Source organism: Bacillus sp. SN1 (assembly GCF_002796895.1).
Classification (GTDB): Bacteria; Bacillota; Bacilli; order Bacillales; family Bacillaceae; genus Bacillus; species Bacillus inaquosorum.
This window is the reverse complement of the sequence record NZ_PHIE01000001.1, coordinates 1,318,514-1,374,553: the sequence shown is the minus strand read 5'-3', so window position 1 is coordinate 1,374,553 and position 56,040 is coordinate 1,318,514. Positions and strand designations below refer to the sequence as shown.

Annotated in this window: 72 protein-coding genes and 2 pseudogenes (2 of these 74 only partly in view); 62 read left to right on the top strand and 12 right to left on the bottom strand. The window is 47.6% G+C overall.

What is annotated here, in order from left to right:
- Positions 1-202: the end of a DnaB-like helicase C-terminal domain-containing protein gene (locus CVV77_RS06910; RefSeq protein WP_100274964.1), read on the top strand. 1,193 nt of this gene lie to the left of the window's left edge; 202 of the gene's 1,395 nt are visible here — the last part of the coding sequence; its start codon lies beyond the left edge, outside the window; it ends in the stop codon at positions 200-202.
- Positions 203-312: 110 nt separating this feature from the next.
- Entirely contained in the window at positions 313-1,326 is a 1,014-nt protein-coding gene (locus CVV77_RS06905; protein WP_100274963.1) for a toprim domain-containing protein, read from the top strand.
- Here CVV77_RS06905 and CVV77_RS06900 read toward each other — a convergent pair.
- Together CVV77_RS06900 and CVV77_RS06895 are read right to left on the bottom strand one after the other, a co-directional pair.
- Positions 1,323-1,562 carry a helix-turn-helix transcriptional regulator gene (locus CVV77_RS06900; protein WP_100274962.1) on the bottom strand — a complete coding sequence of 80 codons (240 nt, stop codon included), beginning with the start codon at positions 1,560-1,562 and terminating at the stop codon, positions 1,323-1,325. The genes CVV77_RS06905 and CVV77_RS06900 overlap by 4 nt on opposite strands.
- Positions 1,563-1,615: 53 nt before the next feature.
- The gene (locus tag CVV77_RS06895; RefSeq protein WP_100274961.1) at positions 1,616-1,825 is read right to left on the bottom strand and encodes a helix-turn-helix domain-containing protein; all 210 of its coding nucleotides are present in this window, start codon (positions 1,823-1,825) and stop codon (positions 1,616-1,618) included.
- Between the two features lie 95 nt (positions 1,826-1,920).
- Here CVV77_RS06895 and CVV77_RS06890 point away from each other — a divergent pair, with 95 nt between their 5' ends.
- The 16 genes from CVV77_RS06890 (at position 1,921) to nrdI (ending at position 12,737) form a co-directional block, all read left to right on the top strand.
- Positions 1,921-3,099, top strand: coding sequence for an AimR family lysis-lysogeny pheromone receptor (locus CVV77_RS06890; RefSeq protein WP_395940375.1), 1,179 nt, complete (start codon positions 1,921-1,923; stop codon positions 3,097-3,099).
- 295 nt (positions 3,100-3,394) lie between these two features.
- Positions 3,395-3,922, top strand: coding sequence for a hypothetical protein (locus CVV77_RS06885; protein WP_100274959.1), 528 nt, complete (start codon positions 3,395-3,397; stop codon positions 3,920-3,922).
- 140 nt (positions 3,923-4,062) lie between these two features.
- On the top strand, positions 4,063-4,218 hold the full coding sequence (locus CVV77_RS22140; protein ID WP_169793537.1) for a hypothetical protein: 156 nt from the start codon (positions 4,063-4,065) through the stop codon (positions 4,216-4,218).
- Positions 4,219-4,250: 32 nt separating this feature from the next.
- The gene (locus CVV77_RS06880; RefSeq protein ID WP_142397305.1) at positions 4,251-4,721 is read left to right on the top strand and encodes a hypothetical protein; all 471 of its coding nucleotides are present in this window, start codon (positions 4,251-4,253) and stop codon (positions 4,719-4,721) included.
- A gap of 235 nt (positions 4,722-4,956) precedes the next feature.
- Positions 4,957-5,739: a hypothetical protein gene (locus CVV77_RS06875; RefSeq protein ID WP_100274957.1), complete on the top strand. Its 783-nt coding sequence runs from the start codon at positions 4,957-4,959 to the stop codon at positions 5,737-5,739.
- Positions 5,740-5,777: 38 nt separating this feature from the next.
- On the top strand, positions 5,778-6,203 hold the full coding sequence (locus CVV77_RS06870) for a hypothetical protein (protein ID WP_100274956.1): 426 nt from the start codon (positions 5,778-5,780) through the stop codon (positions 6,201-6,203).
- A complete protein-coding gene (locus CVV77_RS06865) occupies positions 6,203-6,472 on the top strand; it encodes a hypothetical protein (RefSeq protein ID WP_100274955.1) in 270 nt (89 codons plus the stop codon). The genes CVV77_RS06870 and CVV77_RS06865 overlap by 1 nt, the downstream gene beginning before the upstream one ends.
- Before the next feature lie 13 nt (positions 6,473-6,485).
- A complete protein-coding gene (locus tag CVV77_RS06860; RefSeq protein WP_100274954.1) occupies positions 6,486-7,547 on the top strand; it encodes a hypothetical protein in 1,062 nt (353 codons plus the stop codon).
- A 190-nt stretch (positions 7,548-7,737) separates the two neighbouring features.
- Positions 7,738-9,909, top strand: coding sequence for a DNA polymerase (locus CVV77_RS06855; RefSeq protein WP_100274953.1), 2,172 nt, complete (start codon positions 7,738-7,740; stop codon positions 9,907-9,909).
- Complete coding sequence (locus CVV77_RS06850) at positions 9,906-10,967, top strand: hypothetical protein (RefSeq protein ID WP_100274952.1); 1,062 nt, start codon at positions 9,906-9,908, stop codon at positions 10,965-10,967. Before CVV77_RS06855 ends, CVV77_RS06850 begins: the two co-directional genes overlap by 4 nt.
- Positions 10,967-11,164: a hypothetical protein gene (locus CVV77_RS06845; protein ID WP_100274951.1), complete on the top strand. Its 198-nt coding sequence runs from the start codon at positions 10,967-10,969 to the stop codon at positions 11,162-11,164. Before CVV77_RS06850 ends, CVV77_RS06845 begins: the two co-directional genes overlap by 1 nt.
- Entirely contained in the window at positions 11,161-11,715 is a 555-nt protein-coding gene (locus tag CVV77_RS06840; RefSeq protein ID WP_100274950.1) for a RuvC family protein, read from the top strand. The genes CVV77_RS06845 and CVV77_RS06840 overlap by 4 nt, the downstream gene beginning before the upstream one ends.
- 20 nt (positions 11,716-11,735) lie before the next feature.
- Positions 11,736-11,981 (top strand): hypothetical protein, encoded by a 246-nt coding sequence (locus CVV77_RS06835; protein WP_142397306.1) that lies wholly within the window; start codon positions 11,736-11,738, stop codon positions 11,979-11,981.
- Positions 11,978-12,163: a hypothetical protein gene (locus tag CVV77_RS06830; RefSeq protein WP_100274948.1), complete on the top strand. Its 186-nt coding sequence runs from the start codon at positions 11,978-11,980 to the stop codon at positions 12,161-12,163. Before CVV77_RS06835 ends, CVV77_RS06830 begins: the two co-directional genes overlap by 4 nt.
- Positions 12,164-12,168: 5 nt before the next feature.
- Positions 12,169-12,363: a hypothetical protein gene (locus CVV77_RS06825; protein WP_100274947.1), complete on the top strand. Its 195-nt coding sequence runs from the start codon at positions 12,169-12,171 to the stop codon at positions 12,361-12,363.
- The gene (gene nrdI, locus CVV77_RS06820; RefSeq protein WP_100274946.1) at positions 12,357-12,737 is read left to right on the top strand and encodes a class Ib ribonucleoside-diphosphate reductase assembly flavoprotein NrdI; all 381 of its coding nucleotides are present in this window, start codon (positions 12,357-12,359) and stop codon (positions 12,735-12,737) included. The genes CVV77_RS06825 and nrdI overlap by 7 nt, the downstream gene beginning before the upstream one ends.
- Before the next feature lie 4 nt (positions 12,738-12,741).
- Here the strand turns inward: nrdI and CVV77_RS22245 are convergent, their stop codons facing one another.
- Both CVV77_RS22245 and CVV77_RS21990 read right to left on the bottom strand, forming a co-directional pair.
- Positions 12,742-12,906, bottom strand: coding sequence for a helix-turn-helix domain-containing protein (locus CVV77_RS22245; protein WP_220096629.1), 165 nt, complete (start codon positions 12,904-12,906; stop codon positions 12,742-12,744).
- On the bottom strand, positions 12,906-13,061 hold the full coding sequence (locus CVV77_RS21990; RefSeq protein ID WP_157796811.1) for a hypothetical protein: 156 nt from the start codon (positions 13,059-13,061) through the stop codon (positions 12,906-12,908). The genes CVV77_RS22245 and CVV77_RS21990 overlap by 1 nt, the downstream gene beginning before the upstream one ends.
- Before the next feature lie 118 nt (positions 13,062-13,179).
- Between CVV77_RS21990 and nrdE the strand changes: the two genes are divergently transcribed.
- The 11 genes from nrdE (at position 13,180) to CVV77_RS06765 (ending at position 22,487) form a co-directional block, all read left to right on the top strand.
- Positions 13,180-15,303 (top strand): class 1b ribonucleoside-diphosphate reductase subunit alpha, encoded by a 2,124-nt coding sequence (nrdE, locus tag CVV77_RS06815; protein WP_100274945.1) that lies wholly within the window; start codon positions 13,180-13,182, stop codon positions 15,301-15,303.
- A gap of 248 nt (positions 15,304-15,551) precedes the next feature.
- Positions 15,552-16,517 (top strand): class 1b ribonucleoside-diphosphate reductase subunit beta, encoded by a 966-nt coding sequence (gene nrdF / locus CVV77_RS06805; RefSeq protein WP_100275151.1) that lies wholly within the window; start codon positions 15,552-15,554, stop codon positions 16,515-16,517.
- A gap of 96 nt (positions 16,518-16,613) precedes the next feature.
- Complete coding sequence (locus CVV77_RS21985) at positions 16,614-16,763, top strand: hypothetical protein (RefSeq protein WP_157796810.1); 150 nt, start codon at positions 16,614-16,616, stop codon at positions 16,761-16,763.
- Positions 16,764-16,768: 5 nt separating this feature from the next.
- Positions 16,769-17,362, top strand: a complete 594-nt coding sequence (locus CVV77_RS06800) for a dUTP diphosphatase (protein WP_100274944.1) — start codon at positions 16,769-16,771, stop codon at positions 17,360-17,362.
- Entirely contained in the window at positions 17,362-18,159 is a 798-nt protein-coding gene (gene thyX / locus CVV77_RS06795; protein ID WP_100274943.1) for an FAD-dependent thymidylate synthase, read from the top strand. The genes CVV77_RS06800 and thyX overlap by 1 nt, the downstream gene beginning before the upstream one ends.
- Positions 18,160-18,364: 205 nt before the next feature.
- Positions 18,365-18,931: a 3D domain-containing protein gene (locus tag CVV77_RS06790; protein WP_100274942.1), complete on the top strand. Its 567-nt coding sequence runs from the start codon at positions 18,365-18,367 to the stop codon at positions 18,929-18,931.
- Positions 18,932-18,948: 17 nt separating this feature from the next.
- Positions 18,949-19,206 carry a hypothetical protein gene (locus tag CVV77_RS06785; RefSeq protein ID WP_100274941.1) on the top strand — a complete coding sequence of 86 codons (258 nt, stop codon included), beginning with the start codon at positions 18,949-18,951 and terminating at the stop codon, positions 19,204-19,206.
- Between the two features lie 24 nt (positions 19,207-19,230).
- Positions 19,231-19,686, top strand: coding sequence for a class I SAM-dependent methyltransferase (locus CVV77_RS06780; RefSeq protein ID WP_100274940.1), 456 nt, complete (start codon positions 19,231-19,233; stop codon positions 19,684-19,686).
- A gap of 16 nt (positions 19,687-19,702) precedes the next feature.
- On the top strand, positions 19,703-20,677 hold the full coding sequence (locus tag CVV77_RS22750; RefSeq protein ID WP_100274939.1) for a hypothetical protein: 975 nt from the start codon (positions 19,703-19,705) through the stop codon (positions 20,675-20,677).
- A complete protein-coding gene (locus tag CVV77_RS06770; RefSeq protein WP_100274938.1) occupies positions 20,674-21,243 on the top strand; it encodes a nucleoside/nucleotide kinase family protein in 570 nt (189 codons plus the stop codon). Before CVV77_RS22750 ends, CVV77_RS06770 begins: the two co-directional genes overlap by 4 nt.
- Positions 21,240-22,487, top strand: coding sequence for a DNA cytosine methyltransferase (locus CVV77_RS06765; RefSeq protein WP_100274937.1), 1,248 nt, complete (start codon positions 21,240-21,242; stop codon positions 22,485-22,487). The genes CVV77_RS06770 and CVV77_RS06765 overlap by 4 nt, the downstream gene beginning before the upstream one ends.
- Here CVV77_RS06765 and CVV77_RS06760 read toward each other — a convergent pair.
- The gene (locus CVV77_RS06760; RefSeq protein ID WP_100274936.1) at positions 22,463-22,858 is read right to left on the bottom strand and encodes a hypothetical protein; all 396 of its coding nucleotides are present in this window, start codon (positions 22,856-22,858) and stop codon (positions 22,463-22,465) included. The two genes, CVV77_RS06765 and CVV77_RS06760, sit on opposite strands and share 25 nt — an antisense overlap.
- A 76-nt stretch (positions 22,859-22,934) precedes the next feature.
- Here CVV77_RS06760 and CVV77_RS22575 point away from each other — a divergent pair.
- The 4 genes and pseudogenes from CVV77_RS22575 to CVV77_RS06740 form a co-directional block, all read left to right on the top strand.
- A pseudogene (locus CVV77_RS22575) lies at positions 22,935-23,192 on the top strand (RNA polymerase subunit sigma); the annotation flags it as partial.
- Positions 23,193-23,320: 128 nt separating this feature from the next.
- Complete coding sequence (locus tag CVV77_RS06750; protein WP_100274935.1) at positions 23,321-23,950, top strand: hypothetical protein; 630 nt, start codon at positions 23,321-23,323, stop codon at positions 23,948-23,950.
- 38 nt (positions 23,951-23,988) lie between these two features.
- Entirely contained in the window at positions 23,989-24,168 is a 180-nt protein-coding gene (locus tag CVV77_RS06745; protein ID WP_088110588.1) for a hypothetical protein, read from the top strand.
- 31 nt (positions 24,169-24,199) lie between these two features.
- Entirely contained in the window at positions 24,200-24,628 is a 429-nt protein-coding gene (locus CVV77_RS06740) for a helix-turn-helix domain-containing protein (protein ID WP_100274934.1), read from the top strand.
- 36 nt (positions 24,629-24,664) lie between these two features.
- Here the strand turns inward: CVV77_RS06740 and CVV77_RS06735 are convergent, their stop codons facing one another.
- The 7 genes from CVV77_RS06735 to CVV77_RS06705 form a co-directional block, all read right to left on the bottom strand.
- Complete coding sequence (locus CVV77_RS06735) at positions 24,665-25,474, bottom strand: ATP-dependent DNA ligase (RefSeq protein WP_100274933.1); 810 nt, start codon at positions 25,472-25,474, stop codon at positions 24,665-24,667.
- Between the two features lie 91 nt (positions 25,475-25,565).
- Positions 25,566-25,919: a hypothetical protein gene (locus CVV77_RS06730; protein WP_100274932.1), complete on the bottom strand. Its 354-nt coding sequence runs from the start codon at positions 25,917-25,919 to the stop codon at positions 25,566-25,568.
- A 21-nt stretch (positions 25,920-25,940) separates the two neighbouring features.
- Positions 25,941-26,123 carry a DUF8096 family protein gene (locus tag CVV77_RS06725; protein ID WP_100274931.1) on the bottom strand — a complete coding sequence of 61 codons (183 nt, stop codon included), beginning with the start codon at positions 26,121-26,123 and terminating at the stop codon, positions 25,941-25,943.
- Positions 26,124-26,302: 179 nt separating this feature from the next.
- Positions 26,303-26,740, bottom strand: coding sequence for a hypothetical protein (locus CVV77_RS06720; RefSeq protein WP_100274930.1), 438 nt, complete (start codon positions 26,738-26,740; stop codon positions 26,303-26,305).
- 105 nt (positions 26,741-26,845) lie between these two features.
- Complete coding sequence (locus CVV77_RS06715; RefSeq protein WP_100274929.1) at positions 26,846-27,049, bottom strand: hypothetical protein; 204 nt, start codon at positions 27,047-27,049, stop codon at positions 26,846-26,848.
- A gap of 364 nt (positions 27,050-27,413) precedes the next feature.
- Complete coding sequence (locus CVV77_RS06710) at positions 27,414-29,180, bottom strand: right-handed parallel beta-helix repeat-containing protein (protein WP_100274928.1); 1,767 nt, start codon at positions 29,178-29,180, stop codon at positions 27,414-27,416.
- The gene (locus CVV77_RS06705; RefSeq protein WP_100274927.1) at positions 29,180-29,977 is read right to left on the bottom strand and encodes a poly-gamma-glutamate hydrolase family protein; all 798 of its coding nucleotides are present in this window, start codon (positions 29,975-29,977) and stop codon (positions 29,180-29,182) included. Before CVV77_RS06705 ends, CVV77_RS06710 begins: the two co-directional genes overlap by 1 nt.
- A 130-nt stretch (positions 29,978-30,107) precedes the next feature.
- Here CVV77_RS06705 and CVV77_RS06700 point away from each other — a divergent pair, with 130 nt between their 5' ends.
- From CVV77_RS06700 to CVV77_RS06565, 29 genes and pseudogenes are all read left to right on the top strand, one after another.
- Positions 30,108-30,332: a helix-turn-helix domain-containing protein gene (locus CVV77_RS06700; RefSeq protein WP_100274926.1), complete on the top strand. Its 225-nt coding sequence runs from the start codon at positions 30,108-30,110 to the stop codon at positions 30,330-30,332.
- Between the two features lie 98 nt (positions 30,333-30,430).
- On the top strand, positions 30,431-31,453 hold the full coding sequence (locus tag CVV77_RS06695) for a glycosyltransferase family 2 protein (RefSeq protein WP_100274925.1): 1,023 nt from the start codon (positions 30,431-30,433) through the stop codon (positions 31,451-31,453).
- A gap of 367 nt (positions 31,454-31,820) precedes the next feature.
- Positions 31,821-32,399, top strand: a complete 579-nt coding sequence (locus tag CVV77_RS06690; protein WP_100274924.1) for a GIY-YIG nuclease family protein — start codon at positions 31,821-31,823, stop codon at positions 32,397-32,399.
- Between the two features lie 261 nt (positions 32,400-32,660).
- A complete protein-coding gene (locus tag CVV77_RS06685) occupies positions 32,661-32,888 on the top strand; it encodes a hypothetical protein (RefSeq protein WP_142397307.1) in 228 nt (75 codons plus the stop codon).
- Entirely contained in the window at positions 32,888-33,304 is a 417-nt protein-coding gene (locus CVV77_RS06680; RefSeq protein ID WP_100274922.1) for a hypothetical protein, read from the top strand. The genes CVV77_RS06685 and CVV77_RS06680 overlap by 1 nt, the downstream gene beginning before the upstream one ends.
- A 317-nt stretch (positions 33,305-33,621) precedes the next feature.
- Positions 33,622-33,840 carry a hypothetical protein gene (locus tag CVV77_RS22335; protein WP_250622061.1) on the top strand — a complete coding sequence of 73 codons (219 nt, stop codon included), beginning with the start codon at positions 33,622-33,624 and terminating at the stop codon, positions 33,838-33,840.
- A gap of 310 nt (positions 33,841-34,150) precedes the next feature.
- Positions 34,151-34,486, top strand: a complete 336-nt coding sequence (locus CVV77_RS06670) for an HNH endonuclease (protein WP_100274920.1) — start codon at positions 34,151-34,153, stop codon at positions 34,484-34,486.
- Positions 34,487-34,607: 121 nt separating this feature from the next.
- Positions 34,608-34,931: a P27 family phage terminase small subunit gene (locus CVV77_RS06665; RefSeq protein WP_065180427.1), complete on the top strand. Its 324-nt coding sequence runs from the start codon at positions 34,608-34,610 to the stop codon at positions 34,929-34,931.
- Positions 34,906-36,687, top strand: coding sequence for a terminase large subunit (locus tag CVV77_RS06660; protein ID WP_100274919.1), 1,782 nt, complete (start codon positions 34,906-34,908; stop codon positions 36,685-36,687). Before CVV77_RS06665 ends, CVV77_RS06660 begins: the two co-directional genes overlap by 26 nt.
- A gap of 11 nt (positions 36,688-36,698) precedes the next feature.
- Positions 36,699-37,997, top strand: a complete 1,299-nt coding sequence (locus tag CVV77_RS06655) for a phage portal protein (protein WP_100274918.1) — start codon at positions 36,699-36,701, stop codon at positions 37,995-37,997.
- A complete protein-coding gene (locus CVV77_RS06650; RefSeq protein WP_088110608.1) occupies positions 37,951-38,697 on the top strand; it encodes a head maturation protease, ClpP-related in 747 nt (248 codons plus the stop codon). Before CVV77_RS06655 ends, CVV77_RS06650 begins: the two co-directional genes overlap by 47 nt.
- The gene (locus tag CVV77_RS06645) at positions 38,697-39,851 is read left to right on the top strand and encodes a phage major capsid protein (protein ID WP_100274917.1); all 1,155 of its coding nucleotides are present in this window, start codon (positions 38,697-38,699) and stop codon (positions 39,849-39,851) included. The genes CVV77_RS06650 and CVV77_RS06645 overlap by 1 nt, the downstream gene beginning before the upstream one ends.
- Before the next feature lie 13 nt (positions 39,852-39,864).
- Positions 39,865-40,071 (top strand): annotated as a pseudogene (locus tag CVV77_RS22645) (fibronectin type III domain-containing protein); the annotation flags it as partial.
- Positions 40,045-40,380, top strand: coding sequence for an Ig-like domain-containing protein (locus CVV77_RS06640; RefSeq protein WP_395940377.1), 336 nt, complete (start codon positions 40,045-40,047; stop codon positions 40,378-40,380). The pseudogene CVV77_RS22645 and the gene CVV77_RS06640, both read left to right, overlap by 27 nt.
- Before the next feature lie 2 nt (positions 40,381-40,382).
- Positions 40,383-40,622, top strand: coding sequence for a head-tail connector protein (locus CVV77_RS06635; RefSeq protein ID WP_100274915.1), 240 nt, complete (start codon positions 40,383-40,385; stop codon positions 40,620-40,622).
- A gap of 5 nt (positions 40,623-40,627) precedes the next feature.
- Positions 40,628-40,969, top strand: coding sequence for a phage head closure protein (locus CVV77_RS06630; RefSeq protein WP_100274914.1), 342 nt, complete (start codon positions 40,628-40,630; stop codon positions 40,967-40,969).
- On the top strand, positions 40,966-41,394 hold the full coding sequence (locus CVV77_RS06625) for an HK97-gp10 family putative phage morphogenesis protein (RefSeq protein ID WP_250622062.1): 429 nt from the start codon (positions 40,966-40,968) through the stop codon (positions 41,392-41,394). The genes CVV77_RS06630 and CVV77_RS06625 overlap by 4 nt, the downstream gene beginning before the upstream one ends.
- The gene (locus tag CVV77_RS06620) at positions 41,391-41,735 is read left to right on the top strand and encodes a hypothetical protein (RefSeq protein ID WP_100274913.1); all 345 of its coding nucleotides are present in this window, start codon (positions 41,391-41,393) and stop codon (positions 41,733-41,735) included. Before CVV77_RS06625 ends, CVV77_RS06620 begins: the two co-directional genes overlap by 4 nt.
- A gap of 2 nt (positions 41,736-41,737) precedes the next feature.
- A complete protein-coding gene (locus tag CVV77_RS06615; RefSeq protein ID WP_088110614.1) occupies positions 41,738-42,346 on the top strand; it encodes a major tail protein in 609 nt (202 codons plus the stop codon).
- 81 nt (positions 42,347-42,427) lie between these two features.
- Positions 42,428-42,766, top strand: coding sequence for a phage tail assembly chaperone G (gene gpG, locus CVV77_RS06610; protein ID WP_250622063.1), 339 nt, complete (start codon positions 42,428-42,430; stop codon positions 42,764-42,766).
- A gap of 244 nt (positions 42,767-43,010) precedes the next feature.
- Positions 43,011-48,359, top strand: a complete 5,349-nt coding sequence (locus CVV77_RS06605) for a phage tail tape measure protein (protein WP_100274912.1) — start codon at positions 43,011-43,013, stop codon at positions 48,357-48,359.
- Positions 48,359-49,177 carry a phage tail family protein gene (locus CVV77_RS06600; RefSeq protein ID WP_100274911.1) on the top strand — a complete coding sequence of 273 codons (819 nt, stop codon included), beginning with the start codon at positions 48,359-48,361 and terminating at the stop codon, positions 49,175-49,177. Before CVV77_RS06605 ends, CVV77_RS06600 begins: the two co-directional genes overlap by 1 nt.
- 9 nt (positions 49,178-49,186) lie before the next feature.
- A complete protein-coding gene (locus CVV77_RS06595; RefSeq protein WP_100274910.1) occupies positions 49,187-50,716 on the top strand; it encodes a phage tail protein in 1,530 nt (509 codons plus the stop codon).
- Positions 50,717-50,826: 110 nt separating this feature from the next.
- Entirely contained in the window at positions 50,827-53,298 is a 2,472-nt protein-coding gene (locus CVV77_RS06590; protein WP_181280837.1) for a peptidase G2 autoproteolytic cleavage domain-containing protein, read from the top strand.
- 11 nt (positions 53,299-53,309) lie between these two features.
- Positions 53,310-54,677, top strand: a complete 1,368-nt coding sequence (locus tag CVV77_RS06585; RefSeq protein WP_100274908.1) for a phage baseplate upper protein — start codon at positions 53,310-53,312, stop codon at positions 54,675-54,677.
- A gap of 14 nt (positions 54,678-54,691) precedes the next feature.
- A complete protein-coding gene (locus CVV77_RS06580; protein WP_100274907.1) occupies positions 54,692-54,976 on the top strand; it encodes a hypothetical protein in 285 nt (94 codons plus the stop codon).
- Between the two features lies 1 nt (position 54,977).
- Positions 54,978-55,175, top strand: coding sequence for an XkdX family protein (locus tag CVV77_RS06575; protein ID WP_100274906.1), 198 nt, complete (start codon positions 54,978-54,980; stop codon positions 55,173-55,175).
- 22 nt (positions 55,176-55,197) lie between these two features.
- Positions 55,198-55,464: a hemolysin XhlA family protein gene (locus CVV77_RS06570; RefSeq protein ID WP_100274905.1), complete on the top strand. Its 267-nt coding sequence runs from the start codon at positions 55,198-55,200 to the stop codon at positions 55,462-55,464.
- Between the two features lie 67 nt (positions 55,465-55,531).
- Positions 55,532-56,040 carry the 5' portion of an N-acetylmuramoyl-L-alanine amidase gene (locus CVV77_RS06565; RefSeq protein ID WP_100274904.1) on the top strand. It continues 430 nt past the right edge of the window, so only the first 509 of its 939 coding nucleotides appear in the window; the start codon lies at positions 55,532-55,534; the stop codon falls past the right edge of the window.

Here is a 56,040-nt window from a genome sequence, read left to right as displayed (position 1 = left end):
GAAAACGAAAGCCTTGCTAGAAGATGCTGCGTTATTGATTGCGGTTGATACGAACGCAAAGGAAGGGCGCGGATTGATCGGCCTAAATAAAGGACGTGACGGTGGTGAAGGAGAATCCGCGGAGATTATCTACTTGCCGCAAATCGGCGTCGTGAAGCAGCCAGAAGCCGGAGAAGCAGCGGCAGCACAGTTCGATTTCTAGATTGGAAAGAATTTCATATAAAATTCTGAATAGTTTCGACAAAAACCGACTGTATAAAATGTAACATTCGTGTAATATGTTTTACAAATACATCTTTAGGAGGTGTTCGCATGCCGACTTTAATACTAAATGGACGGCACGTCGACGTAGATATCCGTTATGAACTCGAACAATTCGAATGGACGCGACCTACATGGACGGAAGATCGATTACTCGCAGCCAGTCCGTTCCGTTACGATCGAACGCCGAGCTTCTACGTATATCTCGAAGACACAGCGTCGGCAAAGGCCGGCTATTGGGGCGATTCAGGCGCGTACGATGCCGAGTTTGCGCGCGGTGGGTTCGTTAAATTGCTCGCCTTCCTGCGAGCTGAAACCGAAGACGAAACCGTTGATTACTTATTGGAAACGTATGCGCCTGCGGCTAAGGACGGGCGCCTAACGCTTCGCCTTCCGAAACTTAAGGCTGTCTCAAAACCGGAACCTTTACCGGAATCTTTGCTGGCGGGCGTTCAGATCGGACCTAACGCTTATCTAACCGGGCGCGGCATATCGGCTGAAGTACAGCGCGAGGCCGGCGTGGGTCTCGTAGGTAATGCGGTCGCGATTCCGTGGCGGCTGCCGAATGGTCGGTTAGCCAACGTGAAATATCGCTCAACGCGAGGAAAGGCTTTTTGGTACGTAAAAGGCGGCTGGCCTATTCGCGATTTAGTCTACGGAATGGATCTCGTTTATACCCAGCGGTTAAGGCATGCGGTTATCTGCGAGGCGGAAATCGATGCTATGGCGTGGCGTTCGATCAGGGTTCCGGCGATTGGAACCGGCGGCAGCGCATTTAATTCGAAAAAGGCGGACATAATTACGCAGTCACCTATCGAATATTTAACGGTAGTTACAGATAACGACAAAGCTGGCGATAAATTACGTGAGGCGATTGAGCGTTATTTAAACGGAAAGGTGCGGCTTGCGCACGGTTATATAACGGAGGTGAAAGACGCTAATGAACTATTGGTAAAGCGCGGTGCAGAGGCGTTGAGAAACGTTTATGATCGTGCGGAGGGTGTACGTACTGTATTACGAGTCGGTTCGGGAATTTCCGAACTTCAGGTCGGCCGGAGGATCTAACCCTCCGTTTCGTCGCCGGATACCTCTACCCATTCGTATAAGTCTTCGAGTCTACAGCCGAGTGCTCGAGCGATATTATAGGCGAGCTCGATATTCGGTATATTGCGAAGACTGGCGTAATCGGAAATACGCGATTTATCTAGTCCGACCTTGGCTGCGAGTTGTGCGTGTTCAATTCCGATTTCTTTGCATAATTCGGGTATCCGGCATTTGCCGACCTTAAACGTAATAAACACCTCCGTACTACATTAGATAAGGTGTCACGCAGGAAATTATAGACTATAAACAGTTATTTTTCCACTTCATCAGGTAAAATTCGAACTACTTTCTCAATTGGTATGTCAAGGTGTAAGCAAATGGTCTCAATAGTTGCTAAACTAACATGCTTATCCTCATTAATTTTAGTAACAAGATTTCGGTGGATTACTTTATCTCGTAGAATTCCAGTGGTTTCGCCACGTTCTTTTAAATAATTCCGTAAGGGTTCAAAACTAATCATAAAAAAAATTCTCCTTTTTCTAAAAAATTCCGCACACAAAAGTGTGCATATGTAGTATACTATGGTTAAACAACTAAGTAAATTGTATTTGAGGGGTGTTCTGTTTGCAAACAATAGTTGATGAAGTTGTAAATTTACGGAATGAACTCGACTTGAATGTTCGACAGTTGGCTGAAAATACAGGGATAAAATCAAGCTGCCTTTATGATTTTGAAAACGACGGCAAGATAGGCTTTAGAAAATTGTTGAAGTTGTCACAATTTCTTTTTCAGGAAAAGTATCACGAGAAAATGAAGGAGTGGTGTTTAAAGCTTCCTACTACTGAGGCGACCAAGCAGGCGTTTGAGTACGCAGCGGTTAAGCGGGATGTTGAATTGCTCGGAGAATTGCTTGAAATGTCTGAAGGTGATGAAGCACTTGTCCCCTACGTACGCACTTATAGAATACTCCACGACTATATGACTTATAAAACAGACTTCAAACAATTATCTTCACAAATGTCTAAGCTTAAGGTTTATGGAAATAAAGAGCTCAATACTCTAAAGAGGATTTATAAATGTGTATCTTACTATTACTATAAGGACTATTATGGCATCACTCGCGAAGCTGAAGAGGTAAATAAAGAGTTGAGTAAAATGAATACAGAAAGATCTTTATTTTACAAAGAATGCTATTCATATCGTTTATCAGAGGTGTTAGCCCCTGCATACTTAAGCTTAAATGAGGTGGCGCTCTGCACATATCATGCTAATGTCCTTATAAAAGGGGAAGTTAACTTAAAGCATCAGTCAGATGGTTATTATTACTTAGGAATGATTAATCTAGATTCAGATAAAGAAGCAAGTTTGCGTTATTTTAATAAAAGTTATGAAATTATGAAACAGGTTGGCGAATCAGTATTAATAAGAGAAACCAAACACAACTTGGATTTAGCTAACATTTATTTCGCTCACAAGGAGGGTAGCGCGATACCGGATTTAACAAAATTCGAAAATGAATTACTTTTAGGAGGTGATGCTGACTTTTTGGTATATTTTAAGTATGTTCAGTGCCGTTCTATAGAGAAAATTCACCAAGGGTACGTGCACTTTCATACAGGGATGAACTATTTATTTGCTTCTTTAATCGCGGATGATTTAGTTTCCTTGGGTGGAGATGCAGGACATGCTTCAGTTTTAAAAACACTAAAAATCAAATCGAGAGGGGAAATTTTTTATGAAAAAGACTTTATTAATTGTTTTAGTTTTAGGAGCAGTTTTAGCAGCGTTGCCTAACCATCCAGTGAAGGAGGAAGTTTCTGGAGGGGTCCAGACTGCTGAAGTTAGAGTCGGAGGATAAGCTTAGCGTTTGGACCACTCTTTGTGGTCTTTTTTTTATTTTGTAGAAAATTCCGTCAAATAAAATAAAACAAAGAAAACTGAAAATTGATCAGTGTATATAAACTCTATGCTAATATTTTCATATGGAGGACAAACAATCTAAAAAATGAAAAACTTTTTAAAAACAATGTCGCAAAACTATAGGTAGCCTACCCATTATATAAGTGTAGGGCGAAAGGGGAAAAGAAAATTGGAAGAAAAACAATTTAATAGGTTGCAACTTGCAGCAGACAGCGGTGCAATTCCTTACGTAGTAAGAGAAGCGGAAAAGTTAGCGCATCTTATTCCTGACTTCACCTCGTTTGAGCAAGAATGTTATCAAGCAATCGGTTATGCGTTAGAAAGATACGTTGATAACGGACGCGAAAAGAAGGCGCTGATTCAGCGGACAATCAAGCAGGTAAAGGCGAGGGTGTTGAAAAACAGGCGACCGCGTAACGAAGTTGCAATCGAAGCTATAAACGAAGAAGGTACCGTTTGGGAGCCGGTAGACACTTTGGCGAGTGTCGAAGGCGAAGTTTTACTAAAAGAAAAGGCCGCCCTGTTGGCGCAGGACGACCCAAGAAAAACTCTTATTCTCGATACTTGGATTCGCGGATGTACAAACGATACGGAGATTTCCACGTTGTTGGCGCAACGTTTTGGAGGAAATGCCCGATCACATTGTAAATTCATCCAACGATTCCGATCAAACTGTCAACGCGAATTAACAGCTTAATATTTTTCGTAACTAGGTCCGAGGACGTTCGTTACTCCTCTATAATACAATCTGTTGGCAACAGATTCAAGCGAACACTTTACGAACGCATCCCCGCGACCTAGTACGATAATCTCAATTAAAACGGAGGCTAACGTACTATGACTACTTCAAATTTACCCAATCCTAACGAAATCCAAACGTTAATCGCGCTAGATGAGCGCAAACTCACCGAATTTATTTACCAAGGCGCATGGCCGCACGACGAAGATCCGGCCGATTACTATCCAGCCATTAAGGCGGTGCGCGTCGGATGAACTTCCGCATTACCTCACACGCACACAAACGGTTGCAGTCGCGCTTTGGGATTAAAAACCATCGAGCAGCCTACGTATGGGTTGCGGATCATCTGAAAGACGCCGAGTATCTCGGAATTCATGTTGACGAAAATGGACACGAGGCTCGCATGTATGGCGGCAAAGGCATCGTTATCCATATCGGAGTTAACGACAATAACGTAATAACAGTGTATAAAGCGCGCAAGCACCTCGGCGCTAACCTTATTAAGGAGGCGTTCGCTACTTTGAAAGAAAACGTGCAGGCTGCGCTTAAATCTAACGAAAGTCTTCGCGAAGAATTAAACGAAGAAATTGAGCACTTTCGCGCCGAGTATAAACGGACTCGGTCGGCTGCAAAACGAATGGCATATCAAGCGCGAATCAATGCGCTCCAGATGCGACTAGACGAACTGCCGACGGAATCACTCGATCTCAAACGCGACCTCTACAAAGCAGCGGAAGGAGTGGCGGCTTATGTCTGACGCAGTATGGATCGTTCCTATTGTCGTGATTATCAGCGCGGTCATTATCGGCGGCATGTGGACGCAAATAGACGAAGACGAAGCGTAAGGGCGCCAGGCCCTCGGAGAATGTCGGGGTGGCCGTTAAGTAATTCGGGTCGCGTCGCTACTGCCAAGCGCTGGCGGCGTTTCGGGCGCAGGTACCGGCATTTTGCGAGGGCTTAACGCTCAATATTAAAACGTAGGGGGAAAACGAATGACACAATTTCAAAAAGGCGCAGCGGCACTCGGAGCTTTACAGGCAGGCGGAAGCGAAGGCGGTAACTTAAATACGATAGACTTCGCAAAGTTTAGCGTAGGTTCTTCTTATAAGGTACGCGTGCTCGGGACGGAAGATCTGATGCAGTATTTCGGTTATGGCGTTTACAAAAAAGTGAATACGTTTGTTGCGAAGAATCCTTCTACGCGTAACGAAAAGGGCTTCGTAGTTAGCGATCACACGCCGTGGGATTTAGCCGAAAAGTATCACCGCGATCTCCAATTCGCAGCCAGAGACGCAGGCAACGAAAAAGAAGAGAAAGCGCAAAGCCAGGAGGCCGGCAAATATCGCGGCAAAGAACGATTCGCTATGGGCTTCGTTGACCTGGCGGCCGGAAAAGAAATCGTTGTAGATTTAACGCGCAACCAAGCGCTGGACGTATACGCAACAATTACGAAATACGAAAAGAAACTCGGAAAGCTTGCGTTTGAATTAACGAAAACGAACGCGACAGGACAGGCGAAAGATACTAAGGTCGCGCTGACGCCTCTGATCGACTTTGACGAAGATCTTAACGAAAAAGAACGTGAGAACTTCGCCAAGTTTGACGGCAAAGAATTTAACTCGGCGCTATTTGACGGCTTGCTTTTCGAAGCGGACGAAAAAACACAGATCGAAAACCTAGTCGCGGCGGGCTTCGATATTAGCTTGATCGGACTGTCGCTCGGAGCAGGAACGGAATCGAGCGAAGCACCTGCCGATGATTCATTCGGATTTTAATCGCGATCAACCTAACCAAACGAAAAGGAGGCGCTCATATGGCGCATAAAACAGAAGATACCGGCAAGTATTCGGAACTGATCGCTCGTGCTGCGCTGCTGGCTACTGGCTGGCAGGCGGTCAGTACGTCCGAAACGGAAGAGGCGTTTGATATTAGCGCAAAAAATCCGGTTAGTGGCGAATGGAAAACGTTCCAGGTGAAGACGATCTATGTTCGGGAAGATCGCGGCGGTGCTCGCGTTGTTCAGGCGCGCAAGAGCGACGGCACGCCGTATAGGTGCGATGAAGTCGATTACTTTATCGGCGTGGAGATCGGTCGCGAACCGGTGCCGGCCGTGTGGATGTTTGATAATCGTGAGCAGACCGAATATTGGGGACCGCAGTCGAAGGAAGGCAAGCGTTGGGTACGGATGGACTTGGCGTTCAGTCGCGAAGATATTATTAACGAAGCGGAGGCGGTATGATGGCGGATTATAAACTGTTCAAAGTCGGCCTGGACGGTTGTTACGACATTATTGCGGCAGAAACAGCGGAGCAAGCACTGGCGCATCAGCTAAGCTTAGTCGAGCCGAATCACTATTCGGTGGATGAAGTGCCGGAAGTTTCCGAGATTAATGCGGACACCGTCGAGAAATTCGAGACGGAGACAGGCGGATTTGAATATATGACATACGCGGATTATTTGGCGGATTTTAAATACGAACAGCCGGCTATTGTTTGCTGGTTCGAATAAGGAGGACGAACGGATGGCGAAATTAGAAGGCGTTAAGACACTCGATATGGTGAACGGTGAAATTACAAAGGTTGCGTATGGCGGTGCGGCTTACGAGCGCGTGGAAGGCGGAGCGAGAGAGGGCGATATCGTACTCGTTAAGAAAGCATGGGGGAATCAAAATATCGGTGAGTTTTTCATCGTAACACAGACTATTAGCGGTGTTGACTCGCGCAGACAAGTTGTAATAGTGGATGGAAACGTTTGTAGCGCATCGGCATTTAGGGAGGATCTGGAGATATTCCGACAAGTCAACGCCGCAACTAATCCGTCCGTAGAAGAACGCGTAACAAAGGCGGAATGCGAAATCGAATCGTTAAAATCCGACGTGGCTGCGTTGAAGGGTGCCGCCGAGCCGAAGCCTGAACGCCTGAAGGTCGGTGATTATACGAAGGTGGTCGGTCAGGCTATTATCACCGAAAAAGGCGATATCGTTAAAATAATTCAAGATACGGGCGGTCAGGTTCCTTTTATGGTCGAAACTATGGACGGTAAAGAGACGGAATGGCGTACCGAAGAATCACTCGTCCGCGCCACTGACGAAGAAGTTGCCGAAGCTAAACGCGCAGCAGAATTCGCGAAATTTAAAGAAGGCGCAAAAGTACAGATCGTAGTAGAGGACGGTAAGACTCCGAAATACAATTGGGGCGGAGCGAAAAACGGCGATATAGGAATAGTATTCCGAGTTGCCAGCGATAAAATCGTTGTTGATACGCCGAATCATCCTGGATGGAACGCAATGCCAAATGAGTTGCGTATTTTATCCGAAGAGGAAGCCGCAAAATTAGAACGCGAAGCCGTCGAACGCAAGAAATGGGCGGAAATCGGGCGCGAGGTTGGTGAGTATAAGGTCGGTGATATCGTTCGCGTAATTAATACCGGAAGTTCGATGTTTCATAAAGGTGATATCGGATCTATCTCTGAAATTGACGGAAGTTGTGCGAAAGTAGCCGCAAGAAATCTTACGGGACCTAGCTGGCTGGGATTATCAAGAATCGAACTCATCACACCAGTCGAGGCGCGCTTTGACCGCTAAAGTCGCCGCCGTTTGCGCCAATTGCAACGCTAACCTCGACGAAGGGCGACCCGCCATTTACGATTCGCTCTTCGAGGTCTATGCGTGTGGGGCGGATTGTTGGTCGGAGTGGTATGCGGAAAACGAAGCGGAATATAAACGGAGATGGACGGAGGCGGTCGATCTGTAAAACGCGAAAGGAGGACGACGGATGGAAGGCTTACGGTTAAACTTGAACGCGCTTAAGCCGGCGGCACCGAAAACGGACGCGGTCCAGGCGACGGCCAAGCGGAAGGCGAAAGCCAAGACCGCCGAGCCGATCGAGGAAAGCTGGCGCAAGATATTCGCGATGAAGCTATCGGATGCCGACCGCAAACGGCTAACCGAAGTCAAGGCGGCTATGGATGCGGGCAAACTAGCGCGAGATCCGGCTGACTGCGTGAACAAGGCCGGCAACCCTAAAGCGTTCAGCAAGGCGGAGGCGCTCCGGTTATGGAAGACGCTACAGAAAGCCCAGCGCGAAGAAACCCTGCGGCAGATGGTCGAGAACACGCCGGATAATTACTGGCTGATAACGACTGAAGCGCGCTTAGAAAAATTCTTGGCGTTGCTGGATAACGAAGAAGAAATCGTATTTGACGTAGAGACAACGGGCACAGACGTATGGAACGACTACATTGTCGGTCATGTAATAACGGCCATTAAAGCGGACGTTCATGCGTATATACCGACGAAGCATAAAACGGATCATCCGCAATTAGATAACGAATACGTGCTCGAAAAGTTGCGTCCGTACTATGAAGATGAGTCAATCGGTAAGCTCGCCCACAACGCCAAGTTCGATATACACATGCTAGATCGCGAAGGTATTAAGTTGCGTGGACTGACGTGGGACACTCAGGAAGCTATGCAGTTGCTTAACGAAAACGAGCCGTCCTTTGCTCTAAAGAATCTCGTTACTAAGTACCTGCGGATTAAATCAGATACCTACGGGGACTTATTCGGAAAGATCGGCTTTGACGAAATCAGCGACTTGAATATTGCGCTTGCCTACGCTGCTAAAGACGGAGATGTAACGCGTAAACTACGAGATTTCCAACGCTATCAGCTTACGAAATTCCCGGAGATCCTTCGTTATTACGAAACGGTAGAAGTTCCGTTGATCAGCGTCGTGCAAAAACTGGAGTCTACCGGCTTCAATATCGACCTAGGTTTCGCGAAGGAATACGGTAAGGAAATCAAAGCGCAGATTGACCGTTTATATGCGGAGATCATCGATGAATTAGGCGATATTAACATTAACTCGCCGGCGCAGCTTAAGCCAGCGTTAGAAAAAGCGACAGGAGAAAAGCTAGCGTCAACAGATGCGAAGAAAGTATTGAAACCACTCGCGAAAAAATATCCGATTATCAAGAAGCTTCTCGAATATAAAGAACTATTCAAACTCTATTCAACGTACATCAACGCTTTACCGGAATTGATTGACCGCAAGACCGGAAAGCTTTACACGAACTTTAATCAAAACGGCGCAAAAACTGGACGCTTTTCATCCGGAGGAACTGGCGTCAACCTTCAGAATCAGCCGAAGGAAGCGCGTAAGTTATTCGTTGCTCCTAAAGGTTACGCAATACTTGGCGGAGACTGGAGCCAGCAAGAATACCGGTGCCTGGCGTACTTCTCGCAAGATCCGAAGCTAGTCGATAATTACTTGCAAGGAAATGACCTATACGCGTCCATTGCTTCGGAGGTTTTTAACAAGCCGATAGAAGAATGCGGAGACGGCTCGGTATATCGTAAACAAGCGAAAGTTATCATGCTCGCGGTTGCTTACGGTGGAGGCGCTAACATGCTTAAAGATGCGATAGGAATTACGAAGCAGGAGGCGCAAAAGTTCCTCGATAACTTCTTCGAAAGGTTTCCGGTGGTTAAGAAGTGGGTCGAATCGAATCAAGCTTTCGTTAAAAAACACGGCTACGTATGGATGGATCACTGCCAGCGAAAGAGACGTTTGCCGGACGCTAAGGATCGGAACGCCAAAGGGCACTATTCGGCTGTATATACGCAATCAACTAACGCCAGGGTTCAAGGCTCCGCAGCGATTCAGACTAAAGCGACCATGATTGCGCTTCAAGAGCTATGCGATCGTAAAACGGCAGAAGGCCGTGGAGAATGGCGAATATGGTGCGTAGTACACGACGAAGCGCTACTTTTAGTTCCGGAAACACTTACGAAAGATGACGTAAAAGATTTCGAAGATGTAATGGTTAATACGTACGTTTTCGGTAATATCCCGAACAAAACCGATATCGAAATCATGCGTCGATGGGGTAAGGGTATGTCCGTTGACGAATGGTTTAAAACGAAAGGGGACGTGATTAATTGACGAACGCAAACGCACGATCAGCCGCAAACTCACTACGCGCCCAATTAACGCCGGCACCGCCCGAGCCGACCACATACGCGCAGCAGATTGCGGATGAACTCATCGAATATCTAAACGAATGGCACTCGCTGCCCGAAACGTGGGATAACGCTTTAGACGCGCAAATACACCGATGGTACGCAGAGGCTCCGAAAGTATTTCCGAAGAAGCCGTATTTTTCACCGTCATCAGCAAACGCCTGCCCGCGCGAGCTTTACCACAAAGCGATCGGATCACCGAAAGACGAAACGCGAAAGCCTCCGTATCAAGGTCGCTGGACGCGTATCGGAACGGCGATTGGCGATATGATCCAGCGCGATATTCTCTTTATGGAAAAACACTTCGAAAAGAAAACCGGCCGGCCATGTCCGTTCAGTTTCGAACGCAACGAAGACGGTACGCCGATGTTCGAGGACTTCGCAAAACGGAGCCATAAGATCGAGCGCGGCGGCAAGACGTTTCATCTATACGGAACGTGTGACGGCATCATGCGCTACGTAACGGAAGAAGGCGAACTATTGCGAGTCGGCCTCGAAATCAAGTCGAAGCAAACGTCGGCGGCCCGTACGTCATTTCATTCGCTGAAGAAACCGGACGAAAAACACGTTAAGCAATGCGTTGCCTATGCCGAAATGTACGGCGTCGATCTGTACGTAATTCTCTACGTAAACGCGGCGAAAAAAGCGTGGGAATATCCGGAAGGCGAATTCGAAAAAAGCCCGGACATCCGAGCATTCGGCGTCGAAATTAGCCAGGCGGACATTGACGCGCTGCTCGATAGATTCGTAGAAATACAGACGTCGGTGGATGAGCGCAAGCCGATGACGCTGGACCTTAACGGATGGACGTTTAACGGATATAAGACTGCTATTGCGCAATCGTTGACGGACGCTGAATTGGCGGCTATTCGCGATAAAGTCTCGCAGGTAAGGCGGTCAAATGTATACGAATCTACTAAGCGGCAGTACGCCGGGGCGCTAGAGTTTATCGAAAAAGTACGCAAAGGGGAGGCGGTTTGATGACGAAAGAAGATGTACTAGAGGAAGTCGAAAGAATTCGGAAATCATCCGGAGATAACGAAATTGCCCACTCGATGGAAGATTCGTTATATCTAAACGTTTTAATGGCGATCGCTACCGGCGCCGAGAACGCGTCAGAATTAGCAGAGGTGGCGTTGAATACTCAGGATATCGACTTCCAACGGTGGTGTTCGTGAGTAGCGCCAAGCCCATCCGTTGCCTCGCGTTCGATACGTCGATGTCCTGCCCTGGCGTCGCGATAATCGAGGTACGCAACCGAAAGCCCACGATCAAAGCGCTATCGCACGTTAAGCCTAATTCCAGCCGATCACATGCGCACCGAGCGGAAGTTATCGAAGGATGGGCGAAGGTCTTTCTCGATAAAAATTGCCCGCGGGACGGCTTCGACTATGTGGTGCGAGAGGACTTCGCAGGCAAAACGTCGACCTCGAACTATCCGGTGCTGGCGGCATGGAACGCGTGTGAACGGGCAACGTCGCGATTCGGACTGACGTTCGATAAGTTCCGGAAGCCTGGCAAACGTACGGCGGATCTCGGCATATCCGCAACGATGGTCAAGTCGAAGGTGGCCGGATCAGGCAAAGCGGAGAAAGACGAATTGCAGGCGGCGGTGCGGCGCATGACTGGATATACGGGCGAGTTCGCTAATTTCGATGAGAGCGATGCGGCTGCGATTGGGCTTGCGTGGCTGATTCACGAAGGCGTAATAGATAAACCGAAGGAGTGATACGAATGTTTAAGGAAAGATTGTCGCGAACAATTGCGTATCTAATCGCGTTCCTACTGTTAGTCAGCGGCGGATATGCGGTTTACTGGCTTTTCACTTTACCGATTGTGGGCGCATTATTTAAGGCGGTTATCGTCGTTTTTCTTATAGGCGGTCTTTGTGCGGCGGTCATCGAATTCATTAACTGGCTGATCGTCGAACCTTACCGCAATCATAAACGCCTAGAGGCGGACGCCGAGCGCGAAACGGAGGGACCGGCCGAATGATCTATACGGCAACGGACGGAGAGCTACAGGACATGCGGCGATGGCTTAACGAAAAACTTACCGATAGTGATTACGCAATTAGGTTTCACGACCGGAAGATTATCGAAGCAAGAATCGAACGTGATCGGACACAAGCGCAGCTGGACGAATTAGAGGCGGAAATCGAGAGACGGAAGGGGTAGATCGGATGCATAAACGCGAAGAACTAGAAAGCGCACTATCAGCGTTGCAATTCGAACTCGATGCGAAGGAAGACGAGCTAGAAGACTTACGCGATGAGATACAGGACATTCAAAACGATATTGACGATATCGAAGATCAAATCGCTGACATCGAAGACGAACTTGATTCGTTAGAAGACGAAGATGATCCCGAATGCTAATCGCTTACTATTCGCGGACTGGCAACGTACGCCGATTCGTCGTAAAGACCGGTTTACGCGCCATTGAACTAGCGCCAGACCTAACACTAGCCGAGCCGTTCGTTTGCGTGACTGGAACGTACGGCTTCGGTCAGGTGGCGCGGCCGGTGGCGGATTTCCTTGCGGCTAATAGCGCGTACCTGGCAGGCGTGGCTGCGTCGGGCAATCGCAACTGGGGCGGAAATTACGCAAAGGCGGCGGATCTGATTTCTTCGCAATACGGCGTGCCGGTGATCGGGCGCTTTGAATTAGCGGGAACGGACGCAGATGTACGACAATTTATCGAAAGGGTGAATGCGCTTGATGCCCGTCAATTCATCGGAGGTAACGAATGATAAGTTATTGTGATTTCGGATTCCTTTGTTCCTTCGATATAATCCAAGTCTTTCCTACTTTTTTACTTTCAATTTTACCAGCGGCACATAGATTTTTAATATAACCGGGAGAAAGCCCCCATAATAAGGAGGCTTCATCTACACCCATTATTTTATCTAACACAGACATTAAAGGTAGCACGCTTCTTCCACTAACTTGTCGGCAGATTTCTCATCATAGGATATAGCATGAATAGTCCAGCCTGCTGTCAATTTTTCAAAAGCTTCTTCTTCATAGCACCAAATTACATCTGTCGAATTGTACATTACGAAATATTTTTCCATTTTAAGTTCCTCCTTTGTTCATGCGTTATCGCATCTCTTGTTTATAATATACCATATGCGCTATCGCACGTCAACGGATAGTTAGAGTATTTTTTGAAAATTATAAAGGAGGCTAATCATGACGAATAAACACGCAAGTTACATCGAACTTAATAACGAAATTATGCTACAGAAGGACGGCCGGTTCCAATTCGAAAAGGATCTCGAAGCCGTCCGCGCTTATTTTATTGACTACGTAAATCAAAACACCGTATTTTTCCACGACCTTCGCGAAAAGCTCGACTACCTACGCGATAACGATTACTACGAAACCGAATTCCTGGACGCCTACACGTTCGAAGAAATCAAGAGGGTCTATAAAGCGGCTTATGCGCACAAATTCCGATTCCCTTCGTTCATGAGCGCGTTCAAGTTCTATAACGACTATGCGCTGAAGACGAACGACGGCAAAAAGATTCTCGAACGCTACGAAGATCGGGTCGCTTGCTGTGCGTTGTTCTTCGCGGAAGGCGACGCAGCCAAAGCGCTGGAGTACGTTGATTTAATGATGCGCCAGGAATACCAGCCGTCAACGCCGACGTTCTTGAATGCGGGCCGTAAACGACGCGGCGAATTAGTTTCGTGTTTTCTGCTCGAAGTGGGCGACTCGTTAAATGATATCGAAAGAGCCGTCGGAATCTCGATGCAGCTTTCGAAAGTGGGCGGAGGCGTATCGTTGAACTTATCTAAGATTCGCGCGAAAGGTGAATCGATTAAGGACATCGAGAATGTAACGAAAGGCGTCGTCGGAGTTATGAAGCTCCTCGATAACGCGTTTAGATATGCGGACCAGCAAGGTGCGAGAAGTGGCGCGGGCGCAGCGTACCTAAACGTATTCCATGCGGATATTAACGACTTCCTCGATACGAAGAAAATCTCGGCCGATGAAGACGTACGCGTTAAAACGTTATCGATCGGTGTTGTCATTCCGGATAAATTTATCGAACTAGCGCGAGAAGATCGGCCGGCTTACGTTTTCTATCCGCACACCGTTTACAAAGCGTATGGGACGCACCTAGACGAAATGGATATCGGAGAAATGTACGATCAGCTCGTCGATAATCCGGCGGTGCGTAAGGAAAAGATCAATCCGCGGAAGCTACTCGAAAAGCTCGCCGTGCTGCGTTCCGAATCGGGATATCCGTACATCATGTTCGAAGGTAACGTTAACGCGGCACATGCGAACAATCACATTTCGAAGGTTAAGTTTTCGAACCTCTGTAGCGAAGTGCTTCAGGCGTCGCAGGTATCGGAATACACCGACTACGGCGAACCGGACGAAATCGGCCTCGATATTTCGTGCAACCTCGGATCGCTCAACGTTGCAAATGTAATGAAAAATGGCGACTTCGAAACGATCGTTAAGCTGTCCGTTGATGCTCTCACGAGAGTCTCGGAAACTTCGAATATCAAGAACGCGCCAGCTGTCGCAAGGGCTAACCGCGAGATGCGTTCGATTGGGCTTGGCGCGATGAATTTGCACGGTTATTTAGCGCAACACGGTATCGCTTATGAATCGGAAGAAGCGCGAGACTTTGCTAACGTATTCTTCGCACTCGTGAATTATTGGTCGCTTGTGCGTTCGATGGAACTAGCGAAAGAAACTGGCAGCACGTACGAAGGTTTTGAAGGATCGACGTATGCAAGCGGCGAGTATTTCCGCAAATATGCGTACGTTGATGAGCAGAACGGTGAATACATCGATTGTTTTCCAAAGACCGAGAAAGTAAAGGCGTTGTTTAAAGACGTTTGGATTCCGGATGGCCTCGACTGGTATAACTTATCATCAGACGTCTGTGAGTACGGACTTTACCATTCGTACAGACTTGCGATTGCGCCGACGGGTTCAATTTCGTATGTGCAGTCAGCTACGGCGTCGGTCATGCCGATTATGGAGCGCATCGAGGAGCGTACGTACGGTAATTCGAAGACGTATTATCCGATGCCGGGGTTATCGCCGCAGAATTGGTTCTTCTACAAGGAAGCGTACGACATTGATATGTTTAAAGTCGTCGATATGATCGCAACGATTCAGCAGCACGTCGACCAAGGCATCTCATTTACGCTGTTCTTGAAAGATACGATGACGACGCGCGATCTGAACCGGATTGACTTATACGCGCATCACAAAGGCATTAAAACGCTGTATTATGCGCGGACAAAGGATACGGGGCAGGAGGGCTGTTTATCATGCGTAGTCTAAAGGTCTATAGAGACAAACGTATCACAGAAGCCGGTGAGGTCTTCCGATATCAATCTATAAGCATTGGAAACTTTCGAATGATATTTGCGTTAGGGAAAACGGTTTGGTATGAGAAGGGAAGGAAAAGACGGATTCCTATATTCTTTAAAAAGGAAAAGGAGGCGTTCTTTTTATATTGTTATTACATTGCAATAGCTATTGGGTATCCGCAATTTAAGGAGGACGAATAATTGACGAACGCAAACGCAATCCACACAGCGGCCGATTGGTCGCGCCACGAAGACGACTTTACGCAAATGTTCTACGCGCAGAACGTTAAGCAATTCTGGCTCCCGGAAGAGATTTCGCTTAACGGCGATCTCTTAACGTGGAAGTCACTAAGCCCGACCGAACAAACGACGTATATGAAAGTTCTCGCGGGCCTAACGCTTCTGGACACCGAACAAGGCAACGTAGGCATGCCGACCATCGCGCAACACATCGACGGTCACCAACGCAAGGCCGTCCTTAATTTCATGGCGATGATGGAGAACGCTGTCCATGCGAAATCCTATTCGAATATTTTCATGACGCTCGCACCTACCGAAACAATTAACGAAGTTTTCGAATGGGTTAAGACCAACCCGTACTTGCAGCGGAAGGCGGCAAGGATCGTCGGCCTGTACAACGCGATTGAGCCCGGCGATGATATTTCGGTGTATAAGGCGTTGGTTGCTTCGGTGTATCTCGAAAGCTTTTTGTTCTACAGCGGCTTTTATTATCCGTTATATTTCGCTGGCCAAGGAAAGCTGACGAACTCAGGCGAAATTATATCGCTTATTATTCGCGATGAAGCGATCCACGGCGTTTATACCGGCTTGCTCGCGCAGGAAATTTATAACCGTCAAGCTTATAGCGTTCAGTTGGAATTACGCGATTTTGCGGTTGATTTACTAACGGAGCTTTACGAAAACGAAGTCGCTTATACGGAGGACCTTTACGATGCGGTCGGTCTGACGCACGATGTCAAACGATTCATGCGGTACAACGCGAATAAAGCGCTACAAAACCTTGCGTTCGATCCGTACTTCGAAGACGAGACGCCAAATCCGATCGTAATGAACGGACTTAGCACGAAAACGAAATCGCACGACTTCTTTTCGCAGAAGGGTAACGGCTACAAAAAAGCGACGGTCGAGGCGATTAAAGATTCCGACTTTTATTTCGGAGACTAACTGCGCGGTTTTTCTACTAGGCGCATATTATTTTACGAAAGATGTCGCAAAACAGGCGCCCACCTACCCATTATATAAGTAAGGAGGTAAACGCCAATGAAACGATGTATCAGCGTAGCGGCCGCATGGATCGCCGGATTCCTTTTCGTACTACCGTACATCCATACGATAGGCTTTCGGTGGTTCGCTGCGGTGGCTGTGTTCGCCTTGATCGCGATATTAACGAATGAAGATACGAAGGAGTAAACGAAATGAACGTAAATATAAAACGCTTATCACCGGACGCTCAAACGCCAACCTACGCACACGCAACAGACGCTGGCTTCGATCTAGTCGCGGCGGCCGACGTAATTATCGAACCGGGCGAAACGGCGTGTGTGCCGACGGGCTTGGCGTTCGAGATTCCGGAAGGCTTTGAAATGCAGATCCGACCACGATCAGGCATTACGTTGAAGACGCCTTTACGCGTTCAGCTCGGTACAGTTGACGCGGGCTATCGCGGAGAGGTCGGAGTGATTGTCGATAATATTGCGCATAAGGACGTGCTAGGACTCGATCTTAACCGACAAGCTATCGAATACTCTGAGATCAATTCGCCGGAAGTCATTAGCGGTTCTCTAGAGAACGAATGGGATTATTTCGGATATTATCCGAACAGTTCGTATCTCATCCGCAAAGGAGACCGCATCGCGCAAGCGGTAATCAAGCCGGTCGAGCAGGCGGTGTTTACGGAAGTTGATGCGCTCGGCGATAGCGATCGAGGTGCGGGCGGCTTCGGGAGTAGTGGAGTCGGTAGTCCACATCCGGAATATTTCGGAGAACCGACGGGGAAGGAGCGGATATAATGGCTGAAACCAAAATGAACGTACAGCTAATCGCACATACGCAATTAAGCGGGAAATTTATCCATTCGCTGGATTACGGAGAATTTGCTGAGAATCCGCTAGATGATCACGACGTAACTGACGGTCAAGCGGTCGCCCTAACCGCAATCAGAACGTGCTATAGCGCCAACAAACCGACCGAAATCGTCGCAAAGGAAGGCACCAAGTATTTCGGCTCCAAAGCGTCAGACGGCGGCGTAGGTACGGATGCCGACCGGCTTTTCCGACATATCGTCCGTTCGGGCCATTCGTCGACGTTAGAACATATCTCGTTCACCTTTGCGATTGAAGGCGTCAGCCGGGCGTTATTGGCGCAACTTACACGGCATAGAGCCGGCTTTAGCTTCAGCGTCCAGTCACAGCGTTACGTACGGATGGGAAGCGATGATAAGTCCGGCGGGTTTGATTACGTTGTGCCGGAGAAAGTTACGAGCGATAAAATAGCGTTTGAGTGTGGTGACTACGGTCTCGATTTATCTGCGGATTATATCTTTGAGGATGCGATGGAGTTCGCTCAAAAAGCGTATGATAGGCTTCGTAAAGCCGGAGTGCCCGCCGAAGATGCTCGCGCCGTCCTACCGAACGCAGCTGCAACGAATCTCGTAATGACTGCGAATCTGACCGCGCTATTATCGTTCTATTCTAAGCGAAAAAAGGGACGCGGCGCACAGGCGGAAATTACCGAATTAGCCGAAGCGTTAAGGCGCGAAGTGGTCGACGTGGAGCCATGGACGGACCAGTTTTTCGAGGAGGTTTGAGTCGTGAGCGAATACGCTTATCTTCTGTAGGACTGTACCGATGATTTCGGAAGTAACGGAAAGGTAACGTTACACCCCGTTCATGTTACGGAAGCATCGGCGCTAAAAGAGAAACGAAAACAATATCGCGAAGGTGAGTTCTTTTATATTCGAAAAGAGCGCCTAAGAAAGGACTGATTTTATCGGTATACTAACGAATCTAGCGATGTCAACACAATTACTTACGAACCCGACCGCCAAGCCGCCGGAGCCACCACCGCCAGACCCGCCGCGTATTACCGAAGAAGAGGCGGCGTTGCAAAAAGCGGAAGCCGAAAACGCGAAGTCAAAAGAACGCATCCAGGAGCTTGAGGACGAAGTGGCGGCGTTAAAGGCAGAGGTCAAAGCGAAGCCTAAAGCGCGACCAAAACCGAAGGTGGATAACGAAAGTGTTAACGAAGAGAAACCGGCAAAACAAATCGCATGGCAGACGTTCGAGGCTTCGGCTTATACGGCGGATTGCCCCGAAGGTTGCAGCGGCGTGACAGCGACCGGTCTAGACGTAACCGGAACGATCTACCACGCCGGCAAGCGTATCATAGCGGTCGATCCGTCAGTGATTGCGTTAGGTTCGACGGTTGAAATAAAACAGGCGGACGGCACGACGTTTGAAGCCGTGGCGCAGGATACGGGCGGCGCGATTAAGGGTGCCAAGATTGACGTATTAGTTGCGAGCGAAGCCGACGCGGTACAGTTCGGACGGCAGTCGGTACAGGTTCGCGTAATAAATTAACGGGAGGGCGATCGGATATGAAAATCATTAACGTTCACGGAGATGGAGAGTACGCAGCGTTGTTTATCGAGGATGAGTACGGGGTTGAACGTGCGTACGAAGAAGCGGTTGCAAATGGCGGAAAAGTAAGCATTGAAGGGGACGATTATCAACAAGCTTACGTTGAGGTTCTGGAATTTGGCGCTGTTGACGAAAAATTTATCGCTTATATTCGCGATAAGCAGGATTACGACATGTCAAAGCACAGTAACTTTTTCGTTATTGATGAGGCGTAATAAATTAACGGGAGGGTAACGACGATGAAACGGATTTTAGACGCATGTTGCGGAAGTCGAATGTTTTGGTTTAATAAGCAGAACGAGGATGTTTGCTATATGGATATCCGACAGATAAGCGAGACATTAAGTGATGGGAGAAAGTTGGAAGTGAACCCGGACGTATTAGCCGACTTCCGAAATATGCCGTTCGAGGACAATTCGTTTTATCTGGTCGTATTTGATCCTCCGCATTTACTTAGAGCAGGCGAAGGTTCTTGGTTGGCCAAAAAGTACGGAAAACTTAACGAGAATTGGAAGACTGATATTGCGCAAGGATTTAAAGAATGTATGCGAGTTTTGAAGCCTAACGGAACGCTTATTTTTAAATGGAACGAAGATCAGGTTAAGTTAAGCGAAGTTCTTAAGGCTATAGATTTCAAGCCTTTATTCGGAAACCGCCGCAGTAAAACGCATTGGCTTGTGTTTATGAAGAACTAGACGGGAGGGCGATCGGATGGAAGTCGAATTTAACGGTAAGAATCTCGATGATTTCTTTATCAAGACGGCGAAAGGGGACGAAGACATGACGGAAAATAACGCTAAAATGCACGTACTGGCTGACGAAACACTTGGCGGCATCAAGCGCGAATACGTAGAGGTCGATCGGAAGGCGGAGGTCGGCGAGAAAATTATCACGGTAGAATCTTGCAAAGAATTCGAAGTGGGCGAAGTATTTACCGTTACAGAGTGTAATAGGTGGTATGACGGTACAGGAATAAGTGTCTACGAAACTGGTATTGGACTGTATCATCATGAATACCGCGCACTCAAACCGACCGACATCGTTCACATTGACGGTCAGCGCTACGAAATGGCCGATCGTAAGGCAAAAGTAGGCGAGAAAGTTATTATTACGAGGAAATTAGACTGCTGTATGCTCGATACGAAAATCGGAAGTAGCTACGAAGTAGTACGTTTGGTTGAGGGCACGAACGGAGACGTGAACGTAATCGATGATACAGACGAAGAAGCAACGGCGTTGTTTGGCGGCTATAGCGTACTCGTCCCGGTCGAAGCCGAATCCGACGAACCACTGCCATCCGACCTAATCGACGTCGTATCTAATCTGGCGGCGCGTGTTGCGGACTTAGAGCGCGTGAATAAAAAACTACGTGCGGCTTTGGACGAAGATATGAAAATCCGATCCGAAAACACTCGCAGGTACTTAGCGCTAAAAGACGAAATCGACACGCTGCACAAAGACAACCGGACACTCGGCGAAGAATTGGCACGGTTAAAAGAACCGGCTAAGATCGACGATATTCTAGACGCGCCTTTTGTACTTGTGTTACATGAAGGACGCGGAAAGTTTGACGTATATCGACATGGTAAAAAGCTCAAGGAAATAGCGGAGGTTGAAATCGAGGTGCAGGCGGACATGAACACGAAAGTGAGAATCGGTCATTTTCCGGGGGATTGGCTCGTATGAAGCTCGCCCTAACCGCACCGTTACGCGCAGGCAAGTCGGAAGCCGCCGGATATTTATCGCTCCATTACGATTTCCATACGTTCGCATTCGGCGACGAACTCAAAGCCGCATTTCATCGCGCTTTACCGTCCGTACCCGAAAAACCGAAGCCGCGCGCGTATTACCAAAAGTTCGGGCAGTGGGCGCGAGAAGCTTTCGGTGAGGACGTTTGGGTTAACGCAACCATGACGAAGGTGGACGCTTACTTAGCACGGTATTCCTGCGACTGTGGTGGCGGTTTGGCGCCGATGCTAAAGAACCGCGTGCTGATCGAGGACTGCCGTCAGCCAAACGAATATGACCGGCTGCGCGCCGAAGGTTTTACGCTAATACGCATCACGGCGCCGGAAGACCTACGGATTGAACGCGCAAGAAAAGCCGGCGATGACTTCGATTTGGCCGCGCTAAAGCATCCGACCGAGCTTGCGTTGTTAGATTTCGAAGTTGATTACGAAATTGCAAACGACGGCACGATCGATGAATTATACGCGAAGCTGGACGCGTTGATGGCGGAGGTGTTGAATTGACGAATATTCCGAATCATGCTCCGGAAACAAAACTACCCGCATATATCCAGAACGTTGTAGACGGAAAAACAACGACGAATTACGGAAGAGGTATTCCGATAAACGACGGTGCGGGACCAGCTCGTACTCTCATCGCGGAGTATAGGTCGAAATGTCCGAATGAACTCGTTAATATACTGGAGAGGAGTGAATATATGGGCGACTTTAACTTAACGCCGCAACTGCCGGCGAACGGGCTCACGGTACTCGAACTTTTTTGCGGAGGAGGAATCGGCGCAATCGGATTTAAAGCGGCAGGCTACGACATTGTGAAGGCGCTGGACTTCGATAAGAACGCCGTTAAAGCCTACCGCCATAACTTCGGCGAGCACGTAGAGCAGGCGGATATTAGCGAAGTAGATATCGACAGCTTACCGGACACAGACGTTATATTCGGAGGCCCTCCGTGTCAGGACTTCTCGGTCGCAGGCAAAGGCGCCGGCGCTGACGGAGAACGCGGTAAATTAGTATGGCGTTACCTCGAAATCATTGCGGCTAAGCAACCGAAAGCTTTCATATTTGAAAACGTAAAAGGATTGATAACGAAGCGCCATCGCCCTACATTCGATACGCTTATCGAGAAGTTTAACGAAATAGGTTACGAGATTAGTTGGCGAGTTATGAGCGCGTGGGATTACGGAGTAGCGCAGAAGCGCGAGCGGGTGTTTATCGTTGGTGTGCGGAAAGACCTGGGATTTACGTTTGAGTTTCCGGAACCGTTAGAAGGCGACTATCAGACGCGAGTATTGCGGGATGTTATCGGAGACCTACCGGAGTCTAATAACGAAGGCTACGGACTACGAAACGATGAGAAACCGTTTGCTCATAAAATTCCTGATGGCGGAAATTGGCGAAATTTAACAGAGGAAGAAAAGCTTATTTATTGGAACGGAAAGGTGCCGACTAAAGGCGGAAGTACAAATGGTTTGCGAAAAAGGGCGTGGGGCGAACCTGCCGGAACCATAACAACATCACCATTGCAAAAGCTTTCGTGCCAACTACATCCGGAAGAGACCGGCAAATCGCCCCGACGTTTCACCGTTCGCGAATGTCTCCGAATCCAATCTGCGCCTGACACTTACGTCCTGCCAGACGATATTTCCTTATCGGCGCAGTATAGGATTGTCGGAAATGGAATTGCTCCACGTGTTGCGTGGTATATCGGACGGGCGCTTGCGGATCAATTGGCGTCGGCGTCTAACTGAAACGCGTATGTATGCGAAGGATACGCCAAATACGGTTGCTTGACCGCCTCGCCGTCGCCTATCAAGTAATAGCGCTGCGGTAATTTATCGAAATCAATACCGACCTTACGCAAGAACGGAATGGCGGATACATTGCCGCGCTTATCGAACTTGAACGGCTTGACGTCCGGCTGGTTTACTAACTCCGGCTTGCCGACCACGATGCGCTTTTCGTCCGCGTCATAGGCGACCGTCAGATAAAACGGACCGTCCGTTGGTAGGCCGATAATACGTCGCGCTCCTGCCGAGATGAACAGGCGGCGCTGCTTTTCGATAGTTATGTACGCTTTGAGGTTGCGCTCAAAGTCGTTAGATATCCACGTAAGAACCATAAACGAAACTCCTTTCGGAAGCGTTTACGTTAATCATAAACGAAATTAACGAAGGAGTCAACGAAAGGGGACGGTTATCATCGGTTCAGTCAAAGTCGATCTACACCGAAAGGAACGCGAATTCGACGCAGCCTATGCGCTCGATAACGCAGAAGGCGTCAAGCTATTACTCGCCGATTATCAGAAGTTCGTCAGCCGCAAGCGTTGCGGAGATTACGACGCGGCTACGATTCTTATCGATATACACAAGGCGCTCGATTTAGCGAATTTAACGGACCGCCAGCGCCAGGCGATCGAGCTCGTTTACTTCGGAGAACTAACGCAAGCCGAAGCGGGCGAACAGATGGGCATTACGCGGCAAGCCGTCGTATTTCATTTAAACGCAGCTGTCGATAGTTTAACGGACGTTTATTACTACTGGGCGAGCCATGGCGAAGGCTACGCGATAAGGGGGACGAATTAATGGATAACGCTTTATTGCACGAAATGATTACGGAACTGCAGCTCGAAGTCAGGCGCGATTATAGGACGGGCGGCCCGTTAGCTTGGCGCTGCGTTTCCGGCCATCCGCAAGAAGGCGATCGGGTGCTCGTTGATGGCGAAATTGTTGCGTATAAAGCCGATGAGCACGCCGGTCTTGGCTTGCGGTCTGTCTATATCTCCGATCGTGTAGCGCGCATAGAACGAATCACGGCGCTTACTGACGCTTATATGGACGCAACTGACAAAGAACCGGACTCTATCGCGTTAGAACGTATGACTGATCTCGTACTTTTCGAAGAATTAACCGATACGAATAAAAACAAAATGAAGACGGAATATCCGATTATGAGCGAACGTCTGGAAACGACGCGCAAGAACGGTGAACGATCTGGCAAACTGGCGGAAGAATACGACCAAACGGGGCGCAATCGTGCCGAACCGAAGCGCCGTTCGTTATCAACCTACGAATCTATTTTCGTGGATGCGCGCGCAAAGTCGTTAAATAAACAACGCCGCAAGCGTTATAACGATTTCATTAACGGACGCACGGACGGCCAATTTACGGTCAATATCGCAACAGGCGAAAGGGTAGAGCATACGGGCGCATAGGCGCCTTTTTATTTATATATTTACGGAGGTGCGACCGAATGCAAAACGGCTATTATTACTGCTATTCTGCGAATCTATACGAATTCCTGCGCGACCACAACCAACGCTATATCTGCGTAGGCTTGAACGAAAATACTTTACGGAAGTTTTGGCAATATGCGCGTACGCCCGAACTCGATCGTTTGTTGACGGAGTGGCAGCGCCGTAAGCCGGCTTAAGTCGAATATTATTTAAGTGGAGGACGATTATATGAGCGATAAAGCGAAGGCCCTTCCGTTTGATACTGCGGCGGGCTATACGGGCATACCTAACGTTATTCTTACGCATTATCAATACTTTCCGAAACTAAACGGCAATGCCGTGTTGGTATACGCGTTTCTGCTGAAGTTTTATAACGCGGATTACGGTTACGCCTTTCCAACGCAAGAACAGGCGGCTAGGGCGCTGGCCATGAGCGATTCAACTTATCGTAACGCGGTTAAAACGCTAGTCCAGGCGCAGCTTATACAAACGGTGGAGAACGGAGGCGGCGCGAAGAACCTCGTTTATTATTTCCGTAAGCCCATCGAAGATGAAGCCGAGTTTTTTCGTATGTTTCCGGAAGCTGCGGAGAATAAACGGAAGCAGGACGCGATATGGTCGAATATAGGTGCGAAAAGGAAAGCGCGTGTGGTATAACGAAAAATGACGCCCGTCAAGGCGTCTTTATTTGCGTCATAGCCACGTATCAAACGAAGGTATTCGCAACAATCCTTTCCGCGTCCTAAACCGATGCTTAACACGACACTTCAGCGGCTCTATATCCACGTATTTAGCCGTTTCTCCTACGTCCTTACGATGCGAATGAAATCTCCGCCGTTCAGCATGCGGCATAAACTCCATAATCCCCGCGTAGGAACCGTCCTCATACGCAAGCACCAGCGCATTATCATCTTTGCGATAGCACGTAATCCATACGTCCGTATATTCGTAGTTTACGATCTTCAGCCAACGATCCGAACGTTTACTTTCCGCATAAGACGAATCTGCGCGCTTCATAACGATGCCCTCGATGCGGTTTTGACGCACTAACTCGAAGTAATCGGCGGCGTGTCCTCGTATGCCTTCGATGACCTTAACGTTAGGATGATCTATCGCGAGGTCGGCCAGTAGCGCTTTTCTTTCGTACAACGGCTTAGACGTAACCGCGGCGCCATCCAACCGCAAGATATCAAACACGCAGAATACTATCGCGTGAAAACTTTTGCGCGACTGAAATCGTTCCATCATCGCTTCGAAATCGCCGGCGCCGGTCGGTCCGGGCACGATAAGTTCTCCGTCTAAAACGGTGCCGTCCGGTATCTGTAGCGTGTGGAGTTCGGGGAATTTTGCGGTGACTTCGTTATTGTGGCGCGTGTAGAGGCGTACATGTCCGTTAGTTTTGGACGCGATCAGACGGATGCCGTCGAACTTGGTTTCCGTGAAGTAGTCGTCGGAATCGAACGGGACTTTGGCGGGCTCTAATAACATTGGTGAAATAAACAAAAAATCACCTCGTTTCAGCTTCGTATTACTTTAATGATATAGTAATAGCCCGCGAGAGCGAAGTGATATGGCGTTGGTAATTCATGGTGATCTATTTGATATCGTACTTTTCAAAGAAAGCTAAAATCTGGTCTACTTCTTCACTAGGAGTGTCCCTTTGACTGTTGAGGTACTTCTCTACTTCTTCATCTGACATCTCACTAGAGTCTTTTACATTTCTAATCGTACCCGGCGCCCATTCAACACCTCTCGAACTCTCCTCGACGGTAAGTTTAATCCAACGATTCTTTTTAACACAAAGCTCAATAGCTTTCTCATACCAATCTATTCCACCGTTTATGTCTTTATCTTCTAAAAGAAAGGAAGTAACGGTAATACTAGAATCAGGGTTTTCTTCTGTTATCTTGTTTCTTAGTTCAGCTAACTGTGAAGCAACAACTTTCATGTATATAAGGCTCCTTACTCATTAAATATTCTTTTTCATTCCGCATCTTCTACATTCGCGCAAAAACTTCCCGTGCTTTACCGAGCTCTTAAATAACGTATAGTCGCAGTTATCGCAACGTCCTGCGCGTACGTCCGGCATTTCCTTGTATTCGTACGTTATCGTCGTATCGTATCCCTTTGTTTGGTAGTCTTTTTCCTCCATTCGCTAAACCTCCGTGTCTATTCGCGTTGTATAGGTAAATTATAACACGTTAGCATGCGGAAAAACCGACGAAACTGAGCGCTATCCTCAAATTCCCACGAAATCAAAACGAAAGAGCCGCTTTAACGCCGATCAGGCACGGCTAAGTACCTCCGCAGCTTAAAACGGCTCACACACGTTTATTTCACGTTAAAACGCGCTGACTCAAAAGTCCCGATATAATGGCGCTTGCCCGAATCCGTATAACAATCGACCTGGATCACGTAGCTGCCGGCGCCAGCCTTACCGCGAATCGACTTTACGCTAAATGATTTTAACGGCGTTGCGGTCTTAAAGCTACCGCGCTGTACCAAACCCGTATCGGTCAGCCCGCCGCCACTGCGCTTTTTATATACGCCGGCCGTATAGTAAAGCGTGGCCGCGCCTTTCTTTTCGGCTTTCCAATCGACCGTCTTTGCGCTGCTTGTGTACGTAGTCGCATCCGTATAAACGCGCGCTTTATGTCCGAACTTTTCCGTTTGCCATCCCGACCATGCTGCGTCTGCTTGCGGCGCCAAAGCGATAGTACTCGTCAATAAAGCCGCGGTGATTACGATTGATTTAAATAAACGTTTCATACGATTTCCTCCTCGACCTGCAGGCGCGCTCCACACGTCGGGCAGCACGCGTCAGGTTTAATTTCTACGTCAAGTCTTGCGTAATTACATTCGTTACAAGCGTATTCAATCATCGTACATTGCCTCCGTTTCGACTTCGATCCGATAGCCGAAATATTGTAACATCGAATTGATCCCAATTTGGTAAGCGCGCCCACATCGACCGAAATTGGCGGCGGGGCGCTCGTATAGATCGAGGATCTGCGCTTCCTGCTGCGGTGTAAGTACCGGCGTATCCGACCATATTTTACGAATCATAAGCTGCTGCATACCGTTATCGCCTCCGTTTGAGTGCGACGACCAGGCCCGCGATTGCAACGATCAGGGCCGCCGCCGTAATTACGATTGATAAAGCCGTTATCATGGCGCGCTCGCCTCCTTGTGTTTTCGTTTTTGATACGGTACTATAGGAGACACGGGGAGGACTCTCACATCTATCCCCGTATCAACGTTTCTGGCGCTAGTCGTTTTTGCGATTAGCGTTTTTTGCGTTAACGCAGGCTGTTGCAAAATTCGTTAGCGCAATGACGAAGTTTACTATCGCCGTTATAATTAGTACCGTTTCCGCGTTCAATTCGTTTCTCCCTCCTTTCTGTAATTCTATTATACGATATCGTATAATGTAAGTCAACGATTAAATTGGAATATTATTCGTTTCGATGTCGGTTTTGTTCAGCGAAAGATTGCCGGCTATTTTATTTCCGATGACTCGCGAATTAATAGATTCGGAGGTCTTTATCGAATTGTACAGCGCGAAAGAATTAACGGAATACACGACGTTTTCCTTCACTAATGCGCCATCTGTGTTTTTCGTTTGAATACCGTAACCGCCGGAAGCTGTTCGCTTAAACGTTACGTCATTACCGGATATTTCGTGGTTTTTACCGCCGATAACGTAAATCGGTATTAAACATTTCGCGTCAGTTATATCGTTTCCTTTAATTCGGACGTTTCGACCTTCAGCGCTTTCTCCGTAAATAGCCATATTGGTCGGCTCCGGAATACGATTGTGTTTAATAAATACGTCACTGCCTTTATCGAAAGATATAGCGTATCCCACGGCACTAGGGTACTCGGTAAGATCAACATCATTATCGATTAGTTTCGCGGAAGACCTTGTAATTACGGCGCCTTGCTTACTGCGTTTTATATCATTCGACTTTGCTTTAACGTTGGTAGAATCAATGATCTCTATCGCGATAATATCTGAGTCACTTAATTCGTTGTCTTCGAATGTTATATCTCTAGAATTACGCGCGCAGCACAGTTTTCCTGGACAGTGGCGTACGGTATTATCCGAGAATTTAACGTTCTTGGCTTCGAATGTCGCTAACGCAATACCATCCACGCTTAGCTCTGAGATCGTATTGTCTGAAACGGTAACGTCAGCGCCACGAACGTCTATTCCACTGCTGAAGCCTTTTATTGTATTACCGGTAATCGTTGCGTTATTTCCTACGAAACCTGCAGAAACACCGAGCCCAGCAATCGCAGTGTATTTCTTATCCTTACGAACGAATATATTATTTTCGATATTTGTCTCGGTACCGTAGCCGTAAGAAATCGTATTGTCCGAATGGTTTCCGTCAATTACGACCTCATACCCGCTGAAGTTACACACCGACTGTGCCACGTTGCCCGCGAATGTATTATTCGTTATCTTCACGTTGCGCGGCTCTTCGTAATCAATATCGCCTTCTCCGTATCCTTCGATATCAATACCGAACATCGGCTTGCAGCCGTCGTTAATACCTGAGTTGGTAATTTCGTTATTCTCGATCTTAATGTCTTCACCGCCCGTTACCGATATGTTATTGCGGCGTGCTCCGTCTAATTTGCAGTTTCTAATCGTTACATTGCGAGCAGGGCGGTAGGTCGTCCATGAAACGTTAAGCATACCTTGCGCGTTAACGATAATGCAATCGCCTGTACAGTCGGCAATATCAACGCCTTTAATCGTGACATTCTTGGCGCCGTGTACGTTTATACCGTAGCCCCATTCATGCGTTTTCTTCTTTTCGAAGTCTCCATGTCCGTTAAAATCGTGCTGATAACGTTCACCGCGTATCTTTCCTCCTTTTATCGTTACATTTTCGACCTCGCCGATATAGAAGCACGTATACCCGAACGAATCATTCGGCGCGACTCGGAATTCGGCTTCCGGGTGCAAATTAAGCGTCATATTGGACGGAACAATAATACCCGCGTGTTCTTCCGGCTTGGTAGCGGATTCTTCGTTTACGCCGTCGATCAAGTAAATACCGCGCGGAATGTCTATCTCGCAAATGCCCGCCTCTGCTGCGTCCTTAAGCGCCTGGTTAAAGCCCGCCGTAGTCGCAGCCGCCTCAGTTCCATCGCAACAAATACCGTACTTTTCGACTTCCAACGTATATCGTATCATTATTCGTTACCTCCAACGTTATAACTTTCGTTAATAAAGGCCGACAGCAACCCGGTAAACTTATAGAACGTCGCGGTTTCGGTGCCGGCGCGTCCAGCAAGCGAAAACGTCCCGAACATGCTTTTCCGCAATCCGGTGCTAAGTTCCAGCTGTAGACTTTCGCCGGTTACGCACTTATTCGCTATGTTCGCAGCACTGGCGCCCGCAAAGCGATGTCCTTCGCCTACGAGTTCGGCGCTAAAGCCGGCGGCATTCAATCGGTCTACTAACACCTTGCCGCGTATAGGATCGGTGCCGCCTACGATTATGTGCTCAGCGCTGTCGCTATAACCGTGAAGCGATATAACGCGTTGGTGTCGCGTAACCAAGCCAAGCGCGGTCGGTTCGTCGAAGTGGGTGCTCGTGATGTGGAGGTCGAAGCCGTTCGGCGTCTTAAGCGATTCGAAAAGATACGTTGAATAGTCGTTGCTGAGTTCGCGAGCAAGTTCGCTAGTTCCGCCTTCAATACTGCCGCCATGTGGAGCGAGTATCAAAACGGGCGTATTTCGATCGGTCGCGAATATATTGTAGTCGGTCTCGGGTTCGTTGGCTTGGAGTTCGGCAAAGTTGCGGTAAACATCGGTGGCTTGCGCGGTGACTGTGGTGAATACGGATAACATTGCGCATAGAATAAACGCTGTGATATACTGGAAGTGCTTCGCTCGATTCGGACGGTGCGGCTTTGCTTTGGTCGGTGGGGCTGCGCCTCCGTTTCGTTCTAAAATCGCCTTATTCAGTTTTCGTGGATCGTTAATCATTTCGTTACCCCTCTCGGATTTTATTAACGAGGGCCCTTCGTTGACCTAAATATACGGTATACGATATCGTATGTCAACGGATTTGCGGAAATTTATTCGATATCGTATAATAGTCGCAGAGGTGATCGAAATGAAATTAAACGCTACGCCGCGTCTCAATGCCATCATGAAGGCGAAGGGATGGACGCAGGTAAGGTTGTCGGAAGCCTCGGGCGTTCCGCAAGGTTCGATTTCGCGATTCGATAAGAACAGCCGCCACGAAGATTGGCACGTTTTTTCGATTGCGAAGGCGCTCGAAGTAGAGGTCGAGGAGCTATTTGAAATAGAAGAAGCAACGGAAGGGGACGCTGAATAAATCGGCGTCTTTTTTTCGTCTTGAAATTCGGATTCGAGTTGGTATAATTATCCTATCGATACCAGTTCGGGAATTCCCGAACCGAAAGGGTGGACGAAATGACTCCGAAAATGAGCGTTATTATACCGGTATATAACGGCGAAAAGTACCTGCGCGAATGTTTAGACAGCGTACTTAGGCAGACGCTGAAGAATATCGAAGTTTTAATCGTAGACGACGGTTCAACCGATTCAACGCGGAATATTTTACGGTACTACGAAGCCATTGACGAACGTGTTAAGCCGATATATCAGGCGAATCAAGGACCGGCCACGGCACGCAATAATGCGCTGAAGCAGGCGCGCGGGGAATTCGTTGCGTTTATCGACGCTGACGATTGGGTCGATCGGGAAACTTACGCGACTATGTACGAAGCTGCGAGCGAAAATAACGCCGATATTGTATTTACAGACATGCGTTGGGAATACGAAGATGAAGCGAAAAGCTATACGAAAAGTTATAGCACAAAAGCGAATATGCCGTTGGACCGAGACGCGATAAAGGCGGAGATACTGACGGACTTTTTGTATAACGGCTCGTACGGCAGCGTATGTAAGCTATTCCGTAAGAGTTTAATAGATACCTACGGCCTAGCGTTCCCTGACGGCAAGTTTCTCGGCGAAGATTGGCTGTTTAATATGGACGCGTTTACGTACTGTCAGATGGCTTATTATATCGATAAACCGTTGTACCATTACCGGCAGGCTAACGACGCGAGTTTGATGCGCAAGTACAATCCGCAGCTATTCGATTCGTACATAAACGGCAATACGCTAGAAACGTACGCGAAACGGTGGGGTTTATACGACGAAAAGGTTGCGGTAGACTTGGCGCGACGAAAGTGTTATATCGCGGTGAACGGGTGTATACAGAACGAGTTCAAGCCGGGATGCGATAAAGGGATGCGCGAAAAGTTAGCGTTGATTACGGACATAGTCGAGCATCCAAACGTAGGGAAGGCGGTGGAGATAGCGTTGCAGCACGAGGAAAGTTTGGCGCGGCGTATGTACCTGGCGATGCTAAAACGGAAGGCGGTATTCGGGTTGTTTCTGGCGGGGAAAATACTGTCGATGCGGTCATAAGCGGATTTGTCCGGTGATTTTTACTGGATCATACAGCGATTTTTACTGGACGTTCCAGTGATTTTCACTGCGTATAAAGACTTACTATATATACTTACTTATAAAGACTTACTTAAATAATAGCGCCACTATTCGCTTACGCTCATTAGCGGACGCAGCTATTAATTACTTAGTACTTGATCGCGATTGAATTTAATAATACTAAGAGAAGCCAAATTACATTGTCCGGTGATTTTTACTGGATGAAAATAATTTGGTTTTTTATTTGAAAAATACTTGCATTAATGCCCAATATGCTGTCTTACGTTATGATTAGAAATTCAGCTTTTAATAAGTAGCTTAATAGCTACATAACGGAGGCGGCATAATGATACATATCACACTACCAACTGACTACAAGACTGCTACGCCACGTGAAGTCAAAAATAGAAAAGAGTTTGATCGAGCCGGAGTATATGTATTCTTTAATGAAGACGACGTAGCTTTATATGTAGGTAAAAGCGTTAGTTTCAAAAGACGTTTTTCACACCACGCTGCTGAAAGCAATTTTTACTACGAATCATCTTACGTAAGACTTTACGATCTTAATAGCGACTATGAGCGCGATATTTATGAAACGGAAATAATTCGCCGATTCGCTCCACTATTCAATAAAGCGAAGCAGTTTCATCGACAAACCGAAATAGAGCAGGAACTTGCCGCGATTGAAGATCAGGCGCGAGAGCTTATCGAAGAAATCAACGAATTAAGGGACGAACTTAATACGCTATATGACGAAACAGACGATGCAGTAGTTACCGGCGATCTTACGAACGTAGACGGAGGATCCAATGACTTCGAATGCTTGGGCGAAGTTATGTATATTAATCGTCGTATTGCGGAACTACGAGCCGAATTAGCACGGCTATACCGAAAGAAACAAATCCTTCTAGCCAAACGAAATTAAACCGTACAACACGCAGTATGTACGGTAAAGGACGCCACCCCTACGGAATAACAACGGGCACTAGCCGCAACTTGGCGTCCTTTTAATACATATTGCGATAACTATACATCCGGCATTGACCAACAGAAAACGAGCGAGCAAGGGATGCGTCCTGACCTCGGTGTATAAACGCAATCAGAACGAGGCTTCCGCCAACACGGCGGAGGTCTTTTTGTGCTTGCGTTAAGCGAGCGAATAAGAAACGAAAAGGAGACGATGAAGATGACGAGATTCGACGAACTATTGGCGTACTTAGATCGCCTGATTGCGCTACAGTCTGCCGGACATGCGGTGCGCAAAGAGATTGCGGAAGTTATAGACGTGATTAGGGACGAGGATGTACTCGCATTAAAGAGCGATGAAACGACGTTATTGATTGACGGTGTAACGCTTGAAGAACGTAGCTCACGAGCTTTATCTGCTAAGGACTTCGCGAAAGGGGTGCGATGATGAGCGATAAGAAACAGTGCACATTACACATGTATTTAGGCGATGAGTATATCGGTCCGGTGAATCCGTTCGAGCATAAATGGGAGAGCGAAGGTTGGATCGAAGGACTCGCGTGGTCATGCGTAGGGCTTTCGTGTATTGCGAGGGGCATTAGCAAAGATGAAGCGATGCATTATATCGAAAAGGCAGGCGATGAAATGGGTCTCGTAGATGCCGCAACTTCACTTAAGACGCTATTACATCAACCCTATTTCGAAGGCTGCCGGAGTATCGCGGACTTCATCGCAAAAATTAACCGAGATATGGACGGAATGGAGAGCGAAGAAAAGTTCCGGTTCCTATACGAGAATGTCGGTACAATGGCGATTCGTTTCGTATCGATAATAATTAAACCAGAGGGGATGAGCGCGGAGTGAGTAACGTTGTAGCGCTTAACAGCGGCGACCAACCAGACCGCAAGCCAATGCCGAATGACAAAGCCGCGCTCTTAGACAGTCCGCAAGGGTTCGAGGTATACAGTCGCGAGCTCATACGCAAGGTATTTCCGCGCTTGATTAACGAAGCCTGTGATGTAGCTTATGCCGATTACAAACGTAAGCCGGAGATACGCGACGTGGTGGCTTTTTACTTTCTACTGCAATCGTACATAGACGGTAATCATACGCGTAGTGACGGTAGCACAAACGATAGGTTCGGCGCATGCTTCTTAAACTACGATACGATTCAGCAACACTTGCGCATAGATAAGCACCGGATCAATTTGCTGGCCGCGATCTTAGAGACGAACGGGATTATACGGACGACCGGACACTACGAAGGGACGAAGCGCTTTAAGTGGTACTTTCCGTCGTTCTGTCCGCACATAACTGACGATGGATATATCGTTAATGAAGACGGTGAGAAGATCGTTCCGGACTTCGATGTATACCGGATGAGACGACGCAAACGTTGATATGACGCTTCATGTGTTCTGACCACACTATCGGTAATGGGGCTAGACCACACTATGGGTAATGTGTTCAGACCCCACTGTAAAAAGAGAAAGAAGTAAAAGAGCAATTAGTAAAAGAGAAACAAATAATAGCGATCTATTCGCTGCGCTCATACGATACGCAGATGTTAGTAATCTATTAAATACCTTATCGCGATAAAGAACTTATATAAAAGATAAAGACAAAGTGCAACGATATTGGTGGGGCGCGTCGGATTGGTTAGTCACTCTACAGTGATTGACGCTTTAGTATGCGAAAGGAGGCGATGTATTGAACTACTACGACAAACATAAGCGCGATCCCGAAGCACGAGCGTTCTATAAGTCGAAGGCATGGACGGAATGCAGAGCGTTAGCCTTGAAGCGCGACCACGGCTTATGCCAAGACTGTCTCAAAGAACGTAAGATAACGAAGGCTCAGACGGTTCATCATATCAAAGAATTACGAGATCATCCGGAACTCGCGCTAACGATCGAAAATCTCGTAAGTTTGTGCAATCCGTGCCACAACCGAAGGCACCCGGAAAAAGGCGCTGGACCGGCGTCCAAAGCGGCTAAGAAGCGCAGAATAAACGTGGTGAAGGCGCAGGCTAATCCGGAGCTATAGCCCCCCTACCGTTGGGATTTCGAAGGCAAAAACGTAGGGACCGGCGGGGCCCCTTCGCTTGTAGCGCGACCGGAAATTTTACATTAAAGGGGGTAAATCCCCGGATGAAAGGAGAGATCATATGGCGGTACCCACTGCGAAAAGGCTACGCGAATATCTTGGCGACAGGTATACGGAATCGGACGAAGAGCTTATCGAACTTTATATCGATACGCATAAGTTCTACCGCCGATTAAAAAAGGAAGTGGCGGAAAACCCTTTAATGATGCGGCATACGAACAAGGCAGGCGCGGAAAACCTCGTCAAAAATCCGTTAGCGATTGAGCTTACGAAGACAGTTACGACGTTAAATAACCTTCTGAAATCGCTCGATCTTACGCCGGCACAACGCAAGGAATTAAACGCAGGCGGTGATGACGATGACGACGATTTCAGTAAATTCTAACGCCACAGAGGTCGAAAAATGGTACGAAAACTGGCTAAAAACGCAAAAAATAGCCGGATTTATACGCGAAAAACCGGCCGAAAAGTTGCTGACGACCTGGTATGCGGAAAAGGTAGCTGCGGGTGAAATAGTCGCGAGCAAGAAAAATATTCTCGCTTGCAAACGTCACCTTCGCGATCTTGAACGCACTGGCACAGACGAATTCCCTTACGTCTTTGACGAAGAAAAAGGACACCGGCCGATACAATTTATCGAGCGGTACTGCAAGCCTTCACAGGGCCGTTATTCAAACTTAACGCTTCAGCCGTGGCAGCACTTCGTTATCGGATCGCTGTACGGTTGGGTTCATCGCGATACTGGGCTAAGGCGTTTCCGCGAAGGCCTGATATTTGTCGGCCGTAAGAACGGAAAAACAACGAAAATCAGCGGTTTAGCCAACTTTGCGATAACAAAAGACGGTGAACCGGGCGCTAGAGCCTACGTTTTAGCCAACTCGAAGCAGCAAGCGGGCGTACTTTTCGAAGAGAGTCGCGCCATGATTAGAAAATCGCCAAAGCTTCGTAAACATATTCGCGAAAATCAGAAAGGCATTTATCACGACGCATCAATGAGTCAGATCGAAGCGCGGGCGTCTGATAGCGAAAAGCTGGACGGTTTAAATACGCACCTCGGCATATTCGATGAGATCCACGAGTTCAAAGATTCGAAGCTTATCAGCGTAATCAAAAACTCAAGGGCTGCGCGGACACAGCCGTTAATCATTTACATTACGACGGCAGGCTATCAGTTGGATGGTCCCTTAGTCGAATATTACGAAATTGCCTCCGATGTGCTTGACGGAAGTAACGTTCAGGAGCGTAATTTCTACTTTATGGCGGAATTAGACGACATATCCGAGGTCGAAAACCCGGAAATGTGGATCAAAGCGAACCCCAATATCGGTGTAACGATGGATATTCCGTCAATGATCCAAGACTTTAACGCGGACCGACACGTACCACGCGAATACAACGACTGGCTGGTCAAGCGGTTCAATATCTTCGTTGACAACGGCGAGGAAAGCTTTATCGACTTCGAAGTCATTAAGCGCAATAACGGACATGTCGATCCGGAATCATTGCGCGGGATGAGATGTATCGGCGGCTTCGACTTATCGCAAACGGAAGACTTTACGAGCGCGTGTCTGGAATTTATCTTGCCGGATAATCGCGTTTTTGTTTTGTCTCATTCGTGGGTCCCGGCGGCAAAAGTACAAAAAGATAACGAAAAAATCGACTACCGTGGGTTTGAAACCGACGGTTATTTGACGATTATTCCGGGCGAATATGTGGAATACGAGTACGTTTACGATTGGTTCGTTGAAATGTCGCGTAAATATCAGATCGAAAAGATCACGTTTGACCCTGCGAATGCGATGCGGTTGGTGCAAGATCTACAGAACTACGGATTCCAAACGGAGGTCGTGCGGCAGGGTTACATTACGCTAAGCGATCCGTTGAAGAACGTTAAAGAATTACTGCTCGACGGAAGAGTCGTATATAACGAGAACAAACTCTTTACGTGGTACTTAAACAACGTCAAGCTGGTCGAAGATCGCAACGGAAACTGGTTGCCGACCAAGCAGACGCGCTACCGGAAAATAGACGGCTTTGCTGCGTTCCTTAACGCCCATTCGCAGGTATATCTCGACATGACAAAGCCAGTTGAAGGCGGAAGCGTCGGATTTATCTCGATTAACGATCTATTAAACGGTTAGGAGGTGAGAAAATGGGTTTTTGGAGCAACGTACGAAGCTTTTTCGGAGGCGCAACCGAAGCAAAGGCAGTCGTTAAAAAGGACCTACCGCATTGGTTTATTCCTCGCGCCAGTATTTTTGGAAATTACGGAGAGACAACGCTGGCCGATAACGAAACAGTCTTTTCGGCTGTATCGCGGCTATCAAACACGATGGCAAGCTTACCGATCAAAGCGTACAAAAATTATCAGCCGATCGAGTCGCAGGCATCCGAACTATTAACGTACGCGCCGAACCATAACATGACTTCCGGTGAAATGATCGGACTTTTAGAGACGCATCGAGCTGTTTACGGCAATGCTTACGCGATAAAACGGTATGGAATGCGTTATGAAGTCATCGGATTGGACGTTTTAGACCCTTCGAGAGTGCAGCCGGTTATTGAAGAATCGACTCGCGAGCTCTGGTACGAGATATTCGGAGATAACGGGAACTACTTCGTTCATAACATGGATATCATTCACGTTAAGTATACGTCGGTTGACGGACTGAAGGGAATCTCGCCGTTAAAGGTTCTGAGGAATGCGCTCGACTTTGATCGCGATGTAAGGACGTTCAGTCTCGAGCAGATGGACGGCGCCAAGATATCGTTCATCCTCGAATTAGCGAACCAGCTGGATGATACGCGAAAAGTGAAGATGTTAGAGAACTTTAAGAGTTTCTACAGGGATAACGGCGGCATCTTAATTCAGGAACCTGGCGTTAAAATACGCGAATTAAAGAAGGAATTCATCGATACGAAGGCGTTTGAAGTCGAAAAAGTGACCCGTTCAAGGGTTGCGCAGGCTTTTAACATTCCGTTATATATGCTCGGCGAAACGCAGGGCAGCGTATCGAACATGGAGCAACTTTACATCGATTTTGTTCAAGGTACGCTGATGCCTATCGCAACTCAATATGAGAAGGAGTTTAACCGGAAGCTACTCACCGAAAAGGAACGTAAGTCCGGTTATTATTTTAAGTTCAGTATGAACGCCTTATTGCGTGGAGACATGAAGACTCGCGGAGATTTCTATCAACAGGGTATCCGAAGCGGCTGGTTTAAGCCGAATGAGGTGCGTGCGTGGGAGGATTTACCGCCAGAAAAGGGCGGAGATACGCTTTATTTGAGTAAAGACTTATTCCCGATCGACCAAGTCGCGCATCAGAAAATTACGAGCACTGACGCGCCAACGCCTCCAACGTTAAAAACTAACGAAGATGATAACGAAGACTCGAAAGGAGGTGAGGACGATAAAGAAGTTCTGGGAAATCAAAGCGGCGAAGAATGACGCTAAGGCTGGCGAAGTTTACATTTACAGCGAAATCAGTTCGGCTCAATTTTGGGGCGACGAAGTAACAGCGCAGACTTTTAAGGCGGATTTAGACGAACTTGGCGACGTTTCAACGCTAAATATCTATATTAACTCGCCTGGCGGATCCGTTTTCGAAGGAAATTCGATCTACAACATCATAAAGCGGCACAAAGCCCACGTTAATGTTTACGTCGACGGGCTGGCGGCCAGTATCGCAAGTGTCATCGCAATGTCCGGTGACGCTATTTTTATGCCTGCAAACGCGATGATGATGATTCACAACCCATGGACATTAGCGCAGGGCAACGCGGACGAACTCCGTAAGCAAGCCGATGACATGGACCGTATTCGCGAAAGTCTTATCGAGGCCTATCTCGGAAAAGCAGGCGAAAAGCTTGATCGTGACCGATTAATCGCGCTTTTGGACGCTGAAACGTGGCTTACAGCGCAAGAATGCCTCGAATTAGGGCTTTGCGACAGCATCGAAGCACCTAAGCAAGTGGCTGCGAAAGTAGATACGAAGTTATTCGCGAGTTACCGGAATACTCCGGACGCTTTACTTAATCAAACGCAAGAAGACGAAAAGCAGGCGGAAAGAGAGCGCCTGGAACGCGAGCAACTTATCGCGGAAGCACAAACCAACTTACTAAAACTCAAAAATGGGGGAATTATTTAATGGAACTATTTGATCTGAAGGCTAACTTAAACACAGTGGGTACACAACTAGGTTCAGTTGAAAAGGAAATCATGAACAAAGCGGCCGACCCGAACGCTTCTATCGAAGATGTAAGAGCTCTAAAACAGAAAAGAGACGATCTAAAAGAGCGTTTGGATATTCTACAAAACCAGCATGATTCTTTAGAGCGCGAACAAAAAGCAAAAATTCAAGCGAGCTTAGAAAAAGCAAAAGCTGGTGTTTCTGCGGGATTAACTAGCAATGACCCTGAAAAGCAGAAAATTTCAGCTAAAGCAGGATTGATTCGCGCAGCTATGCGTAAAGAAGTACCTGCTCAAGAAGTTAGAGCAGTTTTAGGCGACAACAATGGTACAGGTGGAGAAAAACTACTTCCGAAAACAGTTTCCGAGGATCTTTTACACGAACCTTTTGTAACAAATCCACTTCGTAATGTATCAACTTACACAAGCGTAACAAATCTTGAAATCCCTAAAGTCGACTTCACTTTAGATGATGATAATTTCATTCAAGATACAGAGACTGCCAAAGAACTAAAGGTTGATGGTTCAGTCGTTACTTTTGGTCGCCGCAAATTCAAAGTTAAAGCTAAAGTTTCTGAAACTATCTTAGCTGCCACTGATACAGATTTAGTTTCAACAGTAGAGAGAGCTCTTCAATCTGGTTTAGCTGCTAAAGAAAAGAAAGTTTCTTTCGCTGCAACTCCGAAAGCTGGAGAAGAAGAAATGTCCTTCTACGGAGCTGGCATCAAAGAAGTGCCTGGAGAATCTACGTACCAAGCGATTAAAAAAGCCATCGCAGATCTTCCGGAAGATTTCCGCGAGAACGCAAAAGTTATGATGACTTATGCCGACTACCTTGAAATGATTGAAACGCTCGCAAACGGAAGCGCAACTCTTTACAACGCGCAACCTGAGCAAATCATCGGTAAGCCAGTCGTATTCTCTGATGCTGCGGTTAAACCAATCGTCGGTGACTTCCGTTACTCTCACTTTAACTACGATCCAGCGATCACTTACGAAAGCGACAAAGACATCAACACAGGCGAAAACTTATTCGTTCTGACTGCTTGGTTCGACCACAAAATCAAACTTAAATCTGCTTTCCGTATCGCATCTGTCGTAACTTCGCCCTAATGCGCCCCAAGGGTTAACGGCGACTCCTAAAGACACATCGGTGTCCCTTAGTTGGGACGCCGTAACCTTTAATGGGGGCATCAAAGAATACGAAGTATATAGAGACGGAGTATCAATCGGAACACGCGTAGGAACATCGTTTGCAGACAGCGGTTTGACGCAATTAACTACGTATAAATACCAGGTTCGCGCAATTCCTAACGTCGGTGATCCGTCACCACTTAGCGTTGAGCTTTCGGTTACAACGTTAGCGACCGAACCTACAAGCGTTAACGTAACGGAATCATCTAAGACATTAACGGTCGGCGATACGTACCAGATTAACGCAACGGTTTCGCCAGCAGGCGCAGACCAAAACGTGACCTATACGTCTAGCACCACCGCAACAGCGACCGTATCAAGCTCCGGCTTAGTAACGGCTAAAGCGGCTGGCACAACGACGATCACAGTCGCGTCTAAGGTTAAACCTACGGTTAAGACGACGGTTGCTATTACCGTTAACGAACCGACACCACCGGCAGGTGAATAGCGATGGCTCTTACGCTTGAGGAAGCAAAAGAATACTTGCGGATTGACGGAGATGAGGACGATAACCTCGTCTCCTTTTTTATTTCCGCAGCAGCCAAGCACATGGAAAACGCAGGCGTAAAGGATACCGAATCGGACCTATACAAAATGGCGGCGCTTATCTTTGTTGCGGATGCCTACGAAAATAGGACGACAGCCAACAGCGGAACAAAAATCGCCGGCATCATTCTGCAATTGAGGTGAGCGCTATGGCGGTAAACATCGGAAGTTTTAATAAGCGGATTACGTTTATGCAGTACGCAAACACAACGAATGACGAAGGGTTTGAGATCGAAGGCTGGACGCCAGTTGCTACGGTATGGTCGGCAGTAAAGACGTTACAGGGCCGGGAATATATCGCGGCGGCTACGATTCAGGCCGAGAGAACGACTCGTTTTATCATTCGGTATTCCAAACGGATGAAGTCGCTTCTTAACAATAAGATGCGCGTTAAGTATGACGGCCGAGAGTTCGAGATTAAAAGCATCATCAACGATAACGAAGCGAACGTTACCTTCACGATTATCGGGGAGGAGGTCAACGTTAAGTGAGTTCGAGATCAAACGTTAAAGGAATGCGCGAACTAATGGCAAGGCTTAATCGAATGGGCCGAGAAGCTCAATCAGTTAAGAAAGGCGCTCTCGAAGCCGGTGCTAAACCGGTATTTGACGAGATGGAAGCGCGAAAGCCTAGCGCTCAAAGTAAGATCATGGTCAGCGACGTCAAAAACGACATTATCGAAATCGGACCGAGCGACCTAGACTTTATATCGCGATTCGCTGAGTTCGGCACCAGTCCGCACTTAGAGAAAGCGAAGAACAAAAAGGTCATGAGCGACGGTTCTACGTTTTATGGAAGAGAAGTCGATCATCCCGGACACCAAGCGATGCCTTTCATTGAGCCGTCTTTCAACGCGAAAAAGAACGAAGCACAGCGCGAGATCAGACGCTATTTAGAAAGGGAGTTATTGCGATGAGTGCACGGGCAATCGTTAATTCGGCGCTTAAACCGTTGGGCGTGCCCGTTGTTTTTCTGAAGTATCGCGGAGAGGACGAAACGTATATCCGTTTTTTCTTCTACGACGAGAAGAGCGCACTCAATGCGGAAGATGCCGAGGAAACAACGGGATTTTACGTTCAAGTTGATATTTATACGAAGGACCCTAGCGAATACGCACGACTAGAAACCGGCGTTAAGAAACAGCTCGTTGACGCGGGCTTTGGTCGCTTAGGGCAGTACGACCTATACGAAAACGAAACGGAGATATACCACAAGGTGCTCCGTTTTTATTATGCGCAAAATACAGAGGAGGAATAAATTTGGCAGGAACACGGGTTGGTTTACGTGACGTTTACTTTGCGAAATTGATTAAGGATGACGAAACAGGCGTCAGTTACGACGTACCAGTAAAAGTTGGTAAAGCGATCGAAGCGTCAGTTTCACCGAACACAAACAGCGAAACTTTGAATGCAGATGACGGACCGTCTGAAATCGAGACAGCTTTCGGAGGAACTGAAATCGAAATCGGAGTCGATCAGCTATCTCATGACGTACAGGCGCTTTTACTTGGTCACACCATTAATGCTGATGGCGTACTCGAAAAGAAAGCAACAGATCTAGCGCCGTATGGCGCATTGTTGTTCAGGGCGCAAGTGTCTGGCGGAGGTTATAAGTTATACGCATTCTATAAAGGGAAATTCCAGCTGCAAGAAGAATCTTTCGCGACTAAAACAGATAGTCCGGAATTCCAAACAGACTCAATCACAGGAACATTTATGCGTCGTGCGTACGATGAAGTTTGGTCGCGTTCTGTATTTACGGAAGGAGAAGGAGTTAATAAAACAGTCGTTAACGAATGGTTCACGAAAGTTTACGAGCCTACTACGTCTGCACCTGCGCCGGCTCCGGAAGAAAACACAGGGGCTTAATAGATTTATAACTGAGAGTTCGGCTATGGCCGGCTCTCTTTTTATTTGACTACTTAAAACAAAAATTAGGAGAGTGTTCATATGCAAATTACATTACTTATCGACGGTGAAGAAAAAGTATTTAGCGCGCCATTCATTAAAGGAAGAATGCTTCGCGAAGCTATTAAACTTTCGAAAACAAGCAATTTCGATGACCTGGACGTCGGCGATCTTGATAACCTCGTTGATTACGTTGTTCGCGTGTATGACGGTCAGTTTTCGCTTGACGATTTCTATGACGGCATTTCTTCCGAAAAAATGATCAGCACGATTTCTGACACGATCCAAGGCGTGGTCGGAACGGTTAATGCGGGCGTTGAACCGCAAGAAGCTGCGAAAGGTGAAGGCGAAGCCACTGCGGAGACTCCGGCAAAAAACTAACGCCGGGGTACCTTTTCCCCTTAGACTTCCTCGAAAAGCTCGAACACGACATTAAAAAGCTTTATCTCGACAGCATGGAACGGCCGCAAGATATTTATTACCTCGATGAAATGGACATCGGTTGGCTTTTCGAACTCATGCAATACTCGGACAACGGAAAGACCAGCAAATCCGGTTCAATGGGCGGCGGTAAGAAGGAAGTCTATATCGATCAGGTACTCGGTTTTTAGAAAGGAGGTAAAGCATGGCAGAATCACTCGGCTCCTTGCGCGTCAGTATCGGGTTAGAAAGCGCTGACCTTACGCGGGGACTTGCGGATATCAACCGTAAACTCGGCGCGTTAAACAGCGAATTCAAATCGACGATGGCAGGCGCAGGTAAATTTGATAACAGCCTCGATACCCTAAACCAAAAAGCCAACGTACTGAACCGTACGATGCAAGTGCACAAAGCGAAACTATCCGATCTTAAACGTCAATACGAAGAGAGCGCGCGAACCAAAGGGAAAGATGCGGCTGCCTCCGTTAAGCTACTAACACAGTACAACAAAGCTTTAGCGGCAATGAAAAAGACCGAGGATCAACTCGACCTTGTCAATAAGCGAATAAAGGAGCAGAGCACAGGCTTCGCGCAGCTAGGCGCCAAGCTAAACGCGAGTGTCAGTACAATTACGACGAAATTGCGTGCGCTAGATGCGGCGTTTAAAGCGTCAACGGCGGGCGTTGATAACTTCGGATCGACCTCGGACCAACTGAGGCAGAAAGCCGACCACTTAAATAAATCGATTGATCTTCAGCAGCAGCGCCTTAAAGACCTTCGCCGTTTATATCTCGAATCTAAACGCGCAAAAGGTGAGGACGCGCAGGAAACGCAAGAACTTAGCGCACGTATGAACGAAGCGACCGCACAGCTTCGTGAAACGCAGGCGCAATTAAGAGCGACTAACACGCAAATTGATCAGCAAGCTAACGCATGGCATCGGATGGGAACACGTGCACAAGAGAGCGGCGAGAATCTTCGGACGGTCGGCGGTAATCTGCAGTCGATCGGATCGGAAATCGCGACATCATTCGGCGCAGCAACATTAGCGGTCGGTGGAGCGCTAGGCCTGGCGACTAAGAAATCGATGGACTTCGAACAGCAAATGTCGAATGTTAAATCGGTAATGGATCCGGCTGAAGCGAATAAATACAGCGATGCTTTGACGAACTTAGCGGTTAAGCTCGGTGCTGATACGAAATACAGCGCGTTAGAAGCTGCGCAAGGGATGGAAGAACTCGTTAAAGCCGGCGTATCAACGAAGGATATTATGGACGGCGGACTCTCCGGTGCGCTTTCGTTAGCAACGGCGGGCGGCCTCGAATTGGCAGACGCAGCGGAAATCGCATCGACTGCGCTTAATGCTTTCAAAGACGATAACCTCAGCGTATCTAAAGCGGCTGATATCCTTGCCGGAGCAGCCAACGCATCCGCAACATCAGTCGAGGAAATGAAATACGGTCTTTCGATGACGTCTGCGGTAGCTGCCGGAATGGGACTATCGTTTAAAGATACGTCGACTGCGTTGGCTGTTTTCGCGCAGAACGGACTAAAAGGTTCGGACGCTGGTACGTCACTTAAGACGATGCTCAGCCGCTTGGTTCCGATGACTAAAGCGTCTTACGAAACGATGTCCGAACTGGGTCTCGTAACGCTGGATACGACCAAAGCCTACCAGCAAATGGCGGATAAAGGATTCAAGCCGGCCAGTAAAGATTTAGGCGATATTTATGACGCGCTTAATAAATACGTTGCAAAAACGTCGGGCGCTAAGGAAGGAACCGATAAGTTCTCGAAGGCGTTCGATAAAGCTACGAAAAACCTAGGAATTATGGATAACAAGTTTTTCGATGCGAACGGTAATATCCGCAGCATGACGGAAATCTCTGGAGAACTTTCGAAAGCGCTCGATGGAATGTCTGCGAAGGATAAGCAAGAAGCTCTTTATAATATTTTCGGATCTGACGCGATCCGCGGCGCTTTAATTCTCGGTAAGCAGGGCGCCAAAGGCTTCGATGACATGGCGAAAGCGATGGACAAAATCAAAGCGGCAGACGTTGCCGCCGAGCGTATGAACAACTTAAAAGGGCGGATCGAGGAGCTTTCGGGCGCATTCGAGACAGCGCAGATAAATATCGGTAGTGCACTTACTCCGGTAGTTTCAGCGCTTGTTGGCGTGCTTCAAAAAGTCGTCGACGCATTCAATAACTTATCGCCAGGAATGCAGAAGTTTATCGCAATCACTATGGCGGTAGTTGCGGCAATCCTCGGGGTCGTAACCGTTCTCGGCGTCTTATTGGCCGGTATAGGCGGGGCGCTAATCGGACTAGGTTCGTTACAAGTTGCGTGGGGGATGCTTTCCGTTCAAATTGCGGCGGCCGGCGGAATGATGGGTATATTTACGTCAGTCTTAGCAGCATTAACGAGTCCAATCTCGTTAACAATAGCGGGCATTACAGCGTTAGTGACCGTTTTTGTACTCGTATATAAACATTCGGAGCAGTTGCAGAAGCTTCTCGGTATAGTGTTTAACGGAATAAAAGCCGGCGCTATGGTCGCATATGAAGGTGCGAAGGCAGCATTCGACGGAATAGTCGCGGTGGTCGATCGTGTAGCAGCGTATTTACTCGAAAAAGGACCGGCTATGTGGAACGGATTCGCCGCCGGAGCAGTTAACATAGGAACCGCAATTCAAAGCGGATTCAGTGCGGCGGTCAGCACTATAGGTTCGTTCTTTTACTCGATCGGACAAAAAGCATCGCAATTCTTCGGCCAAGGAGTCGCAGATAAAGTATCGGATGCAGCAGGCGTCTTTTTTGCGCAACTCAAGACGGCTTTTTCAAGCGTAAGTGGCGTTGTTTCTATCGTTGCGCCAACGATCACAGCGTTTGGATTAGCGTTAGCGGGCGTTTCGGGTCCGATCGGCTTTGCGATTACGGCGCTGGTAAGCTTGACCGGATTTTTATTCCGTCTTTACCAATCGAACGAACAATTCCGGGCATCGGTTACAACTGTTTGGACGCAAGTATCAAGCGTAATCAGTAGCGCAATGACCGCGTTGCAGCCGGTATTTGATGCGTTTAGTCAATACTTCGGAGAGATAGCGGCTGAACTAGCGCCACAGTTTGCAGAAACGATGAACGTGATGGTTACGAGTCTTGCTACGTTAAAGCCGGCATTTGCGGACTTAGGCGCAGCAATTGCAGAGCTCGGACCAGCATTCGCGCAATTAGGTACGACGTTTGTAAGTTTAGCGGGAACGTTGGGCGTTGCATTTTCGGATGCAGTCGTTCAAATTACGCCTTTACTCGGACAATTGGCTAGTGCTTTTGCGCAAGTACTTCCCGGGATCATTAGCCTGGTCAGCGGGTTAGTAAGCGTATGGGTACAGGTCCAAGGTACGTTGCTACAGGTCATTACAGCAATTGTAACGGCAGTTCTTCCGGTACTCGTCGAAGGATTTACGTCATTACTTCCGATTATTTTAAGCATTGTTCAAGCGGTATTCCCGATAGCTTTAAGTCTTATTAAAGCGATTATTCCAGTGATTCAGATGATCGCAACTACAGTTCTGCCAATTTTATTGAGCGCGGTTCAGGCGATTTTCCCGGTCGTTCTAGCAGTGATAAAAGCAGCGATGCCTGTCGTGGTTGTTATCATCCAGTTAGTTGCATCAGTTATTAAGGATCTGGTAGTTAATGTACTTCCGTTAATTTTGGAAGTTGTAAAAGCTGTCTTTCCGTTAATAGTCCCAATCATCCAAGCAGCTGCGCAAATTATCATAACTGTCCTAAATGCGGCCGCAGTGATTATCAAAACTGTTTTAATTCCTGCCATAAAGTTTATTCTGAGCATTGTTCAAGCGGTATTCCCAGTAATAATATCCGTCATTAGGACCGCGTTAAATATAGTGACGAACGTAATCAAATTGTTCTCGGCTTTGTTAAAAGGAAACTGGAAAGCTGCATGGAACGCAGTACTTGGAATTTTAAAAGCTATATTCTCGCCAATTGTAAAATTGGTAACTAACATGGGGAAAGCAATTTCCGACAAGTGGACTTACGTTAAGAACAAGATTGCTCTTTTAACTTTCGAGATGAAAAAGAAAGTAATGGAAAGATTCAATAGCATCGTTGATGGCGCAAAAAAACTTCCCGGAAGAATTGGCGACGGAATCAAAAGTATGGCCAATAAAGCGGTTAACGGCGTCAAAGCTCTCGGAAACAAAATGATCGGCGGCTTTGAAGGCATCGTAAACGGACTAACGCAAAAAGGTATCAATAAGGTTCTCGGACTAATCGGCGTTGATAAAAAGCACTATATTCCGAAGTTAGAAATTCCTAGATACGCGAAAGGTACGGCAGCGGGCGGTCACCCAGGCGGTCCCGCGATCCTTGGCGATGGCGGCGGGCCTGAGTTATTCCGCACACCTTCCGGATTCACCGGTCTAAGCCCCGGTAGAGACACGCTATTTAATTTGCCGAAAGGAACGCAAGTACTTCCGCATGACATGACGAAAAAGCTTATCGCGCAGGGGGTTCCGGCCTTTAAGAACGGTACGAAAAAGAAAAACCTATTCGAAAAAGGCATCGACGCGGTATCAGGCGCGAAAGACACCGTTGTTAATGTCGCGAAGGGCGCCGTTAGCAAAGTCAAAGAATTCGCGTTTGACGTATGGGAATACGTTTCAGATCCGAAAAAGCTAGTTTCGAAGGTTGTCGGCAGCCTCGGCCTAAAGCTTCCGGAAATCTCTGGTGTATTCGGCAACATGGCGAAAGGAGCCTACGAAAAGGTTAAATCGTCGATGGTCGGTTTCGTTAAGAAGCAGATCGATGATTTTGGCGGCGGCTTTGGAAGCGGAGAAAAAGCGACTGGCAACGTTAAGCAGTGGATTCGTAAAGCTATGTCCGTTACGAAAGTTCCGAGCGATTGGTTCGGTCCGTTAACAACTATCGCGATGAAGGAATCCGGAGGAAGAACCGGCCCCTCTACGATCAACAAGTGGGACAGCAACTGGGCACGCGGAACGCCGTCGATGGGTCTTATGCAGACGATTAGACCGACGTTTGATGCGTACAAGATGAAGGGAATGGACGACATCATGAATCCGGTCCACAACGCGGTTGCAGCTATCCGGTATATCATTTCGAGGTACAAAACGGTTTTCAATGTTCCTGGTATCAAGTCAATGCGCTCGGGCGGCCCGTACAAAGGCTACAAAATCGGAGATATTGTAACGCAGAAACAGCTCGCTTGGGTAGCGGAAGAAGGGCCGGAAGCGGTTATTCCGTTAAAGAACAACCGTCAACGAGCGCTTCAGCTTTATAAGGAAACCGGTAAGAAACTAGGCGTAGAAAGCGGAACAGATCAGACGGTTGTAGCGAACCTACTTGAGCGATTAGTTAGCGTAGAACAACGATCCTTAGCGGCACTCAATATAATCGCGCAAAAAGATCCTAGTGTACGAATAGACAAGGATGCTTTAACTAACTATGTCGACAGCTCTCAGGCGCAGCAAGCTACGATGAAAAGATTATTTAGGGGTGATCGGTAGTGCATCTAATAATTACCAAAAACGGTGAGACGATCGATCACCGTAATTTCGGTTTGCGGCTCCTAAGTTTTCGTAAGGACTCGTTAACCCATCGGACAGATCTTCAGGAAATAGACGGCCGCGACGGATCAATCGATATGGGTACGACCTTCGATGTCCGAAAATTAACGGCCGTCTTTCTTTTTAAAGGCGTTGACCATCTCGACTATCATTTGTTACTAGACGAAATATACGATCTATTTGCAACGAAAAGCGAAATGGAAATTATAGATTCGCGCCAGCCCGGAAAGGTTTGGTCCTTAAAAGTAAGCAGCACGTACGAGCCGGAAGATATTACGCCGAGGAGCGGAAAACTTACGGTAGAGTTTACGGCTGCTTTTCCTTTTGCGGCTTCTTTAGGTTCAACGCTCGACCCGTTAACGTTTAGCTCCGATAAGTGGCAAGTCGCGCAGGGTATGTTGCCATCGGACGATTTATCGTATCGACACAAAACGAATAGGTTCCGAATCTATAACGCAGGTAATGTAACAATCGATCCATCCGAAGACGTACCGTTAGATATCGTTTATAAAGGCGCCTCGACCAATTTTAAGATCGTCAATAAAACGACTAATCAAACGGTTTCCTATTCGGGGAGTTCCGTCTCTACCGATATGCTTAAGCTCGAAGGCCTTCGACATTTGAAAAACGGCACAAGCATATACGCGAACACAAACCGAGGCTACATTTCGCTTGCGCCCGGATGGAACGAAATCGAACTTTCTGGAACGACAGGAAGATTCGAAATATCTTTCGATTTTCACTATTTATATAAGTAGGTGCGGGCGATGGCTATTTTAGCGGTAAAAGATCTATCAGGAATCGCGGAGCCTTTGCCGGGCTTCTATGCGACGCGAAGTAACGGAATCGAAGGCGAAAAAACGTTAAGCGTAACGGGGTACAAAACGGATCTTAATCAATACGGATACAAACTTGTTAAAAACGAAAACATCCTTATTTATAAAGACGAAGAATACATTATCAAAACACACAAGGAAAAAACGTTTAAAAATGGTGTAGGTGTCGAGGTAACGGCACTTCACCGTATATTCGACGACTTGATAAACTATCGAATTTACGAAGAGAAATCGGGCACGATGCGAATAGATGCGATGCTCGATTTTTCGTTAAAAGGTACCGGCTATACGTACGAAGTGGATAATACGGACCTACCGACATCAGTCGAAGTTCAGAACTTCGGATGGGATAATTCGCTAGCTTTACTGCGAAGCATTCTCGAAAAATTCGGCGCAGAATTTGATTACGTCGGAAAGCATATTTTCATTGCGAAAAAGATCGGAAGCAAAAAAGACGAACCTTTTCTGCGGTATAAATACAACGTTAGTCAGCCGGAGAAAGAAATAGATACTAGCAGTTTCGCGACATACATTCGCGGCTACGGTAAGCAAAAAGATGACGGCACCTACGTTGTGCAGGCGGAGTATACAAGTCCCTTAGCATCGATCTACGGAATAAAGCACGCTGAGCCGGTAAAGGACGATAGATTTACGGATAAAGCTTCGTTACTAGCGGAGATGAAAAGCAAACTTGGCGACAGTATGGAGATATCGTTAACATTTACGGCTATTGAACTCGCAAATATGGGATTCACAGACGTAAGAAAAGGCGATTATCTGTGGTGCGTAATTGAGCCGTTTGATATTAACGTTCAGCTGCGCGTCTTAACTATCGAAGATTATTCGAACGATAAAAAGCCACCGGTATTTACATTCGGATCAGTTACGAAAAAGGCTTCGGATTTAATTGCGGACTTTGATACGACAAAGAAAACCGTTGATAAAGTAATCGATCCTTCGACAGGCACGATTAAGACGAGCGCAATCAACACGTCAGGCTTGGCGCTAAAGAGCGATCTAGATGCTCACGTAAAAAACACGGATATACACGTGACTGCTGCGCAAAAGGTATCGTGGGACTCGAAGGAAACCGGGGGAGCGGCGGCCGCATTAGAAGCGCGTCTACCGAATATAACGTGGGCGGCTCCGGTATTTAAAAATGGATGGGCGCAGTACACCGATGCTTCCGGTACTTACCCGGTTCAGTACGGTAAGGATATGATCGGAACGGTGGTATTGCGAGGTGTTGCAAAAGGCGGTACCATCGGAACCACTACGCCAGTTTACACACTGCCGGTAGGCTTTCGGCCAGCTTATCCGCATCACTTTACCGGATCAGCAGGCGTTGGTTTTATTTATACCGGCGTTATAAAAACGAACGGCGATGTTTGTATCGAAAGTAGCACGAACACAACTTCGAATGCTTTTATCGCAATCAACACGCAATTTAAAGCGAATTAAACGGAGGTGAGCGCGTGGGGAAATATTCATATAAGAAAGCGGATACCGGCGGATTTAATCGTCAGTATATTAAAGACTATAACCAGAACCTCGGAGACATCGGCAACGACATGCTCGAATTGAGCAACGGACTGAGCCGACATAAAACCGATGAGCACGCCCATACGTCAGATCAAATCGATCATGGCGGCTTTTCTTTGCGCAATTATATAGACGGGTTATATACACGCATAAGAAATCTTATTTTGAACGCGGATGGAACTAACGTAAAAGAAGTTGTAGATGCGCGCGTAGGAACTGACGGAGAGGTAGCGCCGTTATTAAAAGAACGGCTTGATCGCGAATACCTTAAGCTTCTTCAGAAGATCAAGAGGACGGTTAACGTCGATGACTTCGGAGCAGACCCGACGGGTACTACCGATAGTACAGAAGCGTTTCAGAAGGCGATCGGCGCAGGTAAAGTACGAGTGAAATTGTCGGCCGGTACCTACATCGTAAAGGGCGTTAAGCTTCCTTCGTGGACGTATCTGATCGGCGAAGGTATGGGTGTCACAACGCTAAAGCTTCACGAAGACACGCCAGCGAGTGAATGGGTAATCACGAATGCGGACCACGCAAATGGTAACCGAAATATTACTGTCGAAGGTATGACGTTGGACTGGAACCCGGATCGTCAAGGCGGAGTCGGGGCAACGGGGGGCTTACACTCGAGCGGTTTAACACTCGCACAGGTTAAGTTCGGCATCGTACGCGAAGTGGAAAGTATTAATCCGGGGCTTCATAGTTTCGATGCTTCAGCGCCAACTTACGATATTAGCGCAACGGATTATACGCAACAAGGCTGCCGATACATTTGGTTCGATCGCTGCGTCGGTTCAGGTTACGGGGATGACGGGATTTCTACGCACTATAGCGAGTATATTTTTATCACGAACTGTATTATGACGAACCCGCGAGGAACTGCGCATGAAGACGGAAGAGCTAACTCGAACGGCATCGAAATTGATGACGGGTCTAAGAACGTATGGGTTATCGATTGTTACACCGAAGGTAACGTAAGGGGCGTTGAAGTAAAAGCACACGCAGCTTGGCCGGCTTCTCAAAACGTTCACATTCGCGGACACGAATCTTATCACGATATTCGGGCGTACGATTTGCGGCACATCGGCCACCACTTAGCGAGCGAGCCGTGGAGTGAGACTGCGCGCGACGTTACCTTGATCGATTGCACAGCGCGAGAACCTATTTATAGCGACTTGTATGCCGGACTTGCTCCAAAGGCGCTCGTTATTTCGGCGTACCAACGTGTCCTTGTTTCAGATTTCCGAGCAATTGGCGATCCTACCTACGACTACAAAGGTACGGATATTATTGCGTTCCAATATAAAAGCCGCAAGATTAATGTCAACGGCCTCCAAGTGACCGGATTTGCTACGGCGGGCTCAGACATTCATATTTACGGTGGAGATCAGCGTACGGATGACGTTCATATCTCAAACTTTACAATACACGATTCGGCGCCCGTAGGCATCGCAATTGGAGGCGGGGTTTATTACGTAACGTTGCTTAACGGTCTGGCCCACACGCGAGGAGGAACGGCCGGTATTACTTCACCGAATAATCAGGCGAACATTATCGCGGTTCGTGCGGTAGGTTACACGGACGCAGCAGTATTAGCCGGTCAAAAGTACAAGGCGGTTCCGAACAACCTGAAAGGCGGATTTAGGGCGGCGGCTTCCTCCGGTTCACCTTTAACGGACACAAGCGCTATCATCGCCGGCTCAGGTACAATTATCGCGAAAGGTGAGCGGAACTTTATAGCAGGCGTAGCTGGCGGTGCAACAACGGAAGGTTCGCGTAACGGCGTTTTGTATTCGTGGAATTCGCACACGAAAGGCGAGAGCGGTTCTTCAGTAGTAATTGCGTCAAAAAACGTAATAAACACGAAAGAATACACCGTCGGTTTAGGTCACGGAGACGGCGATCCGTCGGAAGCGAACAAGAAAATCGAACTGGACGCAATGAACGGAAGAGTTCGAGCAACGGGCGCAATTGAAAGTGCTTCGAATCTGCAAGACTTCGGAGAATACTTCGAATCTATTGACGGCAAGAAGATTGACGCTTCATATCTCGTAACGCTGGAAGGCGACAAGATTCGAAAAGCCGATGCTGGCGATAAGGTTCTTGGCGTAGTGTCGAAAACGGCCGGTCTGGTGCTCGGTGGAGCTGCGTTTTATTGGAACGATCGCTATCTGCGGGATGAATTCGGCGAGCTTATTTATCGTGAAATTTACGAAGATGGCCGTCTGGTTACGGTTCCAGCAGAAAACCCGGAATACGATCCGACAGTCGAATATACGCCGCGTGAGGAAAGAGACGAATGGCATGTTATCGGTCTTATCGGTCAGGTGTTCGTTCGTATCGATTCTACGGTTGAGGTAGGCGATAGCGTAACGGCTGTTGATGGGATCGCGACGAAAGCGGAATCAAGCGGATACGGAACGGTCATGAAAATTAAAACGCCTTATAACGCAGAAAAAGGATACGGTGTAGCGCAAATGATCGTTACACCGCAGCACTAGGAGGTTCGATAATGATTTATAACGATGCGGAACAGTCGTTTGAAATTACCGCCTCAACCAAACGAAAAATAACTACCGGTATTCAATTCAGTACGCAAGACATCGGGACGGCAAAAATAACGTTCAGGCTGACGAAGGACGGCGAACCTTTGCCGATCTCAAACGCAACACACGGCAAGCTATTCATGCGAATGGCGGACGGTAGCGAGTTTTATGTTAATACGGAAGTCGGGGACGCTTTTGAGGGCGTCCTTTTTTACGTCCTGACCGACGATCAAATTCGGCACTCCGGAACTGTGATGGCAGAGCTTTACGTTAGTTATGACAACGGGCAGAGCCTAAGCGTCCACAAATTTTCGTTCGAAATTGATAAGGCGCTCGTCGATGCCAGTATCGCGCCACTTGCGGAATACTATATCGAAGATTTCGAAGATCTGAAGGCGGATATCAACAAAACTACGGATGAGATCAACCAAACACTCAACGAAATAAAAGCGAAGTTTAACGAGTTCGAGAACATCGAAACAAAGGCCGGTGCCCAAGAGAAAGCGAATGCAGCGGAAGCAAACGCGAAAGCTTATACGGACCTACACACAATTAAAACGGACAATCCGCATAAGGTTACGAAAGCTCAGGTCGGCCTAGCTAACGTTGATAATGTAAAACAGGCGGCAAAGACGGATTTCGATACGCATGTCGCGGATAATATACGGCATATCACGGCTGATGAGCGAACAAAGTGGAACGGAAGCCAGTTAGTTAAAATAACGAATGATGTCGGAAGCTTTCTCGTCTCAATAGGTGACACTGACGATTTTTATACGAAGATTACTCAAAGCGGGAGACGGTTCGGAACTTTTTATTCCACGGGCAAGGCAGCAAACGCACCTTCTACTAACTCTACGCGAGGCTTTTTTCATATGACCGCAACCGATAGTAATGGTTTAGGTACGTTCGGCTACGTTATCGCAGTTGATTATCAAAATAACATGTTTACGAATTATTTAAACACGGATTCAGGATGGCACGGGTGGCGTCGCGTTTTAACTTCGTCTGACTTATCACCGACATGGAATAACGTAACCCTTATAAACGGAGCAACGCAGGACACGAGTAGACCGTTCAAATTCTCTGTCAGCAACAACGTTCTGTGGCTGCGCGGATCTTTCGGAACTCTTCCAACTACCGGAACATCTGTCGCAAAATTCACGAACAAACCGACGCAGCTAGTCGATTTTGTCGTACCGACGATCGGATCTTATGGTACTGCTCGATTTTCCTTAACGACTGACGGCGATCTAAGATATGACGGTATGGTGGCGAACGATAGCGCAAGCGTGTCGCGAGTTTCATTTAACATCGGAATTCCACTATGGTAACGGAGGTGATGAGTATGCACGTTCTTTTCTACGATGATAACTTCAAGTATGACGGCGAAGCTGATATCGAAATAAACACGGAAGCAGGCGAGGAGCTGCCGCCAAATTGTACAACTGCGTTAATCCCCGCTGGATTATATGATCCGAAGTATGATCCGAAAAAAGGCGTTTGGGTTGAGTCGGCAACGCAAGACTATATTGACAGTGTGAAGCCTCCAGCACCGAAACCAAGCGAAATTGAAGTCCTGTCTCAACAGGTCGCAGATCTATATTACCTAATTGCGATGGGAGGAGCGTAATGTGATAGATTGGTTCACGTACATCAAGGGGTTTTATGAAACAGGTCGATGGACGAAAAAACAAGTTTATGATGTCGTTGCCGTAGGCCGCATCACGCCGGAACAATACGAAGAAATTACCGGAGAACCGTATGATCCTAATACGCCTCCCAGCGAAGGGCCTTCTGGGGCGACTGACGGATCTACTGGGGCTGAGTAAATAACGGAAAGGAGGCGGCCCAATGCCGGAGCCGAGTAACAACGAGCTCAACGATAAAATAGCGGACATTCGCGAGTGGCTTGTTCGGATAGACACCAAGGTCGATTTTTTTAACGAAGTCAAAACGAAGGCTGAACGTGCTGACGAGAAGTCCGAAGAAGCCTTGACGTTGGCGAAAGAGAATCGCGCAGATATAGCGGACATGAAAGCTAATACGAAATGGGTATGGGGCGTGATGCTAACCGTAGTAGGGATGTTGCTTACGGTAGGTATCGCGCTTTTTACGTAAATAGGTGCAGTACGCCCGTCAGGTGAGAGTCCCGGCGGGCTTTTTAATTTCGAAAGGAGACGATAAAATGGCGATTTCAGTACGAAAAAACTTGGTGGCGGAAAGTAAGCGAGAATTAAAATGTCCGTATTCCATGAACGCGAAGTACATTACGTTTCACAATACGTGGAATGACGCGCCGGCAGCTAATGAAGTTTCGTATATGATCGGTAACACGAGTCCAACGAGTTTTCATTTCGCAGTAGACGATAAGGAAGTCGTACAAGGGATTCCGACGGATCGTAACGCCTTCCATTGCGGAGACGGCAGCGGCGTAAATTCTGGAAACCGTACGTCTATTGGCGTAGAGGTTTGTTATTCGAAGTCAGGCGGAGCTAAATATAAAGCGGCCGAAAAGCTGGCGATTAAATTTATAGCGCAACTATTGAAAGAACGCGGATGGGGCGTTGATCGTGTCCGTAAGCACCAGGATTGGTCCGGTAAGTATTGTCCGCATCGCGTGCTTGCCGAGGGACGATGGGAAGCAGTAAAGGCGGCTATTGCGGCGGAACTTAAAGCGCTCGGTGGCAAAACGTC

Excerpts from the sequence above, each read along its gene's own strand:
- CVV77_RS06635 (WP_100274915.1), top strand. The coding sequence starts at position 40,383 with ATGGCTCTTACGCTTGAGGAAGCAAAAGAATACTTGCGGATTGACGGA.
- CVV77_RS06905 (WP_100274963.1), top strand. The coding sequence starts at position 313 with ATGCCGACTTTAATACTAAATGGACGGCACGTCGACGTAGATATCCGT.
- CVV77_RS06730 (WP_100274932.1), bottom strand. The coding sequence starts at position 25,919 with ATGAAAGTTGTTGCTTCACAGTTAGCTGAACTAAGAAACAAGATAACA.
- CVV77_RS06705 (WP_100274927.1), bottom strand. The coding sequence starts at position 29,977 with ATGATTAACGATCCACGAAAACTGAATAAGGCGATTTTAGAACGAAAC.
- CVV77_RS06630 (WP_100274914.1), top strand. The coding sequence starts at position 40,628 with ATGGCGGTAAACATCGGAAGTTTTAATAAGCGGATTACGTTTATGCAG.
- CVV77_RS22245 (WP_220096629.1), bottom strand. The coding sequence starts at position 12,906 with ATGTCTGTGTTAGATAAAATAATGGGTGTAGATGAAGCCTCCTTATTA.
- CVV77_RS06855 (WP_100274953.1), top strand. The coding sequence starts at position 7,738 with ATGGAAGGCTTACGGTTAAACTTGAACGCGCTTAAGCCGGCGGCACCG.
- CVV77_RS06605 (WP_100274912.1), top strand. The coding sequence starts at position 43,011 with ATGGCAGAATCACTCGGCTCCTTGCGCGTCAGTATCGGGTTAGAAAGC.
- CVV77_RS06770 (WP_100274938.1), top strand. The coding sequence starts at position 20,674 with ATGAAGCTCGCCCTAACCGCACCGTTACGCGCAGGCAAGTCGGAAGCC.
- nrdE (WP_100274945.1), top strand. The coding sequence starts at position 13,180 with ATGACGAATAAACACGCAAGTTACATCGAACTTAATAACGAAATTATG.
- CVV77_RS06785 (WP_100274941.1), top strand. The coding sequence starts at position 18,949 with ATGAAAATCATTAACGTTCACGGAGATGGAGAGTACGCAGCGTTGTTT.
- CVV77_RS06585 (WP_100274908.1), top strand. The coding sequence starts at position 53,310 with ATGATTTATAACGATGCGGAACAGTCGTTTGAAATTACCGCCTCAACC.
- CVV77_RS06695 (WP_100274925.1), top strand. The coding sequence starts at position 30,431 with ATGACTCCGAAAATGAGCGTTATTATACCGGTATATAACGGCGAAAAG.
- CVV77_RS21990 (WP_157796811.1), bottom strand. The coding sequence starts at position 13,061 with ATGGAAAAATATTTCGTAATGTACAATTCGACAGATGTAATTTGGTGC.
- CVV77_RS06870 (WP_100274956.1), top strand. The coding sequence starts at position 5,778 with ATGGCGCATAAAACAGAAGATACCGGCAAGTATTCGGAACTGATCGCT.
- CVV77_RS06620 (WP_100274913.1), top strand. The coding sequence starts at position 41,391 with ATGAGTGCACGGGCAATCGTTAATTCGGCGCTTAAACCGTTGGGCGTG.
- CVV77_RS06720 (WP_100274930.1), bottom strand. The coding sequence starts at position 26,740 with ATGAAACGTTTATTTAAATCAATCGTAATCACCGCGGCTTTATTGACG.
- CVV77_RS06740 (WP_100274934.1), top strand. The coding sequence starts at position 24,200 with ATGAGCGATAAAGCGAAGGCCCTTCCGTTTGATACTGCGGCGGGCTAT.
- CVV77_RS06800 (WP_100274944.1), top strand. The coding sequence starts at position 16,769 with ATGAACGTAAATATAAAACGCTTATCACCGGACGCTCAAACGCCAACC.
- CVV77_RS06580 (WP_100274907.1), top strand. The coding sequence starts at position 54,692 with ATGCACGTTCTTTTCTACGATGATAACTTCAAGTATGACGGCGAAGCT.
- CVV77_RS06690 (WP_100274924.1), top strand. The coding sequence starts at position 31,821 with ATGATACATATCACACTACCAACTGACTACAAGACTGCTACGCCACGT.
- CVV77_RS06660 (WP_100274919.1), top strand. The coding sequence starts at position 34,906 with ATGACGACGATTTCAGTAAATTCTAACGCCACAGAGGTCGAAAAATGG.
- CVV77_RS22140 (WP_169793537.1), top strand. The coding sequence starts at position 4,063 with ATGACTACTTCAAATTTACCCAATCCTAACGAAATCCAAACGTTAATC.
- CVV77_RS06790 (WP_100274942.1), top strand. The coding sequence starts at position 18,365 with ATGTCAACACAATTACTTACGAACCCGACCGCCAAGCCGCCGGAGCCA.
- CVV77_RS06860 (WP_100274954.1), top strand. The coding sequence starts at position 6,486 with ATGGCGAAATTAGAAGGCGTTAAGACACTCGATATGGTGAACGGTGAA.
- CVV77_RS06745 (WP_088110588.1), top strand. The coding sequence starts at position 23,989 with ATGCAAAACGGCTATTATTACTGCTATTCTGCGAATCTATACGAATTC.
- CVV77_RS06665 (WP_065180427.1), top strand. The coding sequence starts at position 34,608 with ATGGCGGTACCCACTGCGAAAAGGCTACGCGAATATCTTGGCGACAGG.
- CVV77_RS06590 (WP_181280837.1), top strand. The coding sequence starts at position 50,827 with ATGCTCGAATTGAGCAACGGACTGAGCCGACATAAAACCGATGAGCAC.
- CVV77_RS06595 (WP_100274910.1), top strand. The coding sequence starts at position 49,187 with ATGGCTATTTTAGCGGTAAAAGATCTATCAGGAATCGCGGAGCCTTTG.
- CVV77_RS06725 (WP_100274931.1), bottom strand. The coding sequence starts at position 26,123 with ATGGAGGAAAAAGACTACCAAACAAAGGGATACGATACGACGATAACG.
- CVV77_RS06685 (WP_142397307.1), top strand. The coding sequence starts at position 32,661 with ATGACGAGATTCGACGAACTATTGGCGTACTTAGATCGCCTGATTGCG.
- gpG (WP_250622063.1), top strand. The coding sequence starts at position 42,428 with ATGCAAATTACATTACTTATCGACGGTGAAGAAAAAGTATTTAGCGCG.
- CVV77_RS06825 (WP_100274947.1), top strand. The coding sequence starts at position 12,169 with ATGCATAAACGCGAAGAACTAGAAAGCGCACTATCAGCGTTGCAATTC.
- CVV77_RS06845 (WP_100274951.1), top strand. The coding sequence starts at position 10,967 with ATGACGAAAGAAGATGTACTAGAGGAAGTCGAAAGAATTCGGAAATCA.
- CVV77_RS06715 (WP_100274929.1), bottom strand. The coding sequence starts at position 27,049 with ATGCAGCAGCTTATGATTCGTAAAATATGGTCGGATACGCCGGTACTT.
- CVV77_RS06710 (WP_100274928.1), bottom strand. The coding sequence starts at position 29,180 with ATGATACGATATACGTTGGAAGTCGAAAAGTACGGTATTTGTTGCGAT.
- CVV77_RS06700 (WP_100274926.1), top strand. The coding sequence starts at position 30,108 with ATGAAATTAAACGCTACGCCGCGTCTCAATGCCATCATGAAGGCGAAG.
- thyX (WP_100274943.1), top strand. The coding sequence starts at position 17,362 with ATGGCTGAAACCAAAATGAACGTACAGCTAATCGCACATACGCAATTA.
- CVV77_RS06680 (WP_100274922.1), top strand. The coding sequence starts at position 32,888 with ATGAGCGATAAGAAACAGTGCACATTACACATGTATTTAGGCGATGAG.
- CVV77_RS06645 (WP_100274917.1), top strand. The coding sequence starts at position 38,697 with ATGGAACTATTTGATCTGAAGGCTAACTTAAACACAGTGGGTACACAA.
- CVV77_RS06655 (WP_100274918.1), top strand. The coding sequence starts at position 36,699 with ATGGGTTTTTGGAGCAACGTACGAAGCTTTTTCGGAGGCGCAACCGAA.
- CVV77_RS22750 (WP_100274939.1), top strand. The coding sequence starts at position 19,703 with ATGGAAGTCGAATTTAACGGTAAGAATCTCGATGATTTCTTTATCAAG.
- CVV77_RS06780 (WP_100274940.1), top strand. The coding sequence starts at position 19,231 with ATGAAACGGATTTTAGACGCATGTTGCGGAAGTCGAATGTTTTGGTTT.
- CVV77_RS06830 (WP_100274948.1), top strand. The coding sequence starts at position 11,978 with ATGATCTATACGGCAACGGACGGAGAGCTACAGGACATGCGGCGATGG.
- CVV77_RS06865 (WP_100274955.1), top strand. The coding sequence starts at position 6,203 with ATGGCGGATTATAAACTGTTCAAAGTCGGCCTGGACGGTTGTTACGAC.
- CVV77_RS21985 (WP_157796810.1), top strand. The coding sequence starts at position 16,614 with ATGAAACGATGTATCAGCGTAGCGGCCGCATGGATCGCCGGATTCCTT.
- CVV77_RS06875 (WP_100274957.1), top strand. The coding sequence starts at position 4,957 with ATGACACAATTTCAAAAAGGCGCAGCGGCACTCGGAGCTTTACAGGCA.
- CVV77_RS06570 (WP_100274905.1), top strand. The coding sequence starts at position 55,198 with ATGCCGGAGCCGAGTAACAACGAGCTCAACGATAAAATAGCGGACATT.
- nrdI (WP_100274946.1), top strand. The coding sequence starts at position 12,357 with ATGCTAATCGCTTACTATTCGCGGACTGGCAACGTACGCCGATTCGTC.
- CVV77_RS06750 (WP_100274935.1), top strand. The coding sequence starts at position 23,321 with ATGGATAACGCTTTATTGCACGAAATGATTACGGAACTGCAGCTCGAA.
- CVV77_RS06895 (WP_100274961.1), bottom strand. The coding sequence starts at position 1,825 with ATGATTAGTTTTGAACCCTTACGGAATTATTTAAAAGAACGTGGCGAA.
- CVV77_RS06760 (WP_100274936.1), bottom strand. The coding sequence starts at position 22,858 with ATGGTTCTTACGTGGATATCTAACGACTTTGAGCGCAACCTCAAAGCG.